The sequence below is a fragment of the Synechococcus sp. MIT S9507 genome (assembly GCF_047304715.1).
Classification (GTDB): Bacteria; Cyanobacteriota; Cyanobacteriia; order PCC-6307; family Cyanobiaceae; genus Synechococcus_C.
The window spans coordinates 2033853-2088693 of sequence record NZ_CP138970.1 but is presented as its reverse complement, the minus strand read 5'-3'; the positions used below and the strand labels follow the sequence as shown (position 1 = coordinate 2088693).

Annotated in this window: 74 protein-coding genes, 1 tRNA gene and 1 pseudogene (1 of these 76 running past the window's edge); 39 read left to right on the top strand and 37 right to left on the bottom strand. The window is 47.5% G+C overall.

Annotated elements, in window-relative coordinates:
* Positions 1-30 precede the first annotated feature (30 nt).
* Positions 31-183: a hypothetical protein gene (locus SIB83_RS11000; protein WP_413745829.1), complete on the top strand. Its 153-nt coding sequence runs from the start codon at positions 31-33 to the stop codon at positions 181-183.
* Between the two features lie 91 nt (positions 184-274).
* Positions 275-354, top strand: a tRNA-Arg gene (locus SIB83_RS10995).
* A 196-nt stretch (positions 355-550) separates the two neighbouring features.
* Here SIB83_RS10995 and SIB83_RS10990 read toward each other — a convergent pair.
* Positions 551-739: a hypothetical protein gene (locus SIB83_RS10990; RefSeq protein WP_413405847.1), complete on the bottom strand. Its 189-nt coding sequence runs from the start codon at positions 737-739 to the stop codon at positions 551-553.
* On the opposite strand from SIB83_RS10990, the gene SIB83_RS10985 reads away from it, so the two are divergent.
* Both SIB83_RS10985 and SIB83_RS10980 read left to right on the top strand, forming a co-directional pair.
* Positions 738-929, top strand: a complete 192-nt coding sequence (locus SIB83_RS10985; RefSeq protein WP_413745828.1) for a chlorophyll a/b-binding protein — start codon at positions 738-740, stop codon at positions 927-929. The genes SIB83_RS10990 and SIB83_RS10985 overlap by 2 nt on opposite strands.
* 167 nt (positions 930-1096) lie before the next feature.
* A complete protein-coding gene (locus SIB83_RS10980) occupies positions 1097-1336 on the top strand; it encodes a hypothetical protein (protein ID WP_413405844.1) in 240 nt (79 codons plus the stop codon).
* 210 nt (positions 1337-1546) lie between these two features.
* Here the strand turns inward: SIB83_RS10980 and SIB83_RS10975 are convergent, their stop codons facing one another.
* On the bottom strand, positions 1547-1684 hold the full coding sequence (locus SIB83_RS10975) for a metallothionein (RefSeq protein ID WP_413405842.1): 138 nt from the start codon (positions 1682-1684) through the stop codon (positions 1547-1549).
* A 244-nt stretch (positions 1685-1928) separates the two neighbouring features.
* On the opposite strand from SIB83_RS10975, the gene SIB83_RS10970 reads away from it, so the two are divergent.
* The gene (locus tag SIB83_RS10970) at positions 1929-2072 is read left to right on the top strand and encodes a hypothetical protein (protein WP_413405841.1); all 144 of its coding nucleotides are present in this window, start codon (positions 1929-1931) and stop codon (positions 2070-2072) included.
* Positions 2073-2753: 681 nt separating this feature from the next.
* On the opposite strand, the gene SIB83_RS10965 is transcribed toward SIB83_RS10970, so the two are convergent.
* Complete coding sequence (locus SIB83_RS10965) at positions 2754-2957, bottom strand: hypothetical protein (protein ID WP_413405837.1); 204 nt, start codon at positions 2955-2957, stop codon at positions 2754-2756.
* 592 nt (positions 2958-3549) lie between these two features.
* Between SIB83_RS10965 and SIB83_RS10960 the strand changes: the two genes are divergently transcribed.
* Both SIB83_RS10960 and SIB83_RS10955 read left to right on the top strand, forming a co-directional pair.
* The gene (locus SIB83_RS10960) at positions 3550-4131 is read left to right on the top strand and encodes a ferritin (RefSeq protein WP_413403540.1); all 582 of its coding nucleotides are present in this window, start codon (positions 3550-3552) and stop codon (positions 4129-4131) included.
* 268 nt (positions 4132-4399) lie between these two features.
* The gene (locus SIB83_RS10955) at positions 4400-4573 is read left to right on the top strand and encodes a hypothetical protein (protein ID WP_413405833.1); all 174 of its coding nucleotides are present in this window, start codon (positions 4400-4402) and stop codon (positions 4571-4573) included.
* A 19-nt stretch (positions 4574-4592) separates the two neighbouring features.
* On the opposite strand, the gene SIB83_RS10950 is transcribed toward SIB83_RS10955, so the two are convergent.
* Entirely contained in the window at positions 4593-4778 is a 186-nt protein-coding gene (locus tag SIB83_RS10950) for a hypothetical protein (RefSeq protein ID WP_413405831.1), read from the bottom strand.
* Positions 4779-4868: 90 nt separating this feature from the next.
* Positions 4869-5066 (bottom strand): hypothetical protein, encoded by a 198-nt coding sequence (locus tag SIB83_RS10945; protein ID WP_413405828.1) that lies wholly within the window; start codon positions 5064-5066, stop codon positions 4869-4871.
* 347 nt (positions 5067-5413) lie between these two features.
* Between SIB83_RS10945 and SIB83_RS10940 the strand changes: the two genes are divergently transcribed.
* The 4 genes from SIB83_RS10940 (at position 5414) to SIB83_RS10925 (ending at position 8719) form a co-directional block, all read left to right on the top strand.
* On the top strand, positions 5414-6190 hold the full coding sequence (locus tag SIB83_RS10940) for a pirin family protein (RefSeq protein ID WP_413745827.1): 777 nt from the start codon (positions 5414-5416) through the stop codon (positions 6188-6190).
* A gap of 953 nt (positions 6191-7143) precedes the next feature.
* Positions 7144-7449, top strand: coding sequence for a hypothetical protein (locus SIB83_RS10935; RefSeq protein WP_413745826.1), 306 nt, complete (start codon positions 7144-7146; stop codon positions 7447-7449).
* Positions 7450-7861: 412 nt separating this feature from the next.
* On the top strand, positions 7862-8170 hold the full coding sequence (locus tag SIB83_RS10930) for a hypothetical protein (protein WP_413745825.1): 309 nt from the start codon (positions 7862-7864) through the stop codon (positions 8168-8170).
* Between the two features lie 315 nt (positions 8171-8485).
* Entirely contained in the window at positions 8486-8719 is a 234-nt protein-coding gene (locus tag SIB83_RS10925) for a chlorophyll a/b-binding protein (RefSeq protein WP_413403747.1), read from the top strand.
* Positions 8720-8803: 84 nt separating this feature from the next.
* On the opposite strand, the gene SIB83_RS10920 is transcribed toward SIB83_RS10925, so the two are convergent.
* Positions 8804-9094 carry a DUF1311 domain-containing protein gene (locus SIB83_RS10920; protein ID WP_413405818.1) on the bottom strand — a complete coding sequence of 97 codons (291 nt, stop codon included), beginning with the start codon at positions 9092-9094 and terminating at the stop codon, positions 8804-8806.
* Positions 9095-9290: 196 nt separating this feature from the next.
* Here SIB83_RS10920 and SIB83_RS10915 point away from each other — a divergent pair, with 196 nt between their 5' ends.
* A complete protein-coding gene (locus tag SIB83_RS10915) occupies positions 9291-9479 on the top strand; it encodes a hypothetical protein (RefSeq protein ID WP_413745824.1) in 189 nt (62 codons plus the stop codon).
* Positions 9480-9552: 73 nt separating this feature from the next.
* Here the strand turns inward: SIB83_RS10915 and SIB83_RS10910 are convergent, their stop codons facing one another.
* On the bottom strand, positions 9553-10284 hold the full coding sequence (locus tag SIB83_RS10910) for a class I SAM-dependent methyltransferase (protein WP_413745823.1): 732 nt from the start codon (positions 10282-10284) through the stop codon (positions 9553-9555).
* 84 nt (positions 10285-10368) lie between these two features.
* Here SIB83_RS10910 and SIB83_RS10905 point away from each other — a divergent pair, with 84 nt between their 5' ends.
* From SIB83_RS10905 to SIB83_RS10875, 7 genes are all read left to right on the top strand, one after another.
* Positions 10369-10572 carry a hypothetical protein gene (locus SIB83_RS10905; RefSeq protein WP_413745822.1) on the top strand — a complete coding sequence of 68 codons (204 nt, stop codon included), beginning with the start codon at positions 10369-10371 and terminating at the stop codon, positions 10570-10572.
* A gap of 46 nt (positions 10573-10618) precedes the next feature.
* Positions 10619-11152, top strand: coding sequence for a peptide deformylase (gene def, locus SIB83_RS10900; RefSeq protein ID WP_413745821.1), 534 nt, complete (start codon positions 10619-10621; stop codon positions 11150-11152).
* Between the two features lie 665 nt (positions 11153-11817).
* Positions 11818-12609 (top strand): hypothetical protein, encoded by a 792-nt coding sequence (locus SIB83_RS10895; RefSeq protein WP_413745820.1) that lies wholly within the window; start codon positions 11818-11820, stop codon positions 12607-12609.
* Between the two features lie 314 nt (positions 12610-12923).
* On the top strand, positions 12924-13217 hold the full coding sequence (locus SIB83_RS10890; RefSeq protein WP_413745819.1) for a hypothetical protein: 294 nt from the start codon (positions 12924-12926) through the stop codon (positions 13215-13217).
* A gap of 61 nt (positions 13218-13278) precedes the next feature.
* On the top strand, positions 13279-13551 hold the full coding sequence (locus SIB83_RS10885) for a hypothetical protein (RefSeq protein WP_413745818.1): 273 nt from the start codon (positions 13279-13281) through the stop codon (positions 13549-13551).
* Positions 13509-13952, top strand: coding sequence for a hypothetical protein (locus SIB83_RS10880; RefSeq protein ID WP_413745817.1), 444 nt, complete (start codon positions 13509-13511; stop codon positions 13950-13952). The genes SIB83_RS10885 and SIB83_RS10880 overlap by 43 nt, the downstream gene beginning before the upstream one ends.
* Before the next feature lie 314 nt (positions 13953-14266).
* Positions 14267-15193 (top strand): NAD-dependent epimerase/dehydratase family protein, encoded by a 927-nt coding sequence (locus tag SIB83_RS10875; RefSeq protein WP_413745816.1) that lies wholly within the window; start codon positions 14267-14269, stop codon positions 15191-15193.
* Positions 15194-15500: 307 nt separating this feature from the next.
* Here the strand turns inward: SIB83_RS10875 and SIB83_RS10870 are convergent, their stop codons facing one another.
* Both SIB83_RS10870 and SIB83_RS10865 read right to left on the bottom strand, forming a co-directional pair.
* On the bottom strand, positions 15501-15767 hold the full coding sequence (locus SIB83_RS10870) for a hypothetical protein (RefSeq protein WP_413745815.1): 267 nt from the start codon (positions 15765-15767) through the stop codon (positions 15501-15503).
* On the bottom strand, positions 15767-16342 hold the full coding sequence (locus SIB83_RS10865; protein ID WP_413745814.1) for a hypothetical protein: 576 nt from the start codon (positions 16340-16342) through the stop codon (positions 15767-15769). The genes SIB83_RS10870 and SIB83_RS10865 overlap by 1 nt, the downstream gene beginning before the upstream one ends.
* Positions 16343-16596: 254 nt before the next feature.
* Between SIB83_RS10865 and SIB83_RS10860 the strand changes: the two genes are divergently transcribed.
* Both SIB83_RS10860 and SIB83_RS10855 read left to right on the top strand, forming a co-directional pair.
* Positions 16597-17700 (top strand): calcium-binding protein, encoded by a 1104-nt coding sequence (locus tag SIB83_RS10860; protein ID WP_413745813.1) that lies wholly within the window; start codon positions 16597-16599, stop codon positions 17698-17700.
* 283 nt (positions 17701-17983) lie between these two features.
* Positions 17984-18502: a hypothetical protein gene (locus SIB83_RS10855; protein ID WP_413745812.1), complete on the top strand. Its 519-nt coding sequence runs from the start codon at positions 17984-17986 to the stop codon at positions 18500-18502.
* A 151-nt stretch (positions 18503-18653) separates the two neighbouring features.
* On the opposite strand, the gene SIB83_RS10850 is transcribed toward SIB83_RS10855, so the two are convergent.
* The 12 genes and pseudogenes from SIB83_RS10850 to SIB83_RS10795 all read right to left on the bottom strand — a co-directional run bounded on the left by SIB83_RS10850 (position 18654) and on the right by SIB83_RS10795 (position 27771).
* Positions 18654-18812 carry a hypothetical protein gene (locus SIB83_RS10850; RefSeq protein ID WP_413745811.1) on the bottom strand — a complete coding sequence of 53 codons (159 nt, stop codon included), beginning with the start codon at positions 18810-18812 and terminating at the stop codon, positions 18654-18656.
* 335 nt (positions 18813-19147) lie between these two features.
* Entirely contained in the window at positions 19148-19417 is a 270-nt protein-coding gene (locus SIB83_RS10845; protein WP_413745810.1) for a SemiSWEET transporter, read from the bottom strand.
* Positions 19418-19703: 286 nt separating this feature from the next.
* Positions 19704-20012: a hypothetical protein gene (locus tag SIB83_RS10840; protein ID WP_413745809.1), complete on the bottom strand. Its 309-nt coding sequence runs from the start codon at positions 20010-20012 to the stop codon at positions 19704-19706.
* 302 nt (positions 20013-20314) lie between these two features.
* Positions 20315-20473, bottom strand: a complete 159-nt coding sequence (locus SIB83_RS10835; protein ID WP_413405791.1) for a metallothionein — start codon at positions 20471-20473, stop codon at positions 20315-20317.
* A 170-nt stretch (positions 20474-20643) separates the two neighbouring features.
* A complete protein-coding gene (locus SIB83_RS10830) occupies positions 20644-21348 on the bottom strand; it encodes a class I SAM-dependent methyltransferase (RefSeq protein ID WP_413745808.1) in 705 nt (234 codons plus the stop codon).
* Positions 21349-21398: 50 nt separating this feature from the next.
* Positions 21399-21521, bottom strand: a complete 123-nt coding sequence (locus tag SIB83_RS10825) for a hypothetical protein (RefSeq protein WP_413439579.1) — start codon at positions 21519-21521, stop codon at positions 21399-21401.
* Positions 21522-21678: 157 nt separating this feature from the next.
* Complete coding sequence (locus SIB83_RS10820) at positions 21679-21843, bottom strand: conjugal transfer protein TrbI (RefSeq protein ID WP_413747362.1); 165 nt, start codon at positions 21841-21843, stop codon at positions 21679-21681.
* Between the two features lie 351 nt (positions 21844-22194).
* Positions 22195-22836 (bottom strand): annotated as a pseudogene (locus SIB83_RS10815) (alpha/beta hydrolase fold domain-containing protein).
* 221 nt (positions 22837-23057) lie between these two features.
* Positions 23058-23531, bottom strand: a complete 474-nt coding sequence (locus tag SIB83_RS10810; protein ID WP_413745807.1) for an AAA family ATPase — start codon at positions 23529-23531, stop codon at positions 23058-23060.
* Positions 23532-24047: 516 nt separating this feature from the next.
* On the bottom strand, positions 24048-24908 hold the full coding sequence (locus tag SIB83_RS10805) for an NAD(P)H-binding protein (protein ID WP_413745806.1): 861 nt from the start codon (positions 24906-24908) through the stop codon (positions 24048-24050).
* Positions 24909-25279: 371 nt separating this feature from the next.
* Positions 25280-26668: a sensor histidine kinase gene (locus SIB83_RS10800; RefSeq protein ID WP_413745805.1), complete on the bottom strand. Its 1389-nt coding sequence runs from the start codon at positions 26666-26668 to the stop codon at positions 25280-25282.
* 191 nt (positions 26669-26859) lie between these two features.
* Complete coding sequence (locus SIB83_RS10795) at positions 26860-27771, bottom strand: PhnD/SsuA/transferrin family substrate-binding protein (protein ID WP_413745804.1); 912 nt, start codon at positions 27769-27771, stop codon at positions 26860-26862.
* Between the two features lie 177 nt (positions 27772-27948).
* On the opposite strand from SIB83_RS10795, the gene SIB83_RS10790 reads away from it, so the two are divergent.
* Entirely contained in the window at positions 27949-28635 is a 687-nt protein-coding gene (locus SIB83_RS10790; protein WP_413745803.1) for a response regulator transcription factor, read from the top strand.
* A gap of 1209 nt (positions 28636-29844) precedes the next feature.
* Here the strand turns inward: SIB83_RS10790 and SIB83_RS10785 are convergent.
* Complete coding sequence (locus tag SIB83_RS10785) at positions 29845-30075, bottom strand: hypothetical protein (protein WP_413405772.1); 231 nt, start codon at positions 30073-30075, stop codon at positions 29845-29847.
* 64 nt (positions 30076-30139) lie between these two features.
* Between SIB83_RS10785 and SIB83_RS10780 the strand changes: the two genes are divergently transcribed.
* A complete protein-coding gene (locus SIB83_RS10780) occupies positions 30140-30277 on the top strand; it encodes a hypothetical protein (RefSeq protein ID WP_413745802.1) in 138 nt (45 codons plus the stop codon).
* Position 30278: 1 nt separating this feature from the next.
* Complete coding sequence (locus SIB83_RS10775) at positions 30279-30665, top strand: VanZ family protein (RefSeq protein WP_413745801.1); 387 nt, start codon at positions 30279-30281, stop codon at positions 30663-30665.
* Between the two features lie 77 nt (positions 30666-30742).
* Here SIB83_RS10775 and SIB83_RS10770 read toward each other — a convergent pair whose 3' ends face one another.
* Positions 30743-31234, bottom strand: a complete 492-nt coding sequence (locus SIB83_RS10770) for a hypothetical protein (protein WP_413405766.1) — start codon at positions 31232-31234, stop codon at positions 30743-30745.
* A gap of 369 nt (positions 31235-31603) precedes the next feature.
* On the opposite strand from SIB83_RS10770, the gene SIB83_RS10765 reads away from it, so the two are divergent.
* Positions 31604-31933 (top strand): hypothetical protein, encoded by a 330-nt coding sequence (locus SIB83_RS10765; protein WP_413745800.1) that lies wholly within the window; start codon positions 31604-31606, stop codon positions 31931-31933.
* A gap of 1810 nt (positions 31934-33743) precedes the next feature.
* Here the strand turns inward: SIB83_RS10765 and SIB83_RS10760 are convergent.
* Positions 33744-33899, bottom strand: a complete 156-nt coding sequence (locus SIB83_RS10760; protein ID WP_413405762.1) for a hypothetical protein — start codon at positions 33897-33899, stop codon at positions 33744-33746.
* 341 nt (positions 33900-34240) lie between these two features.
* On the opposite strand from SIB83_RS10760, the gene SIB83_RS10755 reads away from it, so the two are divergent.
* From SIB83_RS10755 to SIB83_RS10735, 5 genes are all read left to right on the top strand, one after another.
* Positions 34241-34699, top strand: coding sequence for a hypothetical protein (locus SIB83_RS10755; RefSeq protein ID WP_413745799.1), 459 nt, complete (start codon positions 34241-34243; stop codon positions 34697-34699).
* Positions 34700-35778: 1079 nt separating this feature from the next.
* Entirely contained in the window at positions 35779-35976 is a 198-nt protein-coding gene (locus tag SIB83_RS10750) for a hypothetical protein (RefSeq protein WP_413405756.1), read from the top strand.
* Positions 35977-35996: 20 nt separating this feature from the next.
* Complete coding sequence (locus SIB83_RS10745) at positions 35997-36407, top strand: hypothetical protein (RefSeq protein ID WP_413745798.1); 411 nt, start codon at positions 35997-35999, stop codon at positions 36405-36407.
* A 169-nt stretch (positions 36408-36576) separates the two neighbouring features.
* Positions 36577-36966, top strand: a complete 390-nt coding sequence (gene mscL / locus SIB83_RS10740; RefSeq protein WP_413745797.1) for a large conductance mechanosensitive channel protein MscL — start codon at positions 36577-36579, stop codon at positions 36964-36966.
* Positions 36967-37738: 772 nt separating this feature from the next.
* Positions 37739-38296: a hypothetical protein gene (locus tag SIB83_RS10735; protein ID WP_413745796.1), complete on the top strand. Its 558-nt coding sequence runs from the start codon at positions 37739-37741 to the stop codon at positions 38294-38296.
* Positions 38297-38859: 563 nt separating this feature from the next.
* On the opposite strand, the gene SIB83_RS10730 is transcribed toward SIB83_RS10735, so the two are convergent.
* A complete protein-coding gene (locus SIB83_RS10730; protein ID WP_413745795.1) occupies positions 38860-39195 on the bottom strand; it encodes a hypothetical protein in 336 nt (111 codons plus the stop codon).
* Between the two features lie 272 nt (positions 39196-39467).
* Between SIB83_RS10730 and SIB83_RS10725 the strand changes: the two genes are divergently transcribed.
* Positions 39468-40046, top strand: a complete 579-nt coding sequence (locus SIB83_RS10725) for a glutathione S-transferase family protein (protein ID WP_413405745.1) — start codon at positions 39468-39470, stop codon at positions 40044-40046.
* 1346 nt (positions 40047-41392) lie between these two features.
* A complete protein-coding gene (locus SIB83_RS10720; RefSeq protein ID WP_413745794.1) occupies positions 41393-41641 on the top strand; it encodes a DUF1330 domain-containing protein in 249 nt (82 codons plus the stop codon).
* A 325-nt stretch (positions 41642-41966) separates the two neighbouring features.
* Here SIB83_RS10720 and SIB83_RS10715 read toward each other — a convergent pair whose 3' ends face one another.
* Entirely contained in the window at positions 41967-42110 is a 144-nt protein-coding gene (locus SIB83_RS10715; protein WP_413747361.1) for a helix-turn-helix transcriptional regulator, read from the bottom strand.
* 1239 nt (positions 42111-43349) lie between these two features.
* On the opposite strand from SIB83_RS10715, the gene SIB83_RS10710 reads away from it, so the two are divergent.
* From SIB83_RS10710 to SIB83_RS10695, 4 genes are all read left to right on the top strand, one after another.
* On the top strand, positions 43350-43496 hold the full coding sequence (locus tag SIB83_RS10710) for a hypothetical protein (RefSeq protein ID WP_413405738.1): 147 nt from the start codon (positions 43350-43352) through the stop codon (positions 43494-43496).
* 510 nt (positions 43497-44006) lie between these two features.
* The gene (locus SIB83_RS10705) at positions 44007-44330 is read left to right on the top strand and encodes a DUF3104 domain-containing protein (protein WP_413405736.1); all 324 of its coding nucleotides are present in this window, start codon (positions 44007-44009) and stop codon (positions 44328-44330) included.
* Between the two features lie 320 nt (positions 44331-44650).
* Positions 44651-44956: a hypothetical protein gene (locus SIB83_RS10700; protein ID WP_413745793.1), complete on the top strand. Its 306-nt coding sequence runs from the start codon at positions 44651-44653 to the stop codon at positions 44954-44956.
* Between the two features lie 24 nt (positions 44957-44980).
* Positions 44981-45289, top strand: a complete 309-nt coding sequence (locus SIB83_RS10695; protein ID WP_413747360.1) for a phosphoribosyltransferase family protein — start codon at positions 44981-44983, stop codon at positions 45287-45289.
* Positions 45290-45328: 39 nt separating this feature from the next.
* Here SIB83_RS10695 and SIB83_RS10690 read toward each other — a convergent pair whose 3' ends face one another.
* The gene (locus SIB83_RS10690) at positions 45329-45508 is read right to left on the bottom strand and encodes a hypothetical protein (RefSeq protein ID WP_413745792.1); all 180 of its coding nucleotides are present in this window, start codon (positions 45506-45508) and stop codon (positions 45329-45331) included.
* Between the two features lie 154 nt (positions 45509-45662).
* Here SIB83_RS10690 and SIB83_RS10685 point away from each other — a divergent pair, with 154 nt between their 5' ends.
* Positions 45663-45899 carry a hypothetical protein gene (locus SIB83_RS10685; RefSeq protein WP_413405730.1) on the top strand — a complete coding sequence of 79 codons (237 nt, stop codon included), beginning with the start codon at positions 45663-45665 and terminating at the stop codon, positions 45897-45899.
* A gap of 21 nt (positions 45900-45920) precedes the next feature.
* Here the strand turns inward: SIB83_RS10685 and SIB83_RS10680 are convergent, their stop codons facing one another.
* The gene (locus SIB83_RS10680; protein ID WP_413405728.1) at positions 45921-46166 is read right to left on the bottom strand and encodes a hypothetical protein; all 246 of its coding nucleotides are present in this window, start codon (positions 46164-46166) and stop codon (positions 45921-45923) included.
* Positions 46167-47070: 904 nt separating this feature from the next.
* Between SIB83_RS10680 and SIB83_RS10675 the strand changes: the two genes are divergently transcribed.
* Positions 47071-47301 (top strand): hypothetical protein, encoded by a 231-nt coding sequence (locus SIB83_RS10675; RefSeq protein ID WP_413406307.1) that lies wholly within the window; start codon positions 47071-47073, stop codon positions 47299-47301.
* 391 nt (positions 47302-47692) lie between these two features.
* On the opposite strand, the gene SIB83_RS10670 is transcribed toward SIB83_RS10675, so the two are convergent.
* The 5 genes from SIB83_RS10670 to psbF form a co-directional block, all read right to left on the bottom strand.
* Positions 47693-48058 carry a hypothetical protein gene (locus SIB83_RS10670; RefSeq protein ID WP_413405722.1) on the bottom strand — a complete coding sequence of 122 codons (366 nt, stop codon included), beginning with the start codon at positions 48056-48058 and terminating at the stop codon, positions 47693-47695.
* A 200-nt stretch (positions 48059-48258) separates the two neighbouring features.
* Positions 48259-48498 carry a hypothetical protein gene (locus tag SIB83_RS10665; protein WP_413745791.1) on the bottom strand — a complete coding sequence of 80 codons (240 nt, stop codon included), beginning with the start codon at positions 48496-48498 and terminating at the stop codon, positions 48259-48261.
* A gap of 237 nt (positions 48499-48735) precedes the next feature.
* The gene (locus tag SIB83_RS10660) at positions 48736-49212 is read right to left on the bottom strand and encodes a hypothetical protein (RefSeq protein WP_413745790.1); all 477 of its coding nucleotides are present in this window, start codon (positions 49210-49212) and stop codon (positions 48736-48738) included.
* Positions 49213-50125: 913 nt separating this feature from the next.
* Positions 50126-50722 carry a pentapeptide repeat-containing protein gene (locus SIB83_RS10655; protein ID WP_413405715.1) on the bottom strand — a complete coding sequence of 199 codons (597 nt, stop codon included), beginning with the start codon at positions 50720-50722 and terminating at the stop codon, positions 50126-50128.
* A gap of 561 nt (positions 50723-51283) precedes the next feature.
* Positions 51284-51583 carry a cytochrome b559 subunit beta gene (gene psbF, locus SIB83_RS10650; protein ID WP_413405713.1) on the bottom strand — a complete coding sequence of 100 codons (300 nt, stop codon included), beginning with the start codon at positions 51581-51583 and terminating at the stop codon, positions 51284-51286.
* A gap of 468 nt (positions 51584-52051) precedes the next feature.
* Here psbF and SIB83_RS10645 point away from each other — a divergent pair, with 468 nt between their 5' ends.
* A complete protein-coding gene (locus tag SIB83_RS10645; RefSeq protein WP_413745789.1) occupies positions 52052-52693 on the top strand; it encodes an alpha/beta fold hydrolase in 642 nt (213 codons plus the stop codon).
* Between the two features lie 61 nt (positions 52694-52754).
* On the opposite strand, the gene SIB83_RS10640 is transcribed toward SIB83_RS10645, so the two are convergent.
* The 4 genes from SIB83_RS10640 to SIB83_RS10625 all read right to left on the bottom strand — a co-directional run.
* Complete coding sequence (locus SIB83_RS10640; protein ID WP_413745788.1) at positions 52755-53000, bottom strand: lactate dehydrogenase; 246 nt, start codon at positions 52998-53000, stop codon at positions 52755-52757.
* Between the two features lie 62 nt (positions 53001-53062).
* Positions 53063-53365, bottom strand: coding sequence for a hypothetical protein (locus tag SIB83_RS10635; protein ID WP_413405707.1), 303 nt, complete (start codon positions 53363-53365; stop codon positions 53063-53065).
* 464 nt (positions 53366-53829) lie between these two features.
* Positions 53830-54726, bottom strand: a complete 897-nt coding sequence (gene gluQRS / locus SIB83_RS10630; protein ID WP_413745787.1) for a tRNA glutamyl-Q(34) synthetase GluQRS — start codon at positions 54724-54726, stop codon at positions 53830-53832.
* A gap of 52 nt (positions 54727-54778) precedes the next feature.
* Positions 54779-54841, bottom strand: the 3' portion of a protein-coding gene (locus SIB83_RS10625; protein ID WP_006043393.1) for an HU family DNA-binding protein. Its footprint extends 213 nt past the window's final position; only the last 63 of its 276 coding nucleotides appear in the window; its start codon lies beyond the right edge, outside the window — the gene reads right to left on this strand; its stop codon occupies positions 54779-54781.

Sequence of the window (54841 nt, the reverse complement as noted above, 5' to 3'; positions counted from 1 at the left end):
CACCTGTCGATTGCTCGTTGCTGCGCCTGCATGGCCGAGCACGACTTGGCGGAAGCAATTGGCTTGATGGGTGCCGGCTTCTTTCTGCTGAACCGAGAACTGATTCTCGAACTGTGGAGGCAGGAGATGGAGTTCACTGCAGGGCAAAGACCGACTGCTGACAAGGCAGTCGGTCGATCCTGAAAAAAGTGGTCCCGCCTAGTCACAGCGGGACCACTCTCGTCCCTTTCGAGGACATCCCAGGTCGACCTCTGCTCCCTAAAACCCAGTCATAGCCTTGAAATCCCTTGGTACGACTGGAGAATTTTTTGCCTTCTAAGCAGTCGGTCGATGGTTCGAATCCATCAGGGGGCGTCAATCACAACACGGCTTTTCAGCCAATCGCCACTAGGGCGGGCGAGACTGACTGCAATGCAGGGCTGGGGGTATCAAACCTGCGGCAGACACAGATCCTTCAGGAATGGATCAACCGGTGAGGACTGGACCCCTTGAAGCTATGACACTTAATGAGCCCCAGAACAACAATGTTTTCTGAGTTCGGTCTACCCAGCTAGCCCCGCCCAATGCGGGGTTTCTGCTGTCGGACCACCAGGAAGTAATCGGGTTGGCCGCCGGTGAATTTGCTCACGTAGAAGCCGTCCGAAAAGGTCCTGAAACCGAACCTCGAAGGACGGTTGACCCTCTTCCATGCGTGATCCAGCGGGCATAGACCGAGCAGGTCCCAATCGGAGACACCCATGACAACTGCAACCCTTCTGGCTGATGAGCGTTATTGGCAGAACCTTGCCGCCGCTCAGATGCGCCGTGAGCACATGGCGAAAGCTGAACTACTGAATGGAAGGCTGGCGATGCTCGGCTTTATTGCTCTTTTGGGCACCGAAGCACTGCTGCATCAAGGACTTTTGACAGCACTTGGCATTTGCCTCTAAACGGAGACATCCATGTCGTTAGCCAAGACTTAAGCAGAATCTGACATTGACTTTGAGCAGCTTGTCAAAGAAATAAGCAAGCCTGGATCACCCAAATGGGGGATGCGAGATTCTGCTTTTCCATTGAACATCAAATTACGAAACCAGTCGACTTGAGGGAACTCTGCATGACTGAAGCCCCTAGAGAAAGGCCTGATCGCAAGGTTACTAATCTGCACAAGTTGATGGGAGGGCTATACATAATCTCCCTACTTGCAGCAATCCCTGGAGGTGCTGTCTCTGCGGGATTACTGATCGGCCTACTCAAATTTGCGAATGTCACGTGGCTCCTGCCTCAAGTTTTAGGTATCGAATTTTTGACATTTATTCCCGCAACATTTATTGCTTTTATGGCGCCTGATGACTGATCAGCGTAGGCTCAAAAAATCAAGAAGATAATGTCATTTTGGAAATTTTATTCATTTATCACGCTGGTATCCGTGACTGATCGACTGGAGGCTCTGGAGCAGCGGCTGGTTCCGCTGGGGGGCAGAAAGAAACGGAAGGCTTAGAAATCGACGGCGCAAAAAAGAGCCCCACTCAAAGAGCAGGGCTTTGTGTTGTGAGGAGTCAGGCCATCAACGGCAACCACAGCCACGACCATCGGCGCATGGCTCACAGCAGAAGGCTTTGCCGTCGCGCATCACGGCTTTTGCAGGCTCGACTCTGCACTGACAGCCGGTGTTGCATTTGCACTGGATGAGATCTGTTGTCATGGTCAATACCGGGTTGGAACACTTCTGTTCTATGCCTCGTGAAAGCCTTCCAACAGGGGGACGACCGACCCTCGAGGCACGGCTTAGCGTGCGTTTATACGTAGCCTAGAAATCTCACGAAGCCCTCTCGCATGGAACCCTGCTGACAGCAGTTCACTGAGGCTCGGCTGACAGAAATAGCCCAGATGGGTGATGTGTCCCGGATCAATCCGGGGGGTGAAGTTGTGCTGAGAGGAATAGCCGAATGAATCGATTCGCGAAACCGAAATGGGTGGAAGAGGCAGAAATCACACCGCCCGAAACCAAGGAAGAGCGTGAACAGCGGGAAAGCCAGGAATATCAGGCATGGGTCAAAGCGGTGGAGGGATGCTTCAAACCCCATGGCTGAACTGGCGTAAGACGCCTTACGCAAGAGGACTGCCACGGTTGCAAACGCCACGAGTGCGGCAATCAGGTCGGCAGCAACACCAAAGAACATCCGCCGAAAGCCCAACATCTCAATGCGACACCGTTTAAAGCGCGAGTGATCGCACGACGACTTGCCGGTGAGGAAGGGAACCGGGCAAGTCGTCGTGCTTGTTGCGGCACTGAATGCACTTGTAAAAAATGGAATGACTCACCGTGGATCGGTTGGCGCCAACCCCCAGCTGTGCCTGCTCTGGGAACAGAAGTGATCACTGTCGTCTCACTGCTCGACGTGCTGCAGTCTTTGGTGCTTTCTGACATTGCTCAGGGCTTCCCAGCAAGCCTGACTCCTGCATGCGATCCCGTTCGATCAAGTACAGGACACCCAGGACGCTGCCGCACCACAAAACGACGATGAGCAGGAATTGCCCCATCGTTTTCAGAAAATTCATTCGGTTCTCCCCTCTGGTGACAACTGCGCCACTGACTTCTTATAGATACAGAACAACTCTGAGGCAGAGCTATGTGGTGGGACAGCGATTGGGCTCATGTCATTGAACTGTTGACAGTCATCAGCTCGCTGGCGTTGGCGGCTTATCAGAACAAGGATTCAAGTCGTCATGGAGAAGAGCTTTGACGGACAACCGGTTCGAGCCGGGTCAGATCAAACGTACCTTGCTGATGATGCAATCTCACTCGGATTGATCCTGGATATATCACCCATCCAGGCCATTTCGTTCCAGCAATCTTGATCCTGCATGCGATGCCGTTCGACCAAATACACCGCACCCAAGACGCTTCCGCACCACAGAACGACGATCAGCAGGAATAGCCCAATGGCTTTCAGGATGGTTTTCAGAAAATTCATCAGCCGTGCCTCAATGATTTGAAGTCCATCGGGATTACTTCGGATCGACGGGCACCAGCCCCCCACTGCGCATCAGCAGGTATCTCTGGGCCTGCCTTCATCTCTGCCGGTTCGTGGAAGGTGACGCGCCAATCAGCGACACGACAGGGCACGTAATCAGCTTTTTCGATCCGGACACCACCGAGCACCGATGGTGCCCCTACCAACCAGCCCGCCAGTGAGCACCTTCATTGAGACCACCTTTGAACCACACCCAGCAACGTGCATCGGCCTGGGTGGTGGACTGCTGAGCAGGCATTGGGTGTTACCCCATGGGCACGGACCCTAGATGCGTTTCAGCGGCCGGGCTTGATCTCGCAGTCACCGGACTAAGGGGCTTAGCGCTGCGTGGTTTCATTCAATAACCCACACACAGTCGAAACTGATTCTCAGCAGCAGATTTGCTCTGCTGAGTGTGATTCTCAAAAACATATTTGCAGCTTTTGAATGTGACTCCCAAGAGCGTATTTTGATCCGCCAATGTTCGGTTTTTACGCCTATCTTTCGCTCTCTTGTGATCTAGAACTGATTCATCCCTCCCAGAGGAAGAGACATGACAGCTTCACAAATCCAAGCCCCCATCACTGTCCCCACCGGTCCTGCAGGCCGCGCCATGGCCGAGCCCATGTCCGCTGAACTGCTCGATCTGATGGAAGCCCATCTCAACCTTGAGCGTCAGTCAGCTGCTGACTATTTCGCTGCTGCCATCTGGTTCGCTGAACGCGAGCTGACCGGCTTTGCCGAGCACCTGCGTGATGAGGCCAAGCAAGAGGAGCAGCATGCCGCCAAGTTCGCCGACTATCTGATCAGCAGAGGTCAACGCCCTGTGCTCGACACCATCGAGCCACCGCGTCAGCAGTGGACCGATGTGGAGCAGGTGATCGCCAACGTCTTCCGCATGGAAGCTGATGTCACCGCCTCGGTGCTGCAGCTCTACGGCACCGCTGAACAGGATGACGACAAGCGCACCACCGTGTTCCTCGATCCCGTCGTTGACGGCCAGCGCATCTCCGAACACGAAGCCGCCTATCTGCTGGGTCGCGTCAGGTTCGCTGCAGGCAACCCTGCTGCCGTGATGATCATCGACGCTGAACTGAGAGAAGGCGAGGCCGAGCCCGCCAAGCTTGAAGGCTGATCCACCCTCTGTTCATTCAGCTCAAAGCTCAACCTGCCAACTCCATCAAACAGCCCCGCCCAGTGCGGGGTTTTTGCTGTCCTGAAGCCTTGGCGTCAATAGCTTCCGGGCGAGCTAATGCCAGGCAGCCAGTTCTAAGCCATTCACCACAGTCTCACCAGAACTTCGTGGGTTCTGCACCAGGACTGTGCAGTGGGGTTCACCAGAAGGGCTGTGAGCTTGAAGGAGTCGAGGAGACAGCACTCCCAAACAGCCACTCCTTAAAGCCATGTCTGTTAAGGCTCTCTTCACCTACGCCCTTTTCCTGACGCTGGGCATTGGTGCTGTCACGAATGCCAAAACTCTGTTGATCGAGCAGGGACCTCAGGAGGTCGCTCAAATCGAGGGATTGGACTATGTCATCAGTCATGCGCCCCACCAATGGCACCGTTGGAATCAGTGATGGGGATTCACCACCCGGATTAAACCGGGTTCGGCGAATAGGTGTCTGGAAGCTTCGCGACCTCTTCAGTGAGCATGCATTCGACGATCCGATACAGGTATGCAACCCGCCTGGAGTTGACCATCTTTTGCCACTGGGCCTCTCCCACAGAATTTCTGGTCACTGCGATGGCTGCCAGTGCAGTGAGATTTTGAGCGCGATCCATGCCCAAAGCCCGATGACCCGGATCAAACCGGGCAGCTGGTGAACGGCAATCCACAAATCAGCAAACCCGTTCACACCAGCGCAATAGCAGTTACGGAGATTGGGGAGCCTCGATCGGTATCGGTGACTCAATGGGAACTTGCTTGATCCCGTCCCTGGCTGCATCTGCAGTGATGAAGCCGCCAACGATCACCACCGCCAAGCAGCCCAGACCACCAATGACTCCAACTGCTGTGATCACAACGGTGATTTGATCACCTGTGTTCCGCGGATCAGTGCCTGGAACCATCGAGCCAATCCAGCTGCTTCTGTTCTGGCTGGCTCCACTCTCCGAAGCAAGAAATCATCAAATTCCCTCAAACCAACCGTTTTCGATCTTTGACCCAGGTCAAACGGGCTCACCACCTGGACCGACACCACAAGACAACTTTGGCTCTTTTGGGTGATGTGTCCCCGATCAATCGGGGTGAAGTTGTGCTCGGAGGAATTGATTTATGGACAAACCAGCCAAAAACAAAGGCTCTTGGGCTGGTGGCATCGCTGTCGCCACTCTGTTGGCACTGGTCTCTGCCGCTGCAATTGCTGCTATGGCCCACAACAACTCGCAGCAATACAAAAACTGCATCGCACAGAGTGATGTCACTAGCGACCAATGCAGCCTCCTGTACCCAGCACAGCGATGAAAGCCATCTCAACAGCAGCAATGCAGCACTGGTGTTCCGTCCAGCCCAAGAACGCTTTCACAGCGTTCTTGACTGGCTCGAGTCATGGCATAGCTTTTCCTTCGCGGGTCATCACGATCCCAGCTGGATGAGCTTCGGGCCTCTACGCGTCATCAATGACGACACGATTTCTGCCGGTCGTGGATTTGGCATGCATTCCCATCGCGACATGGAGATCATCACGGTGATGATCGAGGGAGAACTCCAACACCAGGATTCGGCCGGAAACCATGGCGTCATTCAGGCTGGAGATGTGCAGCGCATGAGCGCCGGAACCGGAATCATGCATAGCGAAATCAATCAAAGCGACCAACCCTGCCGGTTGCTGCAGATCTGGATCGAACCCAGCCAACAAGGACTCGATCCCGCCTATGAGCAAAGAAAGATTGTCCTAACCGATCAGGAATGGATCCCAGTGCTGGATCCAAACAACAGCGAAGCCATGGCGATTGCGCGACCGATTCAGCTCTGGCGCCTACGGCTTGCCCAAGGCGAAAGCATCCAACTTCCAGAACTCGCCTATCCACAAGCCTGGATTCAGATGCTCAACGGCGCGATCTGGATCTCAGGTAGAACCGCTGCAAATCTTTGCCAAGGCGATGGGCTTGGATTTCATCCAACCCAAGCAGAGATCAACAAAATCCACTCCTCGAGCAATCAAACAGACTTACTCCTGTTTGGATTGAGCTAATCCTGCACCCTGAATTCGACGCACACCGGCTCCCACAGTCCAAGTGGTTTCACTTGATCTATTCGCAAGCCCAAAGACTGCGTGACCTGCTGATGGATCACGGGCAAGCCCTGACACCAGCACAGGCAGCTGAACGATCGATTTCCTCGTCGTAATACGCCTTACTGAACAATCTGGAAAGGACAGATCTACGACGCAATGGGCAAGCCCAAGACAACGCCGTAACCAATGGCTAAAGGGAAAAAGCTGAGTGATACCCCAACGAGAGTATTAGGGACCTGCAAGATCACCTGAATGGGTGATGTGGATTCTAGTCAGTTCAGCACTTATGAATACATCGGAGGGATGACCTTCTCTATCCACAACTAACAAATGAAACTTTCAAATATTACTACTATCGCTGCTCTTATCGGTCGTTCATTTTTAATACCAGTTCCTGCTGAAGCCAGGAATGTTTGGGTTAATGAAGGAACAGATGTAGATAATGAAACTCACTATGCTTAACCACTTGGTGGCAACTGGCCATACCGTATGTTCATCGACAAAGCTTTCGGCGGTCCACAGCTAAAAGCAGACGCTGATTATCAATAATGTAATTATCGATTCATAACAGCAGATGGCTCAAAAAGCTCTTGGCACGATGTCTTCCCTCAATCAATGGGAGAAAAAGGTCAAGGTCGCTTGCCGCCGATCATCTGCGGAGAAGCCTGAAGCCATTATGAGGTAGCAGAAAGCTATACAAAACCCTTGAAGGGAAAAGCAGGGCTGTTTGGTAGTACTGATCAATCTCCCGACAAAACAACTCAAACCACCCATGCTCCACAGCGCGTGATTTTGCATGCATTTCTGTGAGTGCCCCAAGCTAGGGAATTCTGCACTTGGAAAACCACCTGATGGCGCTTGTGATGCATTACGGATATGTTGTGGTTCGGATACGCTTCTAGCTTGTAGTCATGAAATATCTTCCACTCCTTGGGGCCCTCTTCCTTTACGCAAACCCTGTCGTTGCTGGTGACTTTGTTTATGTGAAATGTGATGCCAAATTGCTCGCAAAAGTGATTGACCCTGAAACATCAGACGCACTTGACTCATTCCCTGAGAGTGACACAAAGGTTTATAAGATTGATAGCAAAAACAGTCCTATTAAAAACAAAGATAGCTTTTCGCACCATATCGCGACCAGGCTGTCAGCGTTGAAACAAGCAAAGGACAAATCACGTATAACGCCAATGACAAAAGCGGTGGATTCGTGGCGATGAAGTTAAAGTTCAATCCACCAGGAAAAATATCAGGCAACGGAGGGAGCAATATATTGAAAAGCAGCAAGACATATAATATTAAAATGTCACTCAATGGAAGCTGCAGCAATGCTGATGCTTCTACTTATTTGAACCAATAAAACCTTTAAACCTCTTCGAATCTCTGTTCCTGATAACCCTTCAGTCCAATCAGCCCCGCCAAGGTCGGGGTTTTATTGCCCTGGAGCCTTGGCCTCAATAGCTTCCGAGCGAGCTAATGCCAGTCAGGCAGCCAGTTCTGAGCCATTCACCAGAAGCTCACCAGAACTTCGTGGGTTCTGCACCAGAGCTGTGTAGTGGGGCTCACCAGAAGAGCTGTGATCTTGAAGGAGTCGAGGGGGGCAGCACCCCCAAACATTCACTCCTTAAAACCATGACAACCTTCCGTAAGTTCAACAAAGTCACAACAGCTGTTCTCTGCGCTGGACTGATTGGCGCCACAACTGGTGTATTAGCTCCTGCTGCAGAAGCTAATCATCATCATCAGGAGAGAAGAATCCGCCGTCAGATTCGTCGCGATATACGGGACTTCAATCATTATCAAAGGGCATACAACCGCGACTGGCGTCGCGCTCGCAGGGTGTATAACCGCTACCCCCGTGTCATTGCCCCCTATGGATATCGCTACGGCTATGGGTATGGCTATCGGCAGCCTGGAATCGGAGTCCAGTTCAGATTCTGAATTCTATGAGTTGTCGGGAAGCCTGATGCCATTGCAAAGCGGCTGAGAGCTATACAAAACCCTTGAAGGGAAAAGCAGGGGGCGTTTAGGAGTCGCTATCGATCTCCCGACAAAACAACTCACTCCGGTCACCCCCGCCCAATGCGGGGTTTTTGCTGTCTGAGCACCTGGATAGAACCGGGTTAGCCGCCGGTGAATCTGCTCCCGTGGAACCCGTCAGAAAAGGTCCTGAAACCGAACTTCCAGGGACGGTTGGCCCACTTCCATGCGTGATCCAGCGGGCATAGACCAAGCAGGTACCACTCGGAGACACCCATGACAGCAACCACACTTCAAGCACCCACAGGTTTGGTCACACACGATCTGGAAGGGCATGACAACGTCTACGCCATGGAACCACCGATGGAAATCGCCGCACCTGATGCCGGCTGGGGATTCCATGAGCGCGCTGAGAAGCTCAACGGTCGACTGGCCATGCTCGGCTTCATTGCAGCGATCGCAACGGAGCTGATCAGCGGCGAGGGCTTGCTTCACACCATTGGCCTTTAATCGGAGATCTCCATGACTTCCACAAAGCTTCGGGCAAGACCAGAGATTGACTACGCGCATTGGCTTCAATCAATGCTCACAGCCTCAGTCGCCGAGACCTTTGAACTCTTTCAATAGAGCCCTGTTGAGATGGTCATCACAACCAACAACCAGTTGCGGGTAGATGGTTCCTTGCAAGTAAGGCTTTTTTGCAGCAGCGCAAACGACTTTGGTTGCCCTTTGCCATTCCATCAGAACCGCTCGTGGAAGTTTCTTCTCAAGTGCTGAATTGGACTCTTGCAGCTTTTTGGAGGCGCACCACCTCATTTCGGGGGTATTGTTCCCCGGGCACTTGATGTTTGGTTGTTCGGCATTTGCTGGCAAGAGCGGCAGCAACGTCAGCAGTAGGAGAGCTCTCACTTTTTTGGGACCGTCTTAGACACAGCATCCTGCACAGCGTTTTTGTCCCTCTTGCAGATCTGCGGGACGCTATCGGCGTGAGCAGTCAGCTCGTGTCGTCAAAGCACGGCGTTGTCCATTATTTCCTCAATGGAACAACGTCTTTGAAGTGCTCCTCTCGCAGACGTTCCAGTTGACCCTTGCTTTCGGCTGGTCGATCGCTCCCTGGCAGTTTGCTTTGATTAACCCCCACCGCGACAACAGTTACAAGGGCAAGCACTGCAATCGTTCCTATCTGCAGAATCCTCATTTTCTTTTCAATCCACTAGCTCAGATCGCTTGGCGACAGCCTGCGCCACTGGGCATCAGCAGGCATTTCTGAGCTGATCTTCATGTCTGCTGGTTCGGAGAAAACCAGCGATTGTTCAGCGGCACTACAGATCCCCACAAGATCATCAAAATGAAATCCGCCTAGTGACCCACAACCGTGCAAACAGGCCCTGATAAAGCTGGATTGGAGCCTGGCAATTAAGGCCCAAGAGAATGGTTTCTAACCGTCCTGCATCCAGAGAGAAAACAGCAGTGTTCCTTGAAGTGAGAAATCTATCCACCATCTCAGCGGGCAGTCCACGATCGAGGAGTCGTCTTGAAGCGATGCTGAAGATCGTGTCGCAGATCTCAGGTTCCCCAGCTTCGCTGTAACTGCTGATGAGCAGCACGCCTCCGGGGAGTAACTGCGCTACAAGTTTCTGAATCATTAGGTCCTGGTGATCTGCAGCCATCAGATGCAGAACGTTATGGCTGATGACGCCATCAAAATCCCCATGCAGCAGACCCGAGCTAACGGCTTCTTCCAGGGTCTTTGGCACCCACTGACAGCGTTCAAAACCACTGTGGCCTCTCAAGGTGTCAAGACTGGTCTGCAACATCTGGGCACTTGGCTCAAGCACAACAAATTCAGCCTCCGGACAGGCATCTAGCAGCTGGGGCAGCTCATCTCCCGGCCCAGGCCCTACGACAAGAATTCCCCTGGCTGCAGGAGCCGCATCACCAATTGCAGCTGCACCGATCTCAAGAAGAGTTGCATGACCTGGTATGGAGTGTTGGATTGAGGTGCGGTATTGGCGTCCATACTCAGACTCGAAATCGAGCTGACTCACAGGCTCAACAGCACCAACTCCTTTCATTGAAGACCACCAGCCAATCAGCGGCTCGACCTGGGCGGATACCCTCGACCAGTTTGCTCGCCGCCATAACGACTTGATTAAGCGATGTCAGTGCAGCATCCTCTACGTCAGAAACGTCTCTTTGTAATGGGTTGGCTAATTCATCCAATCCGTGCTGTTTTCTTCGCTGATGAGCAGGCGTTCAATTGGATTCAAAAAAGGTTGGGCTTATCGAATTACCAGATGGCAGCACTGGTTTGGGTCAAAGGTCTCATCATCGGCATTCTTCTTGGTTGGTGGTTGCTCTGAGCTGACACCGGAACGAGCAAAAGATCTTTAGCGGCATGATTGATCGATGAGTGTTCGAAGTGTTCTGCGCATAGGTCATCCGTCTTTACGTCAACGTGCGGCTGAGATCCCAGATGATTGGTTTGGCAGTCGACGCTTACAGATGCTGATCGACGATCTATTTGATACCAAATCGGCATGTTCTGGTGCAGGGCTAGCGGCACCACAGATCCATGAGCCATGGAGGATTTTTGTGGTTGGGATGGGGCATAACCCTCGTTATCCCGATGCTCCGCCAATACCCGAGCATGTACTGATCAACCCTGTGATCAAATCGATTGGTCAAGAATCGATAGCTGGCTGGGAGGGATGCCTAAGCGTTCCTGGATTGCGCGGTCAGGTGGAGCGTTACAAATGCATTCATCTGCAATATCAAAATCAAAATGGGGCTTCCCATCAGGAAGAATTGCATGGATTTCATGCACGAGTGATTCAGCATGAAAATGATCACTTAGATGGCATCCTATTTCCTGACCGACTAACCAGCACACTGGCCTTTGGTTTTACTGAAGAGCTTCAGACTCATGGACAGATTCCATAGGCATCAAGCTTCTGAGGCCACAGTCTTTGACCCAGATGGATGAACCAAGTGCCTAGAAAATGGACTGAACGGGTGAGGTGAATTCTGTTCAGTTTAGCGATGGTGGATACATCGGAGGGATGACCTCCTGCCGACAAAACAACTCATAACAATCACACCCCTCCACGGGCGGGGTTTTTGATTGCAACGGGGAATACTTCAAGCAATTGCACCCAAGCAATGCCCCTTCAAACGTTGACCACGGTGATGCTGCTCAGCGAAAGAGAAGCTGACCAAATGATGACCTGCCACTGGGACCTAATTCTCGGATAACCGAAAGGAAACGAGAGCATGAGATCACCCGCTTAAGAGATACTGGATTGGGCCATCTCAACAATAGTGGATTGCGACTTTTTCATATATATGAGTTACTACTCATCCCCTACATCTGTCAGAAGAACAAGTCCGGCTGTTGACTTAGGAGTTGGGAGAAGTTTTTTAAAACTATAAATGGTATGACCCGAGATATGCACCTGGATACAAAGCCGGAATGGGAAATAAAAAACAAACACACGAGGCAAGCCCCCCTTGACGCGGGCGATTATGGCCCTAAAATTCATAAATCATTGCTTAAAAATATCTAAATAAATACTATGTTCTAGATCATATCCGGCTTCAATAGCTCAGTGGAATCGATTTCTGAGGCTTACTCAGATATTGCGCCCGATGCATCATCAAAATTTTATTCAATACTCCTCTCAACACAACCTGCTGTAGCTGCTGCCGTCGCTGAAATCATTGAAACAGCCATCGAAACATTGTTTGTTGACGTCCCTGGCTGGAGCCGTGAGCTACCAGTTAATGCAACCGTCATCAGCAACCTGCCAGAAATCGCAGGCACTCCTCTCGATTTCATTGCGGATGTATTACCCGCTTCACAAGAAGTGGTGATCACGAGCTCATTGCTGACGGGAGGTGATGGCGCAAACAGTATTTTCGGCCTATCAGGATGGGATGTCATTGATGCAGGCGCTGGAAATGACAGCGTCCGCGGCGGCAACGGTCGTGATGTGATTACCGGTGGAACCGGCAGCGACGAGCTATGGGGTGACTTCGGCTGGAACACTTATCTTGAGAACAACGACGACGAACAGGACTTACTTGTGATTAAGTCCGATCAGTTTCTTGAAAACTATTGGTATGGAAAATCCGGCAACAATCCCAATGGCGAAAAGGCCGACATCATCACTGAGCTGGATGCTTTTGATCAGATCAAAATCCTGGGTGTAGATACCAGCCAGATCACCATTGATCAGGCATCAGCTCACAGCCAATCCGCTCTTGGCATCTTTGCAAACGGCTTCCTGGAAGCGGTCTACGTCGGCACTAACCTCAACATTGGCCAGCTACTGGACATGGTCTCAGGTGATGCTTCCTCTCAAGTCATGAACAAGACGCAAGGGTTCTACGGAGTCTGAGAACTCACTGACACAATTGTGTTCTCAGACCCCGCTTGAAATGGTTTTTTATTGGACCGTCTGCATCGTCAGGGTATGAGTCACAAGATCAGCATTGACCCACCTGATCACCCCGAAATCAACATCAGGATCTGGAGAGGTTGTGAATGCCCTGGCTGTACACACAGTTGGGCGTCGAAGGTTCTTGCGCTGATGATCAAAAGATTATTTTACACGTATTGCACTGGTTTCATCCTTAACTCTTTTAGCTTCAGGCTGTGCAGGGTAAGGGCATCGTGAGCACGCTGATACCAGCAAGTTGATTGGTAAGTGGAGTGGTCAACAAAATGGGTTTGAAATGGGGAAGCCTGTTACCAAGGATATTAAATTTGAGATTACTGACGCAAGGCAATGCCTTTACTGGCTATAAAAGGGGCTCTTGGTTTCCAGATGGGCAAAAGGAATTGATCAATGGTGTGATCGGAAAAAAGGATTCAATCTATATCTCCGAAGAAGATGGATACACGGTTGGAAGAATCAGATCAAATGGTGGTATTTGGCTTGTCTATCTTGAGGAAAGTAAGGATGATAGTTCTGCAAAAGATTCAATCATCAAAAAAATAAACTGAAGAATTGCCCAGTTCACAGGTTGGACCTTCGCAGTGGTTGATCTGACCTATCCACAAGACCTTGTCGTATTACCCTCAAGTCAGAAAGTCTTGTCTGACGATCACCGTTATCTCTGAAGCAACATCTTGGAAGACCGGCTTCTCTGTTTCAGGTGAGCTGTACACCCCCGTGGCCAATCGACACACGCATAAAACCAATTCACTAGTCCTGGCCATCAACGAAAAGGGCTGCTGCCGCAACGGGCGCAACCAGGCAAGAGCCGGCATCATGCGCGAACTGATGCCTGATCCATGCTTCGCCGATTCTCCATTGGATTACTGGCCTCTGCTGTAACCATCGCGCCACTGCCTCTGAAGGGGCAGGAGGAGAGTCATCGATCAAATGTCTTTTACTTCGAATGCAATGGCAAAAGAACACAGGGTTCTGGTGCAGCAACAGGCTTCCCAATGAATCATCCAGTGCGTATTCAATACAAATTGGATCTTGATGCGTCGACCCTTACAGAGGTGGATATCGACACTGAACAGTTATCTGCTGGGAAGGAGCCAATTGATATTAAAATCTATGGGAAAACACTGACTTCCAAGTTCAGAAATGGCAGGTTGAAGAAGGACTACGAAATTCAGATTCATGGGGATGAGCGACTGTTCTCGATAACTATCTATCCATCAAGTGGATTTGATCCTGACGCCTGGTATGGACAATGCCTTAACAGCAAATCCCTGCACAATTGAGTCTGGTTGTTCAGATATAGATAAAACCGAGTCAACATGATGAAATGCTGATTTGAGACTTTACGAATATGACATCGAATCAGATTCAATGATTGAATCGAGCATGCAAGATAAAAGTCATTGTTTCAAGCAGAATTCACCCGTCTAATCCAGTTAAAAAGAATGGATCTACTGCTAAGATATTGCAGTCAGCAGTATCTGAATTTGTACCGATACAATTGACGAAATGTCGTTATGGTGCAGCATCCTGTGCGCAACTGGCTGACCGCTGAACAATGTTGGCTGAACAATATTGATTGTTAAGCATCATCTGGATGCCGAAACTGTGTCCATGGCCGCGGGTCTACATCAGCTTCCACACGACCAGACTCACTAAATTCATCACCATCCTCGATCAGACTATGGGGCTGACAATCGTTGGTTGCGGATACCTCGGCGAGGTCGTGGCACGTCAGCTGCAACCGCGCCGACCGACACTCCCACTGACCTTGACCACCACCGTGATCGAACGGCATGCAGAGCTGACCGCACTCGCCGATCAGCTGTTGCTCTGTGAAGCCACTGACCCTGCACAACTGCTGGCGGCATTACAACAAACCCACACGGCGTTGTTCTGTTTTGCCCCCAGAGGTAACCGTCAAGTGAATGCTGATGGCTATCGCCAGACATTCGTTGATAGTTTCCGCTGCCTGAGATCCCTGTTAACTGAGCTACCCCACCTGCGCCAGATCATCTACACAGGCAGCTGTTCGGTGTATGGCGACGCCGACGGTGACTGGGTTGATGAATCAACAACTCCTGCTGCCGGAACTGAGCATGGTGCGGTCTTGCTTGAGAGCGAAGGTCTGCTCTCCGACATGGAAGACGGCAAACGGCGGGTGTGCATCCTCAGACTTGCCGCCCTGTATGGGCCAGGACGTGAGCTGGATGATCGGCTAAAAGGGCTCGCCGGTAAGGAGCGCACTGGAGACGGTCGTTCATTCAGCAACTGGATCCACGTGCATGACGCAGCAGGTGCCGTGATCGCTGCCATGGATGGTGCTTGGAGCGGCATTGTGAATGTGGTGAACGACGAACCAATCCGCGTTCGCGATCTTGTGGAGCGCAGCCTGAAGCGCCAACAACTCGACCCTGTGCGCTGGAGCGGCGGTCTCGCGCCAGTCTCCGGGAACGGACGGCGCATCCGCAACGACAGACTCAAGACCCTCGGCTACCGGCTGCAGCGTCCGATGCTGGACTGAGAGAGAGCTGTCGCCTTTGAAGCAGTCGCTCGATACACCCACCCTGGCCATCGCGCGAAGAAAACTGGCACGAAGAAGATGAACGAGAAAAGGAGACCAAGTGCTCGGGAAAGCCTCTTGATGAGGGATATGAAGTTTGTTCGGCTCCGCCTGGTCATGAGACCGTCAGGAAACTAACTCACAAAAAAATCGATTATTGATTACGCGTCAACAGTTGCTGGCTTAGATCACCGCGGAGGATCAACAACGCTGAAACTCGGGTCACGTGAGAAGTAACGAAATCATCAATGCCTGAAAATCATCACTATCAAGACGTTTTACATGTAAGAGAACCACCTAAAACCATATAGACACAGGATGAGAGCGCAAGGAGAATACCTAAAACACTCAGAGCAATAGATGGCACATTCCATATCAGGTGGCCCAGCATCCATGCAAACAACGCAGACATCAGCGCAATAACAGAACCAGCAATTGAGCCGACACGCTTCAACGTTAAAACTGAAAAGATCTGATAAACAGTTCCGCCAAGTCCGGCGACAGCATATAAAAATAAATCACGTTTACTCTGCATCAAGACGGAATGTCCTCAACGTAACCATTAATCACAACACTCACAACAGCAATAATCAACATCGTCATCGTGAGATGAAGAGTCATAAAACTTGCCGACTGGCCTCGGCAATAATCGATTGCCAATGTCGACAAACCACCCAGGAATCCAATGATCAAAGCAAGCATCACGAATCCAAGACCAGCACTGATACGAGAACCTTCCATCAAGGCAATTCCAACGATTCCAATGAGTGAAAGTGGCCAAAAAACAAAACGAACGCTGCCAAGGCCAAAAGCCATACTCAGTCCAGCCACCCATAGGGGTCTCATGCTGGCGAGCGTGAAAGACTCTCCAGGCGAATAAAGTTCCAGGATAAAATAAAGCATTGCCAAAAATATTACAGCCGACGTGCTTCGCAAAAGGATGGCAAAACTGTTCCAATGGCATTCAGCTTTTGGTCCTGACAAAAATATGAATATTGCAAACGGAAGACCAAAGAGTGCTCTCGAAAGAAGCGCAATATCCCACCCTCCGGACCCAAGGCCGTGCACAGCGACACCAGACAGGGGAAAAAACACAGACGCAGTCAACATTTAGACAAGAGCTGTCGTCACGGAAGACCACATCCAAGGAGCATCCACATTAATGAATTCTCACCAAACCTTTGCAAATCTTGCCGATGACCAGCTAAACACTTCAAGCAGCCAAGACTGTTGAACTAGAAAAAAGAACTATCAAGGAATCAAGATGCAAACCCTTTCACCAATAGCATGGATTCACAGACAGACCCCTGTTGAAACCCCGCGAAACGGTGTTTCAATGGATGAGACTGAGATCAAAATTTCACATGGCCATTATCAACATTATTGGATATGGCATTCTCAACCTTGACAAAATCATTTCCGATCCGCCAAGGTCCAAAAACGCAAGGATCACAAGTATCTCACCCTTCGAAGTCAACGTTGATATTGAATTAGATATTAATGACAATGGTGTTTACATCCCCACAAGTATTAGCGCATCTGGCCTGTTTATCCCAACACTCAACGGCGAAATCAGCGGGACAGTTACACGAGTGCAGCTAAAAACAGACGACAGTTATTGGAACCTTGAAATCAAAGACATTCAGGTCAATATCGAAGATGTTATTTCCTTGATAGATGATCAGACGGCCTTGAGAGCGCTTGGTTTAAGCCTGCTGAGCGGATACGATATCATCAATGGATCCGATAATGGCGGCTCATTGATCGCCAGACTTTTTGACGGGAACGATACTTTATTCCTCAACAGCGGGCTGCTGAATGACGTGAACACCAATGCTGGTCAAGATTTCATTGAAATTCAGGGTGGCAGCGGCAACTTGCTAGCCGGATCCGATGATGACACCATTCAATATATTGAAGGAGAATTTATTAACACCAACGGAAACAAAGGCAATGATCTCATCAACCTTTTGGGTGGAAAGGGAATTGTCCTGGGTGGTCAAGACTCCGATACCATCAACTTAAGAGGTGGAACATTCGAGAACATCAACGGAAATCTTGGGAGCGACATCATCAACATTCAAGACGGAGAGGCAGAAACAATATTAGGTGGTGCCAATGCCGATCTGATCACCAACTTTTCAGGGAAATTCACCTCCATCAATGGCAATAAAGGTGATGACACGATCATTAACGATGCTTCACCATCAGGCGTCCTTAGAGGAGGCAAAGACAATGATTTACTTATCAATAATCCTGGGGCAAATGGGAACTTCTATGGCGATCTTGGCGCAGATGTCTTCAAGCCATCTGATCAAGGGTTGATGACGATTAAAGACTTTAATCCTGCAGTCGACTCTCTAGACCTCAGCAATTTAGATACTTTTTCCACAAGAATCAACGGAAACAACACGCTGATTGAAACGTCGTTCGGAGTTGTCGCAGTTTTAGAGAATGTGATTTTATAGATCCGCATTAAGTCAGCGGGGATCATTTGTTTTTCATACCAACAGGACAGCCAACCAAACAGGAACACAAACAGCCATCAAGACCGCGAGAAGATGAACAATCATGCCATTTCTACAGAGAAGTCCAATCCTTGAAAAAAGACATGCAAATCATTCAACAATATTTAACCAACTTACATGAAGTATTTTCGCAATGTTTTAACAGCCATGGCTTAAGCAAAACCAAACAATGCTTATTTCGTCATTATTTCACCTACCTTTCTGATAGTTCATTCCAACTTAGATGATCAATCCTCAGCGAATTGCTCTGGCGATCGTGATTTGCGCCGCAAGTGGCTTGAGTGTTTCATGCTCGCAATCGACTGGAAAAACTCCAACGAGCACAGGGCTATCATCAAATGTTTATGATTCTGCAAAAAAAGCATTAGAAGAAAATGGTTTCTCAGGGTACGAACCTAGTGGCGAAGTGCACATCTCAGGCACACCTGCCATTGCTGAGATTGTTTATTCAAATGGAGAAAAAACAGTTGAAGTGGATATTGAGAAGGATTCAGGTTCAATCGTAAAAATCGAGGAGGAAGTGGATCTTGACTCGATTCCTGCCAATATTGTCGAAAAAGCCAAATCATCTGGCGTAGACTTAGCTACATGTCAAATCTATCAAGCAGCAAAGAGTTCATCAGGCGAACTCGAAGGTTATGAGTTTGATGACTGCGAGTTGAGCAAAAAAGATGTCGACGTAGATGTAGACACATTAGACGTTGATGTTGAGTCAAACGACTCAACAACCAGAGACAGCTAAGTCAAACATTTCTTCAGTCAAGGCAAATTATTTTTGCTTGAGAAACTTATTAGCAAGTCAAGCGGTAATTCGTCGCTTGACTTGCTAATGAGGACAGACCGGCTCTTCCTACCTTTCCACAAGAACTTAATTAAAATCGAATTATAATTGATCAGGAAATATCAATTTCTTTGATGTAGATCAGCAGCTCATTGAACTCAAATGATTCGCAGCCATCAATCTGCGTGTTGTCCTCATCAGTCCAGATCAATTGCTTTACGCAAACAAACCTTCTCATCAACTCATCCTGTGTGTTGATTGAGTACTCCATGGAAAGAATTTGGATCAATTAATCGAGATCGTCTGTATCAAACGCATCAACACCAGGAATTTGCATTCGAACTACGTCCTGAAAGCTCAGTGCCGACATCGCTCAAAGTATTTGACACCCATTAAGCATGGCAACGGAAAGGGCACATCGTCACTACGCGGAAAGGATGACCTGCCTTCTCTACAATGGAACAACTCCAGTAAACAGACACGACTCAACCCATCGAGCAACCAAATATCCACATCAAAATCGGTATATCTTCGATTGCCAGCTGACCGGTCGATTGCCCTCCTCCTGTTGATTGTGCGGGCTGACCCAATCCAGATGGTGGAGTGTTAATGCTCACCTCTGAGCAGGCGATGGCGGATCTTTTTCTGCAGCACAAACGATGCAGGAATCAGAGTGATGCCATTGGCAAGAATCAACGGCCCATTGCCTGTGACCAGACCAAACACTCCCCAGATAGCGATCCCGCTCGTGAACAGGCTGTACATCGACAGGGAAATGGAGCATGTGTCATCCGTACGCAGCGTTTTGATTGCCTGCGGAAAGAAGCTCGATGCGGTGAGAGCCGCAGCTACATAACCGATTGAGTTGCCATCCATCCAAAAAATACCAGGCGCAAAAGTGTTCCACAAACTACTGCCCGATTGCTTCACCCCATCCACATTTGGCGTTGGAATTGGCCATGGCCCCGGTTCTGGGACCATGAGTGCATAGATCTGGCTCAGAAGTCCAATCAAGCTAATTTATTGCATTTGAAGCTGACCTACTGGCGCTTGCAGTCAGTGTGATCTTCGATGCCAACCTGACCCATATAAACAATGATTGCCCTCGATTGTTTAGTGCCATTAATGCCCTTATGACACCAATTCATTGGCTCTAGATAGCTCATGCCTTTGCTGAATGTTTTTCCCCTTTGGATCCATAATCAACAACAAATGATCCTTCTGTCACATACACCCACAAAGGCACATTATGTTGATGCCAGTTGGTCTCCTCTCCTGGCCAAAGGGTGACATTCAGAGGTTTGACACTGGGTGTTCCCTCAGCATAATCGAAGGGATTACCGAGAACATCAGTGGATTGATTCTGAATCGTGATTGGATCGGCGGTAATACCACCTTCATAGTTGTGAGCAAACGATGTTGATCCGCTTAAGGTGCCCAACGCCAAAAGTCCGATGGCAAAACGATTCATTTGCTGATTGACTAATGTTCAACCAACCACATAGCAAAGAACACAGATTGAGGCCGTCTTAACTCTCAGAACAGGATGAAACAGCCAGACAGAGATTGGAGGGGCATCCATCGCAGGTTGACTGTCAGAAATCTGTAGCAAAGGGTGGATGTTCGAACCAGCGGGAGATTCACACACTGGATGAACCTGTTACTGGATGGTGATGACGCCCATGGAAGCCAGTGCTGATGAGAGACAGACAAGACATCAAAAAGCCCTGCTTTATAGAGCAGGGCTTTTTGATGTCCTGCCTAAATCAGCCCTCAACAGCACTCACAACTGGTGCAACACTGTTCTCCACCTGCATGGCCATCAGCACAGGGTTGTGAACAGAACAACTTGCCATCCTTTTCAACAGCTGTCTGAGGTGAAACGGTGCATCCACAGGGCTCGCATGCACAGGTAGGGGTTGTGTTGACCATCAACAATCCTCGTATCTCATTTCTCTATAGGACAGTCTGGGGACCATTGGCATCACCCATCTGAGTGAATCAGAACCACTTCGAGGGATGGCAATCAGTAGCGCCACAACAAAAAGCCCCTTTCTGACGCTTCTGTGCCGTGACGGAGTGGCAGCCCTCCAGAGCTTTTTTCAAATGCATGGCCGAAGCAGGGCAAGGGCTTCTGCCTGGTGCTGCCCGCGCCAACCCCAGGTCAACGACCAGCCACTGTCAGATGCAACGGACTCAACCCACCCACATCGTGCCGGCCAGTCACAACGCTGCAGATGATCAATAACGGCATCACGCTGCACGCCCGTGAGACCTGGCCACTGAAGAACCCGCGCGACGTAGCGCTCCAGATAACGAGCTCGCGACTCATGCTCCTCCTGGAACACGTCCGTCCAAACCAGCAGCCCATCGTGGGCAATACGCCGGCGGGCCCCGTTCAGAAAACGAACTTTTTCAGAGTCACTGAGGTGATGAATGGCGAAGGCCGAGTGAATCAGATCCACCGATCTGCCGACATCCTCCTCTGCCCATTGGAGCAGATTTCCACAAACCCAGTGGCAGGGGAACCGGACATGGCCCATCTGACGTTCAGCGAGAGCGAGCACGGAGGCAGCAAGGTCAACTCCTGTGTAAGAACTCAGCGGCAAGGATCGGAACAAAGGCGAGAGGCGGGCCAGATCCCCACAGCCCAAATCCACCAGAGCAACGCTTGGAGACTGATCCCCACGTTGATCGAACCAAGCCCCGAGCATGGCAGCGGTGGCCTCTGCGATCGCTCTGTGCTCCATCGAATCGTGTTCGAGGACAGTTCTGTAGGTCTGCCACTGCTCTTCAAACAGAGACATCAACTCCGTACCATCACACACCCTTCAGGATGACGCCTACCTGGAAGAAATTACTTCTGGTGAGCACCCCTGCTCTGACCCAGCAGGTGATCAGCGAGTTCAAATTGGCGCAACTCCTCGTGACTCTGCGCGCAGTCGATCCCTGGTCGTGCCTGAGGCTTTGTTGAAGCCATGGTGACTTCAGGTGGAACCAGATCAGTCTTTGCAGCACCACGATTCGTTAGAAACGGCTCAGACATGCTGGAAAATGCGCTTTCAGGACCATTTCTTTGAAAGAACACGAAAAGCAGATCTCAGTTGTTCCGGTAGCCACCACGCGTTGAGACAGAGCTAATGGTTAGCGGCAAATAAGTGTGCCAACTCTCCAGTCCCGCAGTGACAGCCATCCTGCGCACCATGACAAGGCTCCATGCTGGGGTGGCCCTTGGCACAAGCCTCAGAACAGAAATGCTGCCCGCCGAGCCTGATTGAACGGGATTCTTCAACACTGCACATACAGAGAGAACAGTCACACAACAGCAGAGCTTCAGTCATTTCCACATTCGCCTTAACAACTCATTCGGTCTACAACCTCCACAGAATCATTTCGCTAGTGGTTATCCGAACAGTTAGAACCATTGTCCTGAGAATAAGAAGCAGGGGCAAATGCAGACCGGAATTAGGCAAGACCAGTTGATTTCGATAGACCCGAAAGAAACAATTCGGTCGATGCACAGATCATGTCCACGAACCATCAAAAATACGCTGAATCGAGGTACAGGAGACTGTGGGTCAGACTGACCCATAACAGCCGCTATGAAAATTTCGAAAACTGAATCATCGAGCCATCGGGTGTTTGTGAATGGTTTATCCAGCCAGGAAAGCCAGTATTTGCTTCTCAGCCTCTGCAGAGGCTTCGGGGACCAAATGTTGCTGCATCACGAACCCATGTGGCATCCACTTGCCGACGTGTGTCTTGATATCAGCCCCTTCACTTCTGGCCTTGCGGGCGTAATCAAGACCGTCATCCCTGAGAGGGTCATGTTCACCCACGATCACCAGTGTGGGTGGCAGGTCATTGAATGAACCATGCGCCGGGCTGGCCAAAGCATTGGTCCAGTAGGAACGGTCAGGGGCATAGAGCGCTCTCTGGAAAGCAAGCAGTTCCAACCCGTTGTAAGGGTGCCCAATGCCTAAATCAATCATGGACCGATGTGCTTCGAGCTCTAGATCGAGAACACCACAGATGAGCAGAATCTTGTCGGTTCGACGCTCTTACCGCCTGCGTCTCCATTGATCACAGGCAGCCGCAAGGTTGGAACCAGCAGAATCGCCAACAATGCAAACATTGCCTGAATGGCGCTTAAACACCTCTTCGAGCACACCCAGACAGTCAAATAACGCTGCTGGGAAGGGATTCTCAGGTGCCAACCTGTAATGAACGGCATAAACCGAACGCCTGCTGTTGAACGCCAGTGCTTTCGCCCATCCGAGGTACTTTCCTGCCATAGGCGCAATCCAACCTCCGCCGTGCAGATAAACAACAACATCCTCTGTTGAATTGGATGGAACCAACAGACTTACATTCACCACATTGAGCCTTTCAAGCGATGGCAAATCAATGGAGTGGATCGTCTCTTCAGGGAAACAATCGAGACTGGGGTGATTGGGATTACCCCAGCGCGTTCTGATCTCTTTCAGCCATTGACTGCTCATTGGTGGGTCAGGAATCAGTGAGGAATAAAGATCCGCAGCAGCACCATTCGAGATTGCAGACGCAATCGGCGGATGCATGACTTGATGGCCTGTTCAAGTTGATTGATCCGCTCCTCACGTGAGCCCCAGACTTCAATCAATGTTGGTTGATTGGTATCCGGCATGACAGAAAAGCGCTTGTCGCGGTAAATCTGTTTGAAAATCGCATCGACTTCGGCACGGTAAGGAAGATTAACAGGTCTGATACCGTCATCCTCCATATCCACCGGCCAACGATCAGTCATTGGCACAAAAGCCACAAGATCAAGCCTCTGTAAAGTTTCCCTGACTCGTGGAACCATGGCAGTTACAAATGGATCATCGATATCCGTTGTTTTCTTATCGGCGGTATATTGCGAATAAGCCAGATAGTCCACCGGAGCACGGTCGAAAATCACACAGTCTCGGGCCGATGAATAAAGATTGATACGACTGGCGTTGTAATACATCTAGATTCCATTGTGTAAGCGGTTACTTTCCTGACGAAATCGGATGTCATACATCTCCCCATCAAGTGCCCGAAACGGCTCCTCTTCACGGGTGTAGCGCGAATGTGTCCTGACCCAGTCCCAGACAAGTGTGCTCTTACCAAGAGAATGAGATCCGCTGATAGCAATGCGCATGATCTGTTGAAAAGGAACCGTTAACTAAATTATGAAATGAATTTCGTGACATGGAAATGCTGCAACACTAGTGATCAAGCAATGAAACGGCAACCAACAAAACAACGTTAAACATGGCCAAAACAAATGTCATCAAAGCAGCGATTCAACCAACATCAGAATAAAAAGCAGAGGCAAATCTCAACCTCACAACAGATATAGCGAAACTGTCATTGAAGAGCTGAAAGCAAGTAAACCGTTGAAAGCAAACAACAACAGATGTAAAAACAGGATCAATCAAATCCGACAATGCAGCTCAGCTGAAAAAAGTAGACATGAATGCGAACAGAATTTATGAGACATTCAAGGGGCACCAAGAAAGAAAGCAGAATTCTCGATCCACCATTGACAGATTGATTTTGAATCCTTTCCAGTCAATTTTTTGAAGTCTGAAGTGACTCTGGCAGCCTTACCTGCACGGAAAGCATCAAGATGACACATCACTTCAATATCCACGACAGCCTCCGAATAACCAGCCTCTGAAATCATCAAGGCGCGAAATGCATCCCTTGGCATGTCTTGGTACGTAATGCACCGGTTCAGAGCATCGGAGGCGGCACATGCAACATCATTGAAAGACACCGCTTCAGGTCCGGTAATCACGTATTCACAGCCAACATGATCATCAGTTGAAGATGACAAAACCGAGACGAAGGCATCGGTTACGTCGTCCAATGCAACAAAACCAACCTTCGCCGACCCAACACATGAGATCAACATGCTTTCGGATTGAATCAATTCCCGGAACGGTTTGAAATTGGTTTCCATTACGGTCTGGGGACCAACAATGGTCCAAGGAAGCCCCGAGGACCGCATGAATCGTTCCGTCGCTTTACCAGCCTGACCAAGGGCGTCATCATGCTGTACACCTCCGGTCAAAAGCACAATCGTTGCTTCTGAGCCCGAACGGATCATCGCCTCGATGACATTGCACTCTCGTTGTTCTTTTCTGTCATCCATGGGCGCGTTGATCAAGACCTTGTCAACACCGCTCATCAATTTGGCCAGTGTGGATGGGTCATCCATGTCGGCGACCACACATTCAGCCCCGGGTGCGTTCAATGAGGTCAACGCCGCCTCAGAACGCCCTGTCGCCCTGACTGGCATGCCGCGATTGGCTAAGCCTTCCACAACAGGGCGGCCAAACATACCGGTGGACGCCATAACCAGAATCATTGGAAACCAACAACGCCTAGCCCGGAATTAGCCAACATTCCATGAACGCGCCACGAATCCAGCATGGATCCATCAGCAATCGCATTCAACGAGCCGCACTAAGTGATGGATCATGGCAACACGTAGCAGCTATAAACAAGCACCAAGCAACTGTTACACGGCGTTGAGTCATAGGTATTCAATAAAACAGATCAGACAAAAAGACGGTCGACGTGGATATGAGAAGCTGCAAGGATAAAGATCAAACCAGAATAAGAGTTAAGAAAAAGTGGCAACAGGAATGAATCCAGTATTAAGGTGGTTAACCATTTATCATTTCATCTATTTTGCAGGAAGGAGACAGATTAGTGCACAACCGACTAGACATCAGAGCGCTGCAGAGTGAGGGTGAAACAACTGCCTACACCGACTTCTGATTGCACCCCCACGCTACCACCCATACTTTCCATCAACATTTTGACAATGGAAAGCCCCAACCCTGAACTGCTGTCACCTCTGCGTAAAGAAACACCTTCAGCACGCTGGAAACGTTCGAAAATAAGATCACATTGATCCAGGGGAATTCCCTGCCCATGATCCTGAACATTGAAATAAATACAACGATCATCACCATTAATATGAACATTAATGGTGCTCGATTTTTCAGAATACTTCACTGCATTCCCAATCAAATTTTCTAAACATTTAACGAGACAGTCAGGGTCACCAATAGCCATGAGGGGATCCACATGAGAAGCGTCGCTGAATATGATGCGATTATCTGGAAAAGCAAATTGTGTGAGCCGTATGGCCTCATGACAGCTCAGAAGACAATCAAAAGGTTCACGCAAAACTTTGAGTTGATTATTATCCGCGCGGCTCAGGTCCAGAAGGTCACTCAGCATTCGGTTGAGTCTGAAAGCTTCCTTGTCAGCAATCAACAAAGACTCTCGATAATTGACATCAAGATTATCGGCTCGATTCAGAACAGACTGAATAAAGCCTGAAATTACCGTAAGCGGAGTTCTGAATTCATGCGATATTGTGGAAGCAAATTGTTTTTGATTCTGAGCAGAAATCTCTAAACGTGAAACCATACGATTGAACTCCATTAAAATCGGCTGAAGTTCAAGAGGTTGTCCATCCAAGGGAATAAGTGCAGTATCAAGATTGTTGAGTTGCACCTTGGATATCCGGGAACGGACTGAGCGGAGAGGCCTGAGAATATAAGTAAGGGCAACAGCGAGCAGAACCACCAGAGAGAGCATTAACACTATTTCTGAAATAAGCCTTGCTCTACTCAGTGCATTGAACAAAGACATGCTGTAGATGGGTCTGATATAAATAAGGGAACCGGTCTCTGATCCGCCAGACAAGTTCACTGACTTCACTGCAACTGCATCATCGCTGCGAAAATCAACAAGGGCAAAACGGTTTTGGCTTTCGGTGGCAAGACGCGCAAACTCACGTAAACGTCCGGAGTCGTAAAGCGCTTGAGCTCCCTTACCAGCAACAAGCCCTGCACTGCCGGAAATCATCACTGCTTTACCATCAGCCAGGTTTATTCCGGCCAAGAAATTACGATAATCGTCTTTTGTACAACACTCCATAGCCTCTTGGGCGGAGAGCAAATCTAGTTTATTATCAACAAGATTCAGAGGACTTAAAATCTGACGGGAGAGTACTGAACCTAAAAATCGTGAAGTAAAATTCTCCCATAATGCCCCAGATATTGCCAGGCTAATCCCTGATTGAGCAACGATCAACACAAATGAAGTTATAAAAAACCTACGAGCAATTGACCAGCGTCGTTTAGAGGGTGGAGATGATCGAGGATCACGATTAAAAGGATTCATTGCTAGCCCTGCTGTACTGACATATTAAACTTTGAAGTCAAGATGATTCTGGTGATTTTCTGGTGAAAACCCAGTGGAAAGGGAAATGGCCAAAAATTATCCTTCTATTCCTTTTCGTTTTTTTTGCAACGTGTCGCGTCACCCAAAACAGCGGAAAACCGTGTGATTTCATTCAGATTATCAAGATCCGTCTCGGGATTTGGCAACTCAAACCCAGTAACACCGAGTTGGTTGAGAATCTCCTCATGCGCACTTGATGATTGATCTAAAGCAAGAAGTGCGTCTTGAATTTTCAGAATATTATTTGAATGCAAAATTGATTGAGGCGAAGCAATGATGAAGTAATTTCTTTTTATTTCACTGACCCAGCCAACCATAACTTCTGATCGCGCTTGATCAGGAACAAATTTGAGAGGATTGCCTTCTGAGCCAGGAACAAAAGCAAAGTCTTGTTTATCGTTATCAGCAATAAACATCGCACGATGACCATGCTTTGGTTCATGCATACAACCTTTTAAATCATTTATATCGACACCTTGATTTTTCATTTCGATGAGTGGCGTCAAGAAAGAAGACCCTGAATAGTTTGAGCCAAAAACAACGTGCCTGCCCTTTAAAACCTGCAGAGGCCTTTCACTCGCAAGCGTATTCTTAACGTTTTTGATGAGCTTACGATCAACAAGCAATACATTAATAAAAGACTTCACTTCAGTGGCAATAGGCTGAGCTTTATCATTAGCATCCAATACCTTCGATGCGCCTAAAGAACCTGCCCATAAAAGGTCAACTTTTCCAGACAGAAGAAGTTCATGAGAGTGAGCGTAGTTAATGGCGGGGACATAATCTATTTTCAATCCCGTACTTTGCTCGAGGTAAGCAATTAAAATATCCATTTTTTCATTCATTATGTCTTGAGCATAATAAGGCTCTTCTGTGATCCGAACATCCGCCGATAACGCCGCTGGAACTTCAGTGCTGTTACCAGCAACATTCCTGCCGCGATTACAACCAAGCAAGCAAGACCATAAAAAGACAAAAGCAAGTAAAGTTTTTACCAAACGGATTCGCCGACAATCTATTGACTAATTTTAAAATAGCATCATCAAAAAGATCCAAGACGATCTCTTTATTAAATAAAAAGACTTTTCATCATCAATGGATTCATAATAGCGATGAGAGAAGCTTAAAAATCAATGGAAAACAATGTAATTCTCATTGCCGACGATGAGGCCAATATTTTGATGCTTCTCGAGATGGAACTACAGGCGGAGGGGTTTAAAACCATCGGCTGCAGCGATGGCGGCAAGGCATTGGCTCAAATCAGAGAATCAACACCGGCAATAGCACTGCTTGACTGGAATATGCCCATCATTACAGGACTGGATGTGTGCCGCAGGCTAAGGGAAACAGGTAATCAACTACCGGTGATCATGATCACGGCCCGTGATGAAATGGATGATCGCATTGCTGCCTTGGAAGCCGGAGCAGACGACTTTATCGCCAAACCGTTCAACATTCGAGAGGTCCTGGCCAGAGTCAAAGCACTGCTGAGACGAAGCAACTCAAAAAGTCCGGATCAGCTGAATTTTGGAGATCTGCATCTCAATGGACCAGAACGATCCTGCGAATATGCAGGGGTGAAAATGAACCTGACAGTAAGAGAATTTGATCTTTTGGAGTGCTTTATTCGCAACCCACGGCAAGCGCTCAGCCGGTCTCAGCTGATTCAGAACGTCTGGGGAAACGATTACTTCGGTGACGAGAATGTTGTCGATGTCTATGTACGTTATCTACGCAAAAAACTTGAAGAAGTTAAAGCAGAACGGGTCATTCAGACCATCCGTGGTGTCGGCTTCGCTCTGAGAACGGAAAATGAATAAAACAATCAGCAACTGTACAAACTGAGTGAATTACCTCATGGATACAACTGCATGGACACTTTATTGAATTTGCCAGATTTAAACCGAGTGCTGAAGTCGGCTACAGTTTTGAAGAGACTGTCTAGACGTTGGTGCCCTGACAACTGAGGTGGTTACGGGACAAGATCTAAGAATCATTTTGCGGATCAAGACTTCGCCAACACACTTCACATGACATTATTTGCACTGAGAAAAGGATTGAGTCACTCAAGCAAAAGCACGACTTAATGATCTTAATCTCTCATTGCCAACAAAGAGAAGCATTCATTGGCAGTTTCCAACTACTATTGATTCTGATTACAATCCAGAACGTTGTTGTACGACAAGAACCTCATCAACACCATGGGTAAAAGAGTAAAGATATGGCAAAGCTTTGATAGTGATAGAAGGTGCAGGACCCTAACAACAAATCCGTGAGCGGAACTGAATTCATCCCATCGGTGCCACCACTGAAAGGGCCATAAGACACACAAAATTATCGGTGAATCCAATTCTCACCTGTGGGGTTCTAAGAAAAACCTGCAGAGCTTGAGATCAAACAACCTGAGGAGCTGGCGGTGATCACATCTCCATCGATGGATCCTTAATACAAGGCAATGGAGCTTGATTCGATTCCCCGGTTGCTCCATGCCAGTAGGAAGACGGTTTAACCATAAGCAAAGCTATAACTCCCGCAACACTGAGGACCAGCAGGAAACTCACAGATCGCAGCAACTGCTGCGTAATGTCATCTGGATGCGGGTTGTTAAAGGACATTCGGATAAATGGAGTCAACCAATTCTGACCAACCCCACGGAAAACGGGGGCAGCATCGGTGAACTATGAAGTCACAACGAGCAAGCTCAGGGAAATCCCCCGATCAAGAACAAGCGCTAACCATCTTATTCCTAGGAACTAAAAGAAAATACTGACAAACCTAACTGGCATGACTGCACTTCACCGACTTTAATAGAGAAGAATAGTATTGTGAATCGTTAACGTTTTTACGACAATCAACTCAGGTAAAGCAATAAAGAGCACTTTGAGAATCGAATCGTTTTAGATCACTCGGTGACAAGTCGTTAAGAAAACATTTGACAATCGGATAATCTTCTGAAAAATTATTGATGCTGTTAAACTTACGAAAAATACCTCCAAAGAGGGTACATCAGGCAGGGCCTGAGCAACCAGCTAGGTTTTCAGACAAGTTTTGCCCCAGTTGAATATCAAAACCCAGAAGAACACAGCACCGCCTAATGCAACCTTCCAAGTGTGACTTGAGAAAAAACCATCTCTCTCAATCTTCTTGGCCTTGTTTTCATCAGTGCCATAGTTTGCAGCAAGTGTGTGGACGAGGCCATACAACTGCAGACAAATTGCAAGGCCTGCTACTCGGGCAAGCTCATTGAACAACTGATTCATAAGGATCAGAACGATCAGTAAAGACTACCAAGAACCGGTTATGCTCAATAATCGGAAGCCAGCCATGACCACCAACAGACTTTTGATGATTGCTCTGAGTGGCGGGATTCTTGCAGGACTGCTTGCGATCGCTCAGGGAATGAAAACAAGTCCCTCTGAACAAATTGAAGCAATGCCAGAGACTAAGGCTTTAAATCAATAAGTTGAGATCCCAGCAACAATGGAGGCAATTAGTGCTACGAACCACTGAAAAACACTGGCTGATCATCAGCTTAATAACCCTTGGTGGAATAACAGTTCTTTCATTAATTCCATTAAATGAACTTCCCGAGATGCCTGGTTCGGATAAAACACATCATCTTGTTGCCTATGCCATTCTCGCTTACCCAACATCGCTGAAAAGACCAAAAGGTTGGCAGAATATTCTTATATTTTTCGCAATTTATGGAGGGATGATTGAGCTCATACAACCTCTTGTCAATCGGCACGGAGAATGGGTGGACTTGATTGCTAACACGACGGGACTGATGGTAGGTTGTTTAATTGCAATCTTGACCATTCAAATCAAAGCCAAAAATAGTAAACCATGAGAGATAAATAAATCAGCCAATCAAAGATCAACAACGTATTGATTTCGGCACATAGACCCATTGATGTTTGGCATTAATCAATACCTGAAACGCTTAACCAAATCTCCTTTTCCTTTTGCTCCTTGCTTGTTCTGCCAGGCTTTGCTGATGACTGCTTTATTTTCAAAGCCGAGAATTTGCTTGGAATCTTTGTCATCACTACACCAACGAGCAGTGACCTTGTGATCAATCATTTCACGACCCTCTGTATCCTCCTTTTCCAAGTCTTTATAAAAATCTTGATGAAATTCTATTGTCTCGGCACGAAATTGTTCAGCATCTCTATAAGCACTTAAATCTTCTGCTTCTGCCATACGTAAAATATGCTTTAACTCCTTTCGCCGATCCACAGGGGTTAATGGTTGTTCATCACGATAACTGCTGATTATAACTTTGTTTTGTCTAGCTTTCCAGTCACCACAAGCTTTTATCGCCATCGTCTTAGATGAATAGCTGCAACCCTCGACAACCAATGAAAGCAAAGCTATGAATAATGCATGGCTCATTGATGGACGGCTTTTGGCACGCATCAAATAACTTCTGGGAAAAAGCACGGGCTAAACAACTAAGCAAGGAATTGATTGATAAAACATGGAAAAATTCTAATCAGCTCATTATTGACGTTATCAGTCTCTCAGGCATACGTCCATTTGGGCTATAGACAACTGATGGTCAATATCAGGCTGCTGCTGCACTGGCTGCTGCCTGCGCGACTTCTCTCTACTAGTAATTCTGCCACCTAACCAGACAAGACACGACCAGACCAGTCCAGTCCAAGAGTTCATACCATCAAGCACCCCGTACCAACGCAATCACCGCAAGACACTTGAACCCAGCATTGACCATGCGACAGAGCCTGGAATCATCTGATCAGATTCCAAGCTGAAAGACGGCTTAAGTTGGGTTTAACAATTGAGATAGGACAATTATTGATGGAATCCGATCTTTACAAAAGTGCAGCCGCAGCGAGGGAATCGCTAATCGCTTTTGCTGTGATGTGGATCCGAGCAAATTGCACCGAAGAAGAACGTGCACGTATGGAATGGGTGAGCAACGCAGATCTCAGAAAAGACAGCGCATTTGGATGCGAAACCAGTGAACAGCACAATCAACAACTGGAGAATGTCTTGAATCAAGCGGCAGATGGTGTCATTTCCGTTCTCTCCGAGCGTTGGGGGATCACGTCAATCAGAAATCTGGTTCCTGCCCATGACAGTGAAGAGCGATAACCACTGGAATAAAGAGGATTGACACTTCAACTCTGGAACTGAGCTAATAGATGTAGAACATTGAGAATGATGATGCTGTTAAAAAAGCTGGAATGTCAAGAATCATCCAACAATTTTAAATTTGGGAACACAAAAGAAAACACAACGCTTGCCAACCTCAGTGCCAATGATTAAAAGTTATCAAGGACCGATGCTTTCCCTGCATCAGATTCACGCATGCAAGCATTTTGTCTAAGTACAAAAGAAATGCTGCTGCAGCAGCATCTATCGGACACATCGAGCTTTTCACACTTGTGATAAGAATTGACCACCAATAAAAATTCATTCTGTCTCTCCTTGAACCAATCAATGATGACCGTTCCAAGGCATCATTTGAAAACAGTCGTGTCAAAGCACGACTGGGGATGATGGTGTTTTGGATTTTGGCAATACAGAGAGACCCAAAAGATATATGTCCACACCTGACTTACGGGGTCTGTGATCGCACAAGACAAGCCTTGGAACTTTGAAGACACTCCCTCAAGACAATCACAACAGAACTCCGACTGATTGGCCGTGATTGGAGATAAGTCGCTTAGTTACTGTCAAACATGCGCTCTGCTGGTACACAAAGGAAGAAAGACGACGCACCCCAGCAGCGCATCATTTGAGCATTTACAAACCGTCACAGTCGGGCTACAATTTATTAACTTTTGTGTTCATGCTCAATGCTTGACCGTCATCGTCCTGTCTTGAAAAACTATTCAATACCGTATGAACAGCTAATTGAAGAAATGGAAAAGCTGAATGTTGCTGATCTGCTCTTAATTCATCGCAAGGTAGCATTGCACTAAAGCAACACCATTCATAAATAAGAAGTAAACAGAAAAACACCGATTAATCATGGATACGACCCAAAAGCTTCACATAAGCGAAGTGAAATGACTGATCAGATTCCTTGAATTGTTCCAAATAAAATTCGCAATATAATCAAGCACTTGATCGCTCAATATTGTTATAGAAATTTCGATTTAAGCTTTTGTGATTAAAAAACACTACCAACTACCTCTAAAGAGACTATCCACTGCAACACGACAGTAGGAATCATATTAATTGGTCTTCTCACGAAAATGCATGGGGATCCGCAACCATCTGAGCAGGGAAAACCATGAGCAAAGCTCAGTGAATCAAACCAATAGGAAAGTTTGTGTGCACATCAACCTCGGGCAGTGGTCTTTTGCTCATGCTTGACGGGCCTCTGGCGACTTTTCAGTGCCTTGAGCATTCCCTTTTCTAGCGATGTGAGTTTCGGCGACGTCTCGTGCATTGCAGCCCTGGCACGCTCTTTAGCCGCATCCATGAACCTCTCTGTCTTGTCCTTCGCTTCAAATGCCATGATCTTCGTTCGGTCCTCTCTCAAAAGTTACTCACGAAAATGGAGGATGTCCTCAAATCCATCAAGTCTTCTCAGATCGATGGCTGGAGTGTTACGAAAAGCCTTCGGATCGACTGAAATCACGGCATGAGAAGAGAAGCAGGATGCACGCACAGACTCAAAGGAAACAAACGGGTCCTGATAGCTTCAACACAACAAGCTCATACCCCAAACGCTGAGAGGCCAGGCAGATGGGGAAGAGCACACAAGTTGCAAAAGCAGAATAAAATCTATAATAAGAAAAACCGCATAAAAAGACTGATAAGTCCAACCAAAATCTCCTCTTTGAATAGTGAAGGAGTTAGCTACTCAATCACGAAAATAATCGTAAAAACGGATCCAGAAGACCATTACAAGTCTTCATTGGCGAAGTGATGATGACAAGATCTGCAAAGATCAACTTTCCTGCATAATCTGCGCGCGACGCATCTTTACCCATGCCTGACCAGAAATAGAGGCTTTTCTCGTATCAACACGACCAAGGTCTGGATCATCTGGGAAAATACCCTTTTCAACAGCAAGCAATGCGGCTCTTTCCTCGTTGGTCAGCATTGTGTCTCATGATTGATGGTAATACTGTAGTCAATACAACACTGAAGATGAGATAAAACCAACGGAAATATAGCATACACCATATTTATCTCAAACCTGCAAAATCATTCAATGCATATGATATCAGTGTTGCAAGGTTGGAAAATTGACAGGTGGAAGCACTGACAACAATTGACAGCGCACAAATGCAGAATACAATAAAAACAACAATTGAGTAGCAAAAGAACGAAATAAAAGGTGTTTACTTTACAGAACGCCTGCAAAGATCAAAAAGAATACGACGGAAACATGATTTAATGAGCCAATAACCATCTGAACAATAAAGAAAAAAATTCAGACACTTGATCAAGGACCAAAGTGAAATGATGCAAAAAGACCATGCAGCTCGTGCAATCTTCAGCGTAGCGGGAATAGTTGTTTTCGCTATGTTCTGCCTGATGGTCCAGCTTGGCCATCAAAAGTGGAACGAACAAACGACATTAACAGCCGCTTTTGAAAGCTGCATGGAAATAGCGCCTTTCAAAAGCTCACAACAATCTATTAGTTCAAAAACTACTTTAAATGCGGAAAACCTTCAAGCGCATTATGACGAATTCAACCATCTGTTCGATGCAACAGGGCTACCCCCCATCTGGGACGGTCAAAAACTCGTGGCCTGGAAAGAGTATCACCAGGAATCCATCAAAATTGCAGAGCAGTGCCATCAAAGCCTTGGCATCGCTGATCCGCAAAAAGAGCTGCGGGGCTCTTATTCAAAGCCGGTATGGGACCCAGGCTCAGAGATCTGGCAAACCAGATAATCTCCAAGCCGATCTCGCTAGGTGGCATCAGCGCAGAAAAGATGATTGATTCAAAAGACATTCATGTATCAAAAGTGAATAAACCAGCCAATCAAAGCCTGGATGACACCAATCATGAAAATCTCACTCGATCGGTACTCCAATCCCGAATCGAATGATGCGACCGATAGTGCGACCTGGGCCACAATGAACAGGCCAGGGCAGACATCATCGTAAGAATCCAGATGAAGGTGGAGTAGATGGGAATCGTTAACCAACAACCTTTGGAAGGGCTCACCAGAACTCAACAACTCGGATTGCGTGATGTTCTGTTGGATGTACGCAATGCAGGGGGGTGGTCCTGGGATCTGCCAGTGCTTCTGAGAGATCGCTGCTGGCTACGCCTTGACAGGATTCGCCTCAGCCAGCTGATACGACAACTCCCACCGGATGGACGCGATGAGGCGCCTGAGCTATTCCACTACAGAAAACTCAGAGCAGAAGGAATTGATCCACTGCTTGCTGAACAGAGTTGTTGGCAGGAATTTGGCATGGAAGATTGCCAACGAGCCCTTCATGCATACTGGGCAAGCCGAGATAGGAACCACTATGGATGGTCAGCAAACCGCTACAGACAACTGGTAGGTCTCTATCGTGATCGGATTAATCAGGGCATGACGACAGTTCCAATGTTGATTCTTGCGCGCAGAGAAAGCGCTGAGGAACATCAAATCCACTGGATCATTCAGTCTTGTCAAACCTGAGACACCTATCAACGAAATCCTGCTGGTTACACAGTCATTGAATATCACAACACAAACCAACCTTCAACAAAGCAATTAAAGCATAGTGATCACTATTCAGGCATATCTATTCAAGTAAAAATGTACAGCATAAAACTCACTCTATTGAGCGCAAATGACAATAAAATCAACATGATAATTTCAGAGAATAAGCTAGGAATTAAACGGTCGCCTACAGCAATCGCAATCAAGGTCAAAATGTTACAGGAACAAGTACTAAGCCGATCTTCGACAGCCTTGCCATAATGGCAGCCTTGGCATAATGGCAGCTAAACACTACGAATACGGATGATTACCATGAGACCAAGTTTCAACGATTTTAAAACAAACTACGATTCGCAACCAGAAAGATGGAGAAGAAGACTCATGGCAATATACAAAACCGATCAGGATGCAGCAATCGCTGCATGGACATTGATCATGTCAATGGACGATTTAATGCTGGAAATTGAAGAGACAGCACTATTTCTGGAACAAATCTATGCCAAAAAATGAACAATAGGTTTCGTTGAAACATGCAAAAAACACCCCCTGAGAAAAGACCAATCAAGCTGGGAAGAAAAATAAACAATTCAATTCACCAAGACATCCTTAAGTTCGTGATGGCGCTCATCTTGGTAGTAACGTCTCCACGATCAGCCAACGCCATTGTTCAGCAATACAATGTCGTCACTGACGAATTTTATGGCCTGAACGCAGAAAGGATTTTACTTGTTCAAGATACTGAAACAGCAGATAAAACAGTACTGATGACTGGTCGATGCAAGAGCCGCGCCCCGACAGACCTGTATCTAGAAGATGATCCTGTAAACGCAAAAGAAAAATGGTTTATTATCTCTAAAGGAGATAATATTAAAGCTGACCTGGAAATATGCCTTACAGGAAATCTGCCTGCATGGTCTGAAAAAATATTATCAACTCGTTAAAGCGAACCAACGCCTCGACGAAATTGAAATAATTCAATTCAAATTGATGATACCTGAAATGGAAAGTTTAATATAGCCAAGCGGGCTCAATGGCACTCATAAAAATTTAATAACAAGAATGATAGAAGATGAAATCCGTAGCTAAGAAAAAGAAGATTATCAAATCGGAATGAGCAGAGCAGTCACGTTTTTATCAGATTTCAAAGCTTTTATCAATAAAGGAAATGTCGTTGACCTGGCAGTTGCTGTCATCATCGCAGGTGCATTTGGGAAAGTTGTGAACTCAACAGTTCAATTAATAATGACTAACATACTGGAACCGTCCTTGGAAGCGGCCAATGTAAAGTCGGTGGCTCAGTTGCCAGGCGGTGATATCATTATATCAACTATAAATTTCATTGTAATTGCTTTTGTCTGTTTTATTGTTGTAAGAGCCGTTGAAAAAATGAAGCGTAAAGAACAAGTGGCAGAATCCAAAACACCTGACCCTCAGGTTGTACTTGCGTCTGCGATCACGCGCCTGACAGAAGTTGTGGAGGAGCGCTCAACGAAGAGTTGATGATTTTATTGGTGTCAGTTACTCAAGAAAGACTTCTGTTGCTGAACTGATAAGCAAAAGTATTGGCCTCAATACAACAGTTCAGCCACGAGGCATCGTTAAGAGCGGTATCTGTTATGCAGCCTTACGACGCCGTACAAAGAGATAAGGTACTGAACGCTTGAAGCTTTCGACTGTCTCATCAAACTTCCTTGCAGCTGCAGCGAGCACAGCCTCACTGGCCCAGAAGCTATAGAGCTGGACTGTGGTCACAAAGAGAACCGCACCAACAACCACCAAGACAAGACCTGATAAATGACTGAAATCCATCGAACGTAGCCTGCATCTATCTATTAATTAATCATGACGTGCTGGGCTGTCAGCTTTACCGCCGACGGAGTCGCGAATCGTTAACTGAACAACAGGTCCCAACAAAGCCAAGCACACAAGGGAGTACATCTACTTATTTACAATACTTCATAAAGGCATTAACTTTTGTTTTTTGGATGCGAGTGATTTCGATCAGTACACTCTGCAAAATGCAACAAAAAATTGCAGACAAAATATTTATGGATTTTAAATATACAAGTCCAAATTCAATCGAGCAGCTTCAATCGCTGATAACTTTTAACGATTCAATCATTCGGTGGTTTTTCTATCTGACAGAGGCCAACAAAGAATTTAAAAACAGAACAGCAGTCGAAGACGAAACATACGCGAAACCACAATCCGTTTGATAGGCTTCAGGCAAAAAACAACAATACTGAAAACTCGTCAACAAGACTGGGACCTCATGGAAAATAACTTAAACGAAGAGCTGGCAAATCGATCAATTGAATTAAAACAGCTAGCAATAATGACTCCTGACGACCGAATCGCACGAATTGTCTGGGCCAGAATACAAAACGACTTGGAACATAAAGACAGTTTTATTTATGGAATCCAGTATTGCATCTCAAACATTTATTTTTTCATCAAGACACAGATACAGGATAATGACCAAACACGTTCTGCTCTCAATAGCTGCTGTCATCTCGTTGAGAGCTTAGGCTGGAAAACTAAAACCGTATTTGCCGAAGATTCATCGAAAGTTGTTTTTATTGATTACATCAAAGAAGTGGTCGCTCTGTACACAGACACAAAACAAAACCACTGCGAAGATGCTCAATGCATACTCGCTATGAACATGATTCACATGGTGATGCAAGATATCGAATATGTCATACAAAAACGACCAGCGCAGGAGAAGCGCCTGCTATCAGCATTGACAACTGCAGCGACATTACGAAATCAGATGCTCAATATTTTTGGATATCAGATCACAGAAACGAATACTGATTCACAGCCATAGGCTTCAACTGAAAGTTATTCAATCAACACCCTCCTAAATAAGCAAAAATCTTCAGCTCCAAACAAATCTACACTCCGGTCAAATCAAAATAACGGTGGGCATAATCAACAACTGAACAAATCACCATAACGCCCCTTGACTTTCACTGGGCTTCCCTTGACCTTGACTTTGCAACCTCTCGGGACGCTGTGGTTCATGTTCCAACAATGACATCAGCGACTGAAAAGCCAGTAAAAGCCTATAAAAAACGATGCAAAGAATTCATCCTGTTCAATACAATCTAATTGACAAACAAAAGGTCCCTTTATTAAGAATTATCAGGCTATGGAATAACATTTTTGTCATTGGTCATTAACATCACTTAATTGCGACTCATTCCAACATAGACTCTGATGCAGCAAACACAAAAGATAAGTAATAAGGCTTTTAGTTTAACGAAATCAAAGGTGAAAGAACAGGTTCCTCTTACTGCAAGCTGGGACTACAGCAGATATAAAGCAACTACAAACAATCAACGTTCACTGGTTCGGCTGAACCCCAGGATCCAGCACCCTAATTTTTAGTCATTCATCGTAGTTACGCGGCTCAAAGCGACGGGCAATACGGCCTTTGGCTTTGTGCAATAAATCCCGGTTAACTGTGACATTGAATTCATACATTTGTTGATCACTCAATGACTTGATGATTAAATCACTCAATCTGATCAGTCCCAGGTCTGAAATATCACTTGGCGACCAATTCCTGAAAAATTCAACCAAATTACATTCACCTGCCTTGACAACTTTCACTTCACCACCAGAATGTTGCTTTCTATAATATTCCCACTCAATGCGATCATTAATTTTATTGCTCCAAAGAGCAGATTCACAAGCACTTTTCCATACTTTTTGACTTGGCATTGCTGACTAATGCTCATTGCATGGCTCGTATCACTCTCGACAACTAGCGACTGACAGACAAAGCCTCAATGCATGACTCATGTGATTTGAAGCGAGCCATCAATTGATCTTAAAATTGAACTGCTTCCATCATGTGAAAGTTCTGATCAGGCATGCCTGCAGGAATCATCAACTCCCATGAGTAGCCGGTGCATCAAACAGACTCATTGAGTTGAGATTTTTCAAGCTCTCATCTGCCATCCTAAACTCTAGGCATTAAAAGCCCTACAACCATGACAATCACGATTTACGGAGGCCCACATACACGAGCATCAATCCCTCGTTGGTACATGGAAGAGAAAAAAATTGCTTATGAACTTTTGAACATTGACCTGAGTACAGGTCAGAACATGCAGTCTGATTTCCTATCGATCAACCCGTTTGGAAAACTTCCAGCAATGCGTGATTCATCCATCACTGATTCACAAGGCGATCCTCTTACCTTATTTGAGTCGGGTGCAATTCTGCTTCACCTTGCCGAACATCATGGTGGAGAAGCGACAACTTCCTATGAGAAAGCACTGATCAGCCAGTGGACTCATTTCGCCAATTCGACTCTGGCATTTGCAATTTTTGTGCCAGACCAGAAAGCAAAAATTCTCCCCAGGTTACTAAAACAACTCAACACGCAATTGTCAAATGGCTTCCTTGTTGGCGATGCTTGGGGTGCTGCTGATTGCGCAGTGACAGCTTATCTTGCCTACATCAAAATGTTTTTTCCCAACGAAGACCTCAACGAATATCCTCAGATTACTGCACTGATTGAGAAAACCAGCAACAGGCCTTTGTACAGAAAAGTAATGGGGATTTGATTAGCTATTTCAACATTTTAAACGAAACAAATCAGGTTATTTTACCCTATGGACAAACTCTCCTGGCTTTAAAGATTTCAATATATTGACCAGCGTTTTAAAATCTTGAAATCATTCAAACTGCAGCGTATTCCCAGAGGCAAAACCATAGGAGATCGGTCAATTCATGAAGAGCAGAGAAAACAATTGGTCTTGTTGTCGGTTCGCTCGATCTAGATTGTGAGCAACATTGCAGCTCGATAGAATCATTGATCAATCAACAGGAACAAGGACCAGCGCCTTGAAGGGCCTGCTACATGAGAAAGCACCATTTTTCATTTTCAACATCAAGCTCGGAGGTTTGAATATGGGTGTGTCTTGGGATAACTAATGGATCGATCTCATCCAAAATCGCCCGCAACTTGGGTGCTTCCTGTTTCTATTGCCTTCACTGGACTTTGTATCTTCGGAGCAGGATTAGTGATCCACGAGCCTCTGGAAAAAATCGCGACTCGTCAGAACCACACCATCATCATTGAAAACAGAACAACGGAGCCTTTGGTCATTTCGCCCAAAAAACCTTAATTCAGAGCGAAAGGGTTGTCAAAAATAAGAGTACTAACATGATGTTGTTAACAATTCAATGGTCTGCCAAGAGATCAGACAAAGTACATTTGAGATTATAAAAAAATAAACTGATGGTAACGATAAAAGTTTTGATCGATTCCATTGGATCAGTTCGCAAATTTCCTTGAGCTTGGCCAGACAAATGGGGGCTCATATTTGCATGCAATGACTTCAATAGTTACATCGATATTGTCTCTCAAGAAGCACCAGCTCCCTGAAAAGGAACACAGAACAGCTATGAAGTCAGCAAGCATCCTGCTGGACAATCCCGGAGCACAACGTCGCGCGGAACACAGTATAAATACTCATTGCCGTACATAATGATGTTCAATCACGGGTGAATGCACCACCGCTCTGACGATGATTGCGTTTCTGGCCTTGTTCTGGGGTTTTTTACTCACAGTGTATTTCCGGTTCAGAGATGATGAAATGAATTCAGACGGCTAATGCTGATTGCTGTAGCGCTGCTGCTGCTTCTCTCGTTCTGCCTGTCAGACGTCGAGAGATAACCCAAAAGCGACCCTTGGAGGAAAACCAAGGAAAGACCACAGTGCTGAAAAGCCACTCAACAACATTGCTTATTCACAGACTGAGAGGGTTTGGACAGGTGACAGGCTTACAGAATCAACCTGAATGGCATTCAGCGGAAGTCATCGCCAGAATCAACACACTCGAAGCATGCATCAATGGCGAAAGGCTACTGGCTGGCAACAGGCACCATCAATGATCCCAAGGGCTTCATGAGTTATGCAGCCGCTGCTGAAGCCTATCTTCAGAAGTGTGGCGCAAAAATGTTCATCAGAGATGCCCATACCGATATCAGGGAAGGTGACCCGGGCCATCTCACTGTTCTGATTGAATTTCCATCTCTTGAAGCAGCCAAAGCAGCTTATGAAGCACCTGAATATCAGGAGATGATTCATCTCCGATCTCCAAACAGCGAAGCCTGCTTAAGCATTCTGGAGGAAGGCGACAAACTTGCCCATTAATTTTATGGATGGCGCTTGACTACGAACGAAAGAGAGCGATCACGAATTGACCCGCTTCATTTCAGCCAACTGGCGGACACAACTGATGCAGACATATCGAAAACTGTATGCCAATTTAAAAATCTAATCGCGGTCTCGACAGGATGCGATTGGTCGTCTAGGGCACAACCGGCACTGTCATCCTCTGCAGTGCCGGATTAGACGAATGCAGGTCCGTCAACAAGAAATGAGATCGCTTATTCAAGCTTAGGGCTAATAAAAGCTACAAAAATAAACCTTATTTTTTAAATGCAAGTGCACTCAGAATAGAAAAAATTCGTTGCGACTACCCTCGACTTATCTTCGTATTCATCCACTCAATAATATCTTTTTCCAGCCAAACCACTGTGCGCGAACTAATTTGTATCTGCTTTGGAAAACTACCTTTTTCCATGTGTGTATAAATAAATGTTTTTCCAACACCGGTCATCTCAATGACCTGTGAAAGCCTGAGAAACCGAGGTGCTCCTGCGTCATTGGTCAAGATGAATAGTCTTTGATGAGGACAGGCAAAAGCAGCAAGAATCAGGAATGAACTGTGTCTTGGCTCGAATGCGAGTGACTGCCTCGAGCGACAGCACGGCCGTTTCCTTGATGAGAATGCGCAATGCCAAGCTTATGTAGCCTGGAATGCTCCTCAATCTGATCTGTCAACTGCAGGGACCCGGCCCCAAAAGCGGCGTAAATCCCGTAGAGGAGAGCCCCAAAGACTAAAACCGCCAGTGATCCAATCATCAGATATGCAGAAAGATCTTGGTTAGCAAGTTCCATGAATCCTTTTTACTTCTAGATGAATATTGGCCGCTTATAAAGCTCTTGCTGTGACGATTGCTTCGGCAAGCATTTACAATTGCCATCATTGCAGCCTTTAAAGATTAGTGCTCACTCGATAATTCGATCTGCGAATTACAAACGAATGCAACCACCGAAGAGACAACACGACGCAGCTCCATGTACACAAATGTATGAACATGGCACTCACCAAGACAGAGGTGATCTGCCCAAGACAAATTAACTGTCATGGGGAAATAATCAGCAAATGTTAAAGCCTCTTGCCGCGAACTTCTGCGAACGATTAAGAACCCATGAAGGCTACATCTGGTGAACTCAAAAGCTACGGAGGCCGTGGTATTAGCAGCTTCCCATTGCTTAGTCAATACTCAGGTCGTACGCCACAACGTAATCAACGATGAGAGGTCAGAGCACGACCATGAATTGCAAGGTCTTTGCAAACGAGCAGCTCGACAGTTGATGCTGCCGATCGGATCCATAGTCCGATGAACTTTGATCAAAACATGAATCGATCACTGAATGAGACCAAGTCTTGTCGCTTGGCAGCAGCCCATTGACCATCTGTCTCGGTATCGGTCGATCGTCGCTTTGACGAAAGCCAGAGCATGGTCCACGCATAGACACCACAGCAGATCAACACCCAACACATGGTCGATGGCGACCAAGCTTGGGCCGTTCAGAGCTTTGCCAGCAGAAATGACGGTGATGACATCCATTTGCGAGCAGCTGCTGCTCCGCTTACAGAGTGATCAGGCAGCGCCGGGCAGAGTCCGCTGACACAGTGACAGCTTGTAGTCTGAAACTGCTTAACCACGCTTTAACCTTGCTTAGAGCTCTCAATGAAGAGGGACAGAGGTCCTGACAACGGGGTGAATCGATGAATCCAGACAAACAACACCGCAAGCTGGTCAAGCTCAAACTCAAAGCCGAGGAGTGCCTCACGAGGGAACAGGCTCAAAAAATCATTCGCAAAGCGGATAAGGCTCATCGCAAGCTTTCAGAAGGCCCCAACAAAGCTGCCTGAGAAAAGAGCCGGAAGTTCCTGCTCTGCTTCGCGAAGGATCCGGCTGGTTCAATGCAGCACTTTGAGACGACCTCGCAGAACCGGAACCAAAAAAGGCAACACAAACGTCCCATGGCTTGGCCCTGGCTTTGACCGACAAGAACCAGCAAGACCCTGAGAATTGATTTGGCGGTTTCCCCAGCTACACAACTTCAGTGATCTGGATTCATTTCATCTGTCTTCGTGAAGCATGTGAAGCAGGGAGCTGAGCAAAGGTGAGTCAGCGTGGAGGTCCAATCGTTGACAGGTTCGATTGGTCGTCTAACTGCGACTCCGGAGCTGCCCGACAGTGGCAGCTCCGGACTAGGCGATCCCAGGGCAGAGAACAATGGCTGACGAGACCACTCAGTCGACGACGAGACTTCAGATCGACTGGGAATCACCAAAACCGATTCCTTGGGAGTGCGTGTCTTTACTCTTTTCTTGCGGGACCAAAGGGGGTTAGACCCGAGAAAGAATAAACGTACTTCAATGCCGACTTATCCTCCCCTGGGCCCACCCAGCTCGAATGTCATTGATGCAGCCTCTGCTTTCCTGTCCATCCGACCTGGTCAGTTTGTCATCGTCAAGGAGTTGACTCCGGCCAGTGAAAGGGTTGATATCGAAAAAAACTGGTGGCTTGGACAGGTGATCTTCTGTGAGGGATGGGCACAACATTCCCGGATGAACTCACTGTTTCAGGTGGCTGACGTCGACGACGGCGCTATTCGCTGGGTCCACCCCACCCAGGTGACCCATGTACTGCATGGACTGGATGGGATTGGCCAGGAAGGTTGGGATGGGTTTGAGGATTAGTCAACGTCGAGAGCGAACCGCCGCTGCCGGACAAAAAAAGGAGGCCTTCGCGGCCTCCGTCTACCTATCACCAAAGGAGAAGTGCTCGACGCCTCTCCTGACTTCAGTATGTGTATCGCATAGAACATGTGCCTGAGATCACATACTCATTGTCGCAGGGGGGCTTGGTCTGCTATCAACCGAAACCAATCTGACCATCGACAAACCAGGATCCTGACCTCTCGCTGAAGCCAGATAAGCGTACGAACAAGATCAGAAGGACTGAATGGTTGGATCCTGAAAAAATGGCCACCCTTGAGACATGCTCATCTGCCCTAACGATGGCTGGCCCACCGACACAACAAGCAACAAGAAGAATCCTTGAATCCAGTGGCACACTGATCGAAAACGATCATTTTGTGTACGCGTCGGGAGACCATGGCTCCGGATGGATAGCGAAAGATCTCATTAATCTCAGACCTGAATTGGCCTATCAACATGGCCAATTACTAGGAAAAGAAATCCAGAACAATGGATTAAAATCTGAGATGGTCTGTGGATCAGCCATAGGCGGAGTGATTTGCGCCCAATACACAGCTTTGGCACTTGGCAGTCGCTGCGTTTTCAGCGAACGAGTCGTGAATTAGAAAGGCCACACCACGAGCTTTGAGATCAAAAGAGCTTACGACGAAATTGTAAAAAATAAATCTGTTTTAATTGTCGACGACGTTATTAATACAGGATTTTCGGTGCGCTTAACATACGAGGCGATTGCAAAAGCCGGTGGAAAGCCAATCGGGATCGACGCTTATGTGAACGGTGGAAATGTTGGTGCAAGTGAGCTTGGGGTGAAGAACTTTATTTTTCTCGACGAAATTCACTTGCCAGCATGGCCCGGACAAAACTGTCCTCTCTGTCAATCAGACAAACCGATTAATATTCAATATGCGCATGGAGCTGAATACGTTGCACAAAACTGAGTCTTTGAGTTAAAAGCCCAAAAGTCTTCAATGCAGCCTTCATTTCATCGTTCCTTGGTCGACAAGAGCCGATGAGAATTCCTGAAATGCGATAGCGGCATCTGAAGGAGTCGAATTATATTTTAATTCCCATTGCTCAACCAGAGCACGCATGTCTTGCCACATATCAACCATGGCGAGTGGATCGAATCCGGAGGACTGGGGCAAGGTGTTGGCCATGGATGGATCGAGGGTATCAAGCAGTTTCCTTCTAACTGATCAACAACGACACTGCTGATTCGCCACTCACGTCGCAAACAATCAGCGAACTGAGATCAAGTGAGCTCCTCTGGATCGCCAGCAGGCATGATCAGGAGCACTTCTGATCGGATTCATGACACGAGCCACGCGACTCATCAAAAAGCTCGACAGGTTGCTCAGCGAGCACGACAGCTTTGGCGATAGCCCGGAATCCTGTGTGGATGAGATGGTTGACAAGCTCAGCGATCTGATCAAGGCCATACAAGAGAAAAACAAGCAAGAGCACTGGGCCTCGATCTACGTGGAACGTGACCGCGCTCGCATCAAGACAGCTGTGCTCAACAAAGTGATGGATCGCAGTTCGCAGTGAATCCAGAACAACTAACCCTGATCAAGCTTCAGCCCTCCTGGCGTCAATAATCCGTGCCAGCTGAAGCATGTATCCAGCCGTACACCAGCGGCCATGGCTGCGAGCACGGTTTTCAATGTCTGAACGAATCTCAGCGGTTTCAGCCATCAGCAGGTCAAGTTCAATCTGTGGCAACTCATAAAGCTCCTGAAGTTCAACCTCGCGCCCAAGCAGGTGGCTGCGAAACCACTTTCTCGCCTGTTCCTGGAGTGGAATCTCTTGCGTCATTCAACTTGACCATCAAAGGCCATTCTGACCAATTCAGCCATTTCCAGGCTTGATTGAGCTGGATTGAACAACTTGCTTTCTGAGCAGCAACGCGTTTTAGTGCTGAAGTCAAACATCAATGGAACGCGTTCTGAAAAACCACTGGCTTTCACTCGCCATCGCAGCGTTTTCTCTCAGTGGCCTGCTTTGGCTTGAGCTGATCGCAGCTTAAACACCTGAATTTTTCCTCTCAAAGTTGACAAACAACCCATAGAGATATCGAGGAGTTCAGCGCCCAAGAAGGCAACAGCTAAAAACAATCAATCAGCAAAAACCAGGGAAAACCGGGCAATAAAACAGTGATGTGATGCAAACAGCTTATAGCTAGATCATCATGCAATCAAAGAGGTTCGTCAGGCCCTGGAAGAGGCTTTCTACTCTTTCTTTGAGGCAATAATGATTTTAAAGCACCGATCATATCATTTGTTCTAGAAACGAAGATAAAACTTCCAAGAAAAAAAATTGCAGCAATTGCAAAAACAGTGGACGTAAGCACATCCAGTTCGAGATTTCCGATCACAATTCCAATCATGTTCGACGCGATTAAATGACGCAACATTACACTGAATCAACAGTAACCACACCACCTCATCAGGGCAATAACAACACACAGAACAGAGGCCTTGTTCCAGAAAACCACAGGACTAATTCGGCAATACAAGGACTGGTTCAGCCTATTCGCTGTATAGACAAAGAACACTCGTCAGCAAGCCAATGAACCTGCACAATCGATCCACAGTGCATTCTGGCTGAAAGTTGATGTCGCCCAACCAGAGAACTTGTCACAGGACTGGATGTCTCTGGATTGTTGGCGGTTAAGGTGAGCCTGTCTTCAGTCACGCTCCAGGGATTACCCGAAGCTCAAATGCGATCATCACTACTGCTTCTGCTTGCTCTTCTCGTGGCACCTGCCGCAGCACTTGCTCAGAAAAAAATCCCAAAAGCCCAGGGACACGACCAGTGCCCTCTCGGATACGTCAATACACTTGGCACGACTTGTGTTTCACCGATTTACTATGAGGTTGAACCCACTAACGGAAAAGCCTGTAAAGAAGGGTGGATGAATGTTGGCGCTGGCTATTGCAGAAAAAAATGAGCTGCGATCCAATATCGATCCTGCAGACACCGCATCGGCACAATCAAGAGACCATTGCTAGAGATCCATTAACAGCAACGATGTAGCAATAAAACGTCTCCCAGAAGCCATTCTGCTGTTGGCAGCTGGGATGTTCTCTATGGCGGGGCTATGCGCCAGCGCAAAACCCCGCCCAATTTCAGAGTGCGAGCAAAAACTAATTGGGCAATGATTCAATATCATCGACAAAGATATCGATGATGATTTATACGAGTTTGAAGCAATCAGGAATAATCAAAAGCGGGAAATCAAAATAGATACGAATTGCAATGTTCTCCTGAAGCGTATTGACAACTAGCAATATGGATTGTTTGCAGGGAGCAAAGCTTAATTGAATGCATTCACGGCAAAATCACATCAATCCCAAAGCGTGAAACAAACCTCTGCTTACAAATACAAGCATACAAACAGAGGTGAATGCCACGAGATTAATTGCAGCAATATCGAATATCAGAGGGCTTCGCTCAGCCTGAACTGATCCACCTCTGGAAAATGCCTGGTTGATATCGTCCCAGTAAGCGAGAACGAATCCTTTCTTGGCGGTCAGGCTTCCAGAACTGGCCAAAATCTGACTTTGACCCTGGCTGGCACGTTGCTGGCGATCGATCTTCTCAGCCTCGCGCCTGAAGGCGTTCTGGAACCAGTTGACATGGCTGAAGAACCCCACAGTGAACCAGAAAATCAGCGAAACACCGATTAACGCACTGAGCATCACCATGCTGAAAAGACCCTGTGGACATGAACTAACAAACCATCATCCGCTTAATGCAAGGACCACAAGTGACACATGAATCAAACAGAAAGGTCATTTGAAGGAACATGCGGCTAAGAGCACATTTCGAACAAAGTGGTCAATCAATTGCTACTCTTGCGCGTCATTGCCTAGGTTTAACCCGCGGATTCTTGCACTGAGGTCGCTCAGGACTTTCCGGTTGGTAACTGTGCTCGATAATCGTCAGCAACTACATCCAGAAGACCTAAAACATACCGATCACTGGCTCCGATTTCAGATTGAAGAGTCTGCAAAATCACACGAATATCTTCAATCGCAACATTAATCTGGTTTTCAAGTTGAGAGACGCTTGGCTGCCATTCTTCGGTGAAAGAGGTTGCAGAGGCGATTTTCAGATTTGCCGAATCCTGATGTTTTGGAGGCATGGAGCTTCGTCGTGGTGCCTGGGAATTTCGAGCTTGGTAGGCCATGGCAATCGTTTTAAAAAGCTTTCCATCTGAACGGAAGGAAGACTGTCAAATAGCCAACCAACAGAACGTTCAAAGAAGACGAAGCAGAGCGAACAGATCAGCACAACCGAAGCTGAACGAAATCATCCGAAAGCAGCTAGCGCGATTGCAAATCGATGCCTTTGAATCACAAAAAGAGCTGAGTCAATAAACTCATCGTCTTCGGCCCAAAACTTTTCTCTGCACCACACCCCCATTTTTTTGATAGAGAACAAGGCGATTTTCTTCCAAAGTATTGAAACTCAAAAGACCTTTGGAGCGATATTGTCGATTAAATGGGACGACCCAGGATGTTCCCATAGCCATGACATAAATCAGCTCCTGCTGATCATCGCTAATGCAAAAGCGTACCTCCGAATCCTTATAAACACCTACATCACTGACAAAATCAGCTTTGAAGTAGTCACAGCCCTGAGCTCGTTGAAACTCATCTTTGATATTGGCCAGCGCATGGCTTCCGCAGCTGATTCCGAGCAGCGCCAGAAAACCGATCCCGGGGACACGCTTCACAACAAACCATGGAACGACAACAGCAGCATGACATGACGCTTCACAGCTGCGATGCGAGTCGGACTCAGGCCGTGAAAAGGACATAACCATCGTCAGCACGGCAAGGAGATGGGATTTCAATCGCTACTTGAGCTTGATCTGATCAATACATCTTGCTTTAAGCAATGGACTAATTTTTTCCCATTACCGAGTGAATCCTTGTCAACACGCCACTTCGGAGAATCTGAAGAAGCGACTCCGGGATTCATTGATCCCGTGTTTCTCCAACATGCCGAGGCCAGAGTTGGGCCTTGGTGGGAAGCTCGAATTCGCGACCTGATAAGGCAGGATTGCACTGAAGAAGCAGGAGCTCTGTTCAGAGAGTTCGAGACACCTGAAAAGGGCTTCTAATCTTGACTATTGATCTCTGCTGAAGCAATAGCTTTGTATGGTCACAAACAGATCAATTGCTGTCAGGGAAAGAGGCTTGCCAAGTGGACTGGATAAGTTCATGATGGCGTTACCTACAAAGACGCTTGATGAGCAACCGTATTGTTCGTGCTCACAAGAAATTAATTATCAAAATACAACAAAAAACGGGTCTTTCTGATTATCAAATCCTGTGGATCACTTTCGCCAAAGGCGTACTAACAGGAATCTTGCTCACTATTCTTTTAGCTTGAATAAGCCCACAGAGTTTTATGTTTCCACAAAAAACAAATCAACAATGTCATCAACCAAAAGAAACGACCAACAAAGATCTCTAACTTACACTGAAATGATGAACGAAGGCAGGCAGACCAAAAGAGCTAGTCAACAGCAAAATGATGCTGAGCTTCAAGACCGAGTAGAAGAGCTAGAAAGAAAGGTGGAACATCTTCAGAAAGTAATCCAACGACAGATTCGACTCGGCAGACTATCCGAGTAAACAGCAAGCATTCAGAAAGGAGCCTGAGTACCAGTTCATCACAACATAAAATTTGACTTCGCACGAATTTATGCGAAGCCAAATCCACAAATTCAGTTATTCAAAAGATTGGAGATCTGAAACTAGCTACGACTTTGAAGAGCGCATATTCAGACTCAGACAATCGAGACTGTCATACGTTTCAACACCAGTCACTGGATTGACGCCAGCAGCTCTTGAGCACATCTCCTCCCGCTGAGGAGCATCAATAATTGCACCGGAAAAGTCTGCTCCATCAATCGTTGTTGCCATGAAAAAGCTCTTTGTTAAAACGGCATCTCTGAAATTCACATTTGTGAGATTAGCTTCTTCAAAATGTGTGGCGTAGGCGATACTTCCTTCAAGATTGGCTCCCTCAAGATCTGCTCGCTTGAGTGTTGCCACACTGAAGAGAGCACCTCTCAGATCAAGACCAGACAAGTCGTAGTTGGCGAGATCGTATTTAACGAATTCCTTGGTGATCGGCTTTCCATCCTCATCTCGCTCGTAGAAGGGAAATTTTTCCTTGAAAGCCTCTGTAGCCTGGTCACTTCCCTGAAGACTTCGATCAAGACCAAGATCAGGAAGACCCCCTCCACTCGGATAAATCGCAAAAGCTTTCGAGGGGAGAACCAGCAGCGAGCAGAATAGAATCACTGCAAGTGAGCAAAACAATTGCCGAGCAATGCGCTCAATGGAATTCATTTCACAAACCCTTTATTGAAAAACTTAAGACAAGCAAGTACAGCACTTTGACAACATGACCCGCCGAGACGCAACAAATTGCTCAACGACAGGGGAAAAATCTAACTGACCTTGATCTCATTGATCGTCTCAGCGAGTCCGAGATGAATAAGCAAAAACTAGTTGCTAAGTAGAATTTTCACAGAGTTCTCTGCCGAAATTGGAAGACCAAACTCAAGCTCTACTTGCAGAACTCATTCGACAAGCATTGATACGAATTCATAGCGGGGAGGCAGGCGCAGACTCTGCCCTTTATAGGGCTATTTACACTCTGCAAGAGCAAAATATTATTGAAAATATTGCATCTACCTTGCAGTAAACTGACTCAAGTGAGCTTTTTTGTTTAATTAAACCAAACACTCTGAATTGAGAGCTGGCATAATTTTCTAGCTTGATGAATTCTTCGCGCTACCCAATTAAATAAATATAACCTGTAACTAAATACATTGAAAACCAAATCAATGCTGAGAAATAAACAGCAGCAAAAACAAATTCTTCAAGAAATTCGAATGAGTCCATGCGTCAATAAAGGGTTGCTCTACGAATGAACTGCATCGCAGCAAGGGCGCCTAAGAAAAACACCGTAGGGATACCCAACGCATTGACAGCCAGAGTCCTAACGGTGAATACAGGGTAGCCACCATCTTTCCTTTTAAAGGGTGCTAGTGGGCTGTCAATCCACTCTTTGCGATTCTGAATTGAGGGAACTCCAAAAAATTGCTTACCCCAGACAAGAATTTCCCATCTGGTGAGCCAGAACGCTGTGCTGATCACAGAAAAAGCTATTGGTGATGTAACCAAAAGAATTTTGTAATTGAACACAGCAAAAACTTTGTTTTAAACACATTAAGAAGGAGCATTGCCCAAGAGGTATTGATTGATGCACAATTTTGAATTCAATGTTTCAAAGTCGTCGAGTCATTTTTATCGATCAAATCAATGCGAACCAGGTGACTTTTAAATGCACTTAAGCCTCATTTGGTGCAAGCAAGTGGTCTGATTTGATAGCCATTCACACTATTTGCAACAGCAACGCCAATCTTGATATTGAGATCAGCAGCATATAGACATTTTCTGGCTCGTAATTTTACAAATCTTCGATACAGATGATTCAGGCCTGCAGCATGCTGCAGTAAAAATACGACATTTTTTAAAGAAAAATATTAGTTAATTGACAACTACGAAATTTTTGGTGATTTCCCGAGAGGAGAAGGTCAATATCAATATCCCTCCTGCTCTGCACATTCAGGCCATACGAGCTTTGACTTGGCCAATGCAGAACGAGTCACCATGGACAACACGCTTGTGTGTGGTCCTGACCCTGGGCTGGCCAACATCCTGTTGGCCCATGGTGCTGGAGCCGGCATTGGAAGCCCCTTTATGCAGCAGATGGCTGAAGGCCTTGCGGCGAACGCATGGCAGGTGATCCGGTTCGAATTTCCCTACATGACCAAGCAACGCACAAGCGGCCGCAAAACACCGCCGAACAGAGCCGACATCCTTCTGGAGTGTTTTGACAACCAGGTGAAGTCTCTACCCACCAACCAACCACTGATCATCGGAGGAAAATCCATGGGAGGAAGAATCGCCAGCATGCTGGCGAGTGAGCTGTGGAGCAATAACAGAATTCTGGGATGCATCTGTCTTGGCTATCCCTTTCACCCTCTTGGCAAACCGGAAAAAGTACGCATTGGGCACTTACAGAATCTGCAAACACCAAACCTGATTGTTCAGGGAGAACGTGATCCGATGGGCAGAAAAGAGGACATGGTGAACTACGCACTCTCAGAACGGTTGCAACCCTCCTGGATTCCCGATGGTGATCACAGCTTCAAACCAAGAAAACGTTCAGGCCACAGTGAACTAGCCATTCTGCATCTGGCTGTGCAACAGATGCATGACTTCCTGAGCAAGCTGTTGCTGCTTCGTTGATCTCTCTGTATAGGGTTAACCCAGATGGGTGAATCCAACAGAGATCCTGATGCTCCCTCCATCAGGTCTGGTTGCCCCCGAGCATGTCGTCGTACCCCTCATAGGGGTTGTATTCAGCCCATCCAGGACTGGCCTGATCCATCAAATCAAATTCACCGTCGACCATATCGGCACGGGTGTTTCCGTAAGGAACGGTGTTACAGGTGATCCCGCCACCGGCAACAGGCTGGCAATCGTCGAAACGCACTTGTGCCCGAACAGAACTGAAAAGTGCTGAGCTGATCGAGACCAGCGCGGCAAGATTCACCAGAAACACTCGCAAAACGCCTGATGCACCCCCCCCATTCTGGACGGAATGGTGAAATCTGATCAAAGGCCTGCACAAAGTCGCTCGCTGTCACGCAGCGTCTCAAAGGCTCTCTGACCACGTTGTTCAGCAAGCTGCACCATCACCACTTCCGCCTGCAGTCCGAGCAAAAGGGTCTGACAGGGATAGAGCTCGCGATCAGCGGCACGGCTCTGCATTGCTTCAGTGAGCACAAGAGCTTGATTACAGCTGGGCGCATGGGCACTGCGGAAACAGGCGATCAGAAGCGGACGCGCCCGATCCAAAGATGCTGCATGCACCGGCGCTGCAACGCTGCCGACTCCAACAGCAACGATTGCGAACATCAATGCCTTGAACCAGTCGTTCGAGAAGTGGCTGATCAAGAGATGGGACCGAGATCAACTGAAAGAATCAAAACACTCGAGCGATGATCGGATGTACACCGACTGGACCGCGGTCGCGCTTCTGCTGTTCACCGCTGTACCCCTTTTGGCTGTCGTGGCGGCGGCCACATTCTTTATCTGGCAGAAGCGGAAGTCTCCACTGTCTTGATCAATCCTCTATCGATCACCTCTGAAGGCTTCTCAATGCTCTCCCCAGGGGAGTGAGCGACGGTGAAAGATGTTGCCCGGGATGAAGAGACAGACTGGAGAACTCCTCTGCCCAGACAATCCTGACAAGTGCGGAAGCGCTGCTCGCTGATGCGTTTGATGCCACTGCCACCGCAGCTCGAGCAGATCGCCATGTCCACGCCGTCAAAACATCTTCAGTGTGGGAGCTGCGGGCGTCCGTGATCCCGAAGGCTTCCTTAAGAATCCTGATCTTCGAAGCAACTGCGCAACGGCACTGATCTGGCTCGCATCTCCTGCAACAGCTCGTCGACCGACAGAGAGCAGTGCTGGTCAACCAGCCCCAGAGAACCGGCGAGCCATCCCACCACCCTCTGCGGCGACCATTGCTGATCCTGAAGAGGTGCCAGCCCTGCTGCATGGTCTCGTTTGGAGAGCTTCTGTCCCTGTGCATCACAGAGCAGCGGTGTGTGTCGATAGCCAGGAGATTGCTCCTCCAACGATGCGATCACGGCCTGCTGGGCAATGCACACCACCTCCAGATCGGACCCCCGCACCACCTCTGTGATTCCCAGTGCCAGCTCATCCACCACTGTTGAAAGGTGATAGGCGATGAATCCATCAGAGCGGCGCAGAACCAAGTCGCCGCAGCGTGATTCATCCAAAGGATTCACTCTCAGCCTCCAGGCCGGCAATCGACCGTCCTGCAGGCCCCAGCCCCTGGCCATCTCTCGGCAAGTCCCTGGGTAGTGTTGGCCGGCACCAAGCTGACGACGCGTGCATCGGCAGGGATAGAGCAGCTGTTCATTTCTGAATGCGGAAAGACAGGCGTTGTAAAGAGCGAGGCGCTGGCTCTGCATGGTCACCGGACCATCCCAGTGCAGCCCAAGCCAGCGAAGATCCTCTAAAGCTGACTCAACTGCACCGACCCGGATGCGCGGGGTGTCGAGGTCATCAATCCGAAGCAACCATTCCCCTTCATTGAGCCGAGCCTGCAGCCAGGAGATCAGGGCCGTGCGCAAGTTACCCAGATGCAGTGGGCCCGAGGGAGTCGGAGCGAAACGACCCCTGTAGCCGCGCAGACGCAGTTGTCGCCCCCGCTCAAAAACAGCCCGAAGAGGATCAGGAAGATTCACACAAGAAAGGGTGGCCCCAAAGGACCACCCCGAACAACAGGTCCGGAGACGATCAGCCCTGAACGCGGTCCTTGAACATCTTGCCGGCGGTGAAGGCAGGAACGCGCTTGGCGGG

Bases quoted from the DNA above. Each gene is read 5' to 3' on its own strand.
- SIB83_RS10790 (WP_413745803.1), top strand. From the start codon at position 27,949: ATGGAAAACAATGTAATTCTCATTGCCGACGATGAGGCCAATATTTTG.
- SIB83_RS10955 (WP_413405833.1), top strand. From the start codon at position 4,400: ATGTCTGTTAAGGCTCTCTTCACCTACGCCCTTTTCCTGACGCTGGGC.
- SIB83_RS10990 (WP_413405847.1), bottom strand. From the start codon at position 739: ATGGGTGTCTCCGATTGGGACCTGCTCGGTCTATGCCCGCTGGATCAC.
- SIB83_RS10715 (WP_413747361.1), bottom strand. From the start codon at position 42,110: ATGACCGGTGTTGGAAAAACATTTATTTATACACACATGGAAAAAGGT.
- SIB83_RS10840 (WP_413745809.1), bottom strand. From the start codon at position 20,012: ATGAATCGTTTTGCCATCGGACTTTTGGCGTTGGGCACCTTAAGCGGA.
- SIB83_RS10945 (WP_413405828.1), bottom strand. From the start codon at position 5,066: ATGGTTCCAGGCACTGATCCGCGGAACACAGGTGATCAAATCACCGTT.
- SIB83_RS10665 (WP_413745791.1), bottom strand. From the start codon at position 48,498: ATGCCTCCAAAACATCAGGATTCGGCAAATCTGAAAATCGCCTCTGCA.
- SIB83_RS10950 (WP_413405831.1), bottom strand. From the start codon at position 4,778: ATGGATCGCGCTCAAAATCTCACTGCACTGGCAGCCATCGCAGTGACC.
- SIB83_RS10685 (WP_413405730.1), top strand. From the start codon at position 45,663: ATGACACGAGCCACGCGACTCATCAAAAAGCTCGACAGGTTGCTCAGC.
- SIB83_RS10745 (WP_413745798.1), top strand. From the start codon at position 35,997: ATGCAAAAAACACCCCCTGAGAAAAGACCAATCAAGCTGGGAAGAAAA.
- SIB83_RS10735 (WP_413745796.1), top strand. From the start codon at position 37,739: ATGGAAAATAACTTAAACGAAGAGCTGGCAAATCGATCAATTGAATTA.
- SIB83_RS10725 (WP_413405745.1), top strand. From the start codon at position 39,468: ATGACAATCACGATTTACGGAGGCCCACATACACGAGCATCAATCCCT.
- SIB83_RS10825 (WP_413439579.1), bottom strand. From the start codon at position 21,521: ATGGCTTCAACAAAGCCTCAGGCACGACCAGGGATCGACTGCGCGCAG.
- SIB83_RS10645 (WP_413745789.1), top strand. From the start codon at position 52,052: ATGGACAACACGCTTGTGTGTGGTCCTGACCCTGGGCTGGCCAACATC.
- SIB83_RS10850 (WP_413745811.1), bottom strand. From the start codon at position 18,812: ATGGAGTACTCAATCAACACACAGGATGAGTTGATGAGAAGGTTTGTT.
- SIB83_RS10700 (WP_413745793.1), top strand. From the start codon at position 44,651: ATGGCTGGCCCACCGACACAACAAGCAACAAGAAGAATCCTTGAATCC.
- SIB83_RS10820 (WP_413747362.1), bottom strand. From the start codon at position 21,843: ATGTGCAGTGTTGAAGAATCCCGTTCAATCAGGCTCGGCGGGCAGCAT.
- SIB83_RS10880 (WP_413745817.1), top strand. From the start codon at position 13,509: ATGCTTCGCCGATTCTCCATTGGATTACTGGCCTCTGCTGTAACCATC.
- SIB83_RS10940 (WP_413745827.1), top strand. From the start codon at position 5,414: ATGTCACTAGCGACCAATGCAGCCTCCTGTACCCAGCACAGCGATGAA.
- SIB83_RS10680 (WP_413405728.1), bottom strand. From the start codon at position 46,166: ATGACGCAAGAGATTCCACTCCAGGAACAGGCGAGAAAGTGGTTTCGC.
- SIB83_RS10865 (WP_413745814.1), bottom strand. From the start codon at position 16,342: ATGTTGACTGCGTCTGTGTTTTTTCCCCTGTCTGGTGTCGCTGTGCAC.
- SIB83_RS10965 (WP_413405837.1), bottom strand. From the start codon at position 2,957: ATGAATTTTCTGAAAACCATCCTGAAAGCCATTGGGCTATTCCTGCTG.
- SIB83_RS10635 (WP_413405707.1), bottom strand. From the start codon at position 53,365: ATGTTCGCAATCGTTGCTGTTGGAGTCGGCAGCGTTGCAGCGCCGGTG.
- SIB83_RS10670 (WP_413405722.1), bottom strand. From the start codon at position 48,058: ATGGTGATGCTCAGTGCGTTAATCGGTGTTTCGCTGATTTTCTGGTTC.
- SIB83_RS10830 (WP_413745808.1), bottom strand. From the start codon at position 21,348: ATGTCTCTGTTTGAAGAGCAGTGGCAGACCTACAGAACTGTCCTCGAA.
- SIB83_RS10975 (WP_413405842.1), bottom strand. From the start codon at position 1,684: ATGACAACAGATCTCATCCAGTGCAAATGCAACACCGGCTGTCAGTGC.
- SIB83_RS10855 (WP_413745812.1), top strand. From the start codon at position 17,984: ATGATCAATCCTCAGCGAATTGCTCTGGCGATCGTGATTTGCGCCGCA.
- SIB83_RS10985 (WP_413745828.1), top strand. From the start codon at position 738: ATGACAACTGCAACCCTTCTGGCTGATGAGCGTTATTGGCAGAACCTT.
- SIB83_RS10970 (WP_413405841.1), top strand. From the start codon at position 1,929: ATGAATCGATTCGCGAAACCGAAATGGGTGGAAGAGGCAGAAATCACA.
- mscL (WP_413745797.1), top strand. From the start codon at position 36,577: ATGAGCAGAGCAGTCACGTTTTTATCAGATTTCAAAGCTTTTATCAAT.
- def (WP_413745821.1), top strand. From the start codon at position 10,619: ATGAGTGTTCGAAGTGTTCTGCGCATAGGTCATCCGTCTTTACGTCAA.
- SIB83_RS10930 (WP_413745825.1), top strand. From the start codon at position 7,862: ATGACAACCTTCCGTAAGTTCAACAAAGTCACAACAGCTGTTCTCTGC.
- SIB83_RS10845 (WP_413745810.1), bottom strand. From the start codon at position 19,417: ATGGATGGCAACTCAATCGGTTATGTAGCTGCGGCTCTCACCGCATCG.
- SIB83_RS10875 (WP_413745816.1), top strand. From the start codon at position 14,267: ATGCCGAAACTGTGTCCATGGCCGCGGGTCTACATCAGCTTCCACACG.
- SIB83_RS10925 (WP_413403747.1), top strand. From the start codon at position 8,486: ATGACAGCAACCACACTTCAAGCACCCACAGGTTTGGTCACACACGAT.
- SIB83_RS10750 (WP_413405756.1), top strand. From the start codon at position 35,779: ATGAGACCAAGTTTCAACGATTTTAAAACAAACTACGATTCGCAACCA.
- SIB83_RS10835 (WP_413405791.1), bottom strand. From the start codon at position 20,473: ATGGTCAACACAACCCCTACCTGTGCATGCGAGCCCTGTGGATGCACC.
- SIB83_RS10705 (WP_413405736.1), top strand. From the start codon at position 44,007: ATGCCGACTTATCCTCCCCTGGGCCCACCCAGCTCGAATGTCATTGAT.
- SIB83_RS10785 (WP_413405772.1), bottom strand. From the start codon at position 30,075: ATGAATCAGTTGTTCAATGAGCTTGCCCGAGTAGCAGGCCTTGCAATT.
- SIB83_RS10935 (WP_413745826.1), top strand. From the start codon at position 7,144: ATGAAATATCTTCCACTCCTTGGGGCCCTCTTCCTTTACGCAAACCCT.
- SIB83_RS10730 (WP_413745795.1), bottom strand. From the start codon at position 39,195: ATGCCAAGTCAAAAAGTATGGAAAAGTGCTTGTGAATCTGCTCTTTGG.
- SIB83_RS11000 (WP_413745829.1), top strand. From the start codon at position 31: ATGGCCGAGCACGACTTGGCGGAAGCAATTGGCTTGATGGGTGCCGGC.
- SIB83_RS10710 (WP_413405738.1), top strand. From the start codon at position 43,350: ATGAATCCAGACAAACAACACCGCAAGCTGGTCAAGCTCAAACTCAAA.
- SIB83_RS10720 (WP_413745794.1), top strand. From the start codon at position 41,393: ATGAGTTATGCAGCCGCTGCTGAAGCCTATCTTCAGAAGTGTGGCGCA.
- SIB83_RS10860 (WP_413745813.1), top strand. From the start codon at position 16,597: ATGGCCATTATCAACATTATTGGATATGGCATTCTCAACCTTGACAAA.
- SIB83_RS10780 (WP_413745802.1), top strand. From the start codon at position 30,140: ATGACCACCAACAGACTTTTGATGATTGCTCTGAGTGGCGGGATTCTT.
- SIB83_RS10690 (WP_413745792.1), bottom strand. From the start codon at position 45,508: ATGGCCAACACCTTGCCCCAGTCCTCCGGATTCGATCCACTCGCCATG.
- SIB83_RS10760 (WP_413405762.1), bottom strand. From the start codon at position 33,899: ATGCTGACCAACGAGGAAAGAGCCGCATTGCTTGCTGTTGAAAAGGGT.
- SIB83_RS10905 (WP_413745822.1), top strand. From the start codon at position 10,369: ATGTCAGTGCAGCATCCTCTACGTCAGAAACGTCTCTTTGTAATGGGT.
- SIB83_RS10675 (WP_413406307.1), top strand. From the start codon at position 47,071: ATGCGATCATCACTACTGCTTCTGCTTGCTCTTCTCGTGGCACCTGCC.
- SIB83_RS10980 (WP_413405844.1), top strand. From the start codon at position 1,097: ATGACTGAAGCCCCTAGAGAAAGGCCTGATCGCAAGGTTACTAATCTG.
- SIB83_RS10770 (WP_413405766.1), bottom strand. From the start codon at position 31,234: ATGCGTGCCAAAAGCCGTCCATCAATGAGCCATGCATTATTCATAGCT.
- SIB83_RS10655 (WP_413405715.1), bottom strand. From the start codon at position 50,722: ATGAATTCCATTGAGCGCATTGCTCGGCAATTGTTTTGCTCACTTGCA.
- SIB83_RS10870 (WP_413745815.1), bottom strand. From the start codon at position 15,767: ATGCAGAGTAAACGTGATTTATTTTTATATGCTGTCGCCGGACTTGGC.
- SIB83_RS10910 (WP_413745823.1), bottom strand. From the start codon at position 10,284: ATGAAAGGAGTTGGTGCTGTTGAGCCTGTGAGTCAGCTCGATTTCGAG.
- SIB83_RS10960 (WP_413403540.1), top strand. From the start codon at position 3,550: ATGACAGCTTCACAAATCCAAGCCCCCATCACTGTCCCCACCGGTCCT.
- SIB83_RS10810 (WP_413745807.1), bottom strand. From the start codon at position 23,531: ATGTATTACAACGCCAGTCGTATCAATCTTTATTCATCGGCCCGAGAC.
- SIB83_RS10805 (WP_413745806.1), bottom strand. From the start codon at position 24,908: ATGGCGTCCACCGGTATGTTTGGCCGCCCTGTTGTGGAAGGCTTAGCC.